A 42781-nucleotide genomic window follows, 5' to 3' on the forward strand; every position below is an offset into this window, starting at 1 on the left:
ATGTGCTCGCGGTTCACAGCGCAAACGCCCAAACCGTCCCCCCCATAATGCTCCACCAAAAACGGACTGGAAAAGCCCCCGGCAACAGCGCGGCGGATCGCTGCGCGCCAGTTGATCGTGCCGCCCGTCACGGGCGCGGGATGGGACATGACCAGACCCGAGGGATCCTCGATCCGGTAATAGTTCTTGACATGCCAGTAGCCCGCGAAGGGGATGCACAGGTCGATCATCTCGGACCAGCGTTCCACCGGGCGGTGCAGGCGGATCAGGTTGCCGATGTCGATGTTCAGCTTGACGGACGGGTGGTCCACATCGGTGACGAAGCGCACCGCGTCGCGGGCCGTGCCCAGATAGGTGTCCTCGTACATTTCCAGCGCGATCTGGACGCCCAGTTCGGCGGCATGGCGCGCAAGGTCGCGGATCCGGTCCACCGCCAGCTGCCAGGTCGCCGCATCGTCGGGGTTCTTCACCCCCTGCTCGGTCCAGAACCACAGCGCCCGCTGCTGCGCGGGGGTGAAGGGACCGAAAAAGCCGAAGCTGACATGAGCCGCGCCCAGTTCGGCGGCGGCGTCGATCACGCGGTGGCTGTAGGCCAGGTATTCGTCGCCATGGTCCGGGTCGATCACGCTGCGCCGAGAGGTCGAGATCGCCGGGACCGACAGGCCCAGGTCGCGGCAGATCGCCACGAACTCGGCCCGCCGCGCGGGATCCAGATCGGCCACCCGCAGCCAGCTGTCGGTCGGGTCCACGCAGTCGAAGCCCGCATCGGCCACCTCTGCCAGGCTTTCGGCCCAGACCTCGGGCCGGGCATCCTGAACCAGGCGGCCATCGGGCAGGCGGCCCGGAAAGGGGATCATGGCCGCGGCAATGGGCCAGGCCTCGGGGGTCCAGGGTAAGCTCAACGAAACGCCTCCATCGCTTCCGCAAGGGCCGATGCGGGCGGCACCGGCCTTGCGGCCGCGGCGTCCGAATCGTTCCTCCACCCCAGGACGCTAGCACGAGGAATGATGGACCTTCAATAATACTGTATGCAGAATTTAGCGCACATGATTGACTCGCGCCCTTCCGCCGCATACCCATGAGAAACAGCCAGGGAGGGCATTCGTGGTCGCCGTCAATCCCCAACCGACATCGGAACCATCGGCCCGGATCGAACGGCAGTCGCTGCACGACGCCATTGTCACGCGCTTGCGCGACATGATCATCGAAGGTCATCTGGTTCCCGGCACCCGCATCAACGAGGGCCAGATCGGCGCGCAGTTGGGCGTGTCGCGCACCCCCCTGCGCGAGGCGATCAAGTATCTGGCCAGCGAAGGCCTGGTCGAGCTGGTTCCCAGCCGGGGCGCGGTGGTCAAGTCCTTCGGCGCCAAGGAGGTGCTGGACATGATCGAGGTGATCCGCACCCTGGAACAGTTCGCCGGAACCCGCGCCTGCCAGCTTGCCACCAACAACGGCATCGGCGCAATCCGCGACCTTCACGACGAGATGCTGGCCTGTTATCGCTCGGGCGACCGGTTGCGGTATTACAAGCTGAACCAGGCGATCCATTCGGGCATCGTGGCGCTGGCCGACAATGCCGCGCTGTCGGACGTTCACGGCATGTTGCAGACCCGGCTGAAGCGCATCCGCTTTATCGGCCACGAGGGCCCCGAGAAATGGGCCAGCGCCGTCGCCGAGCACGAGGAGATGATCGCCGCCCTGGAGGCCCGCGATCCCGACCGCTTGTCCGCCATCCTGGGCCGCCACCTGACGCTGGCCTGGGAGCGGGTCAAGGACAGCCTGCGGCCCTGATGGGCCTGCCGCGAATATCCTGCCGTTCTGCCGCAGCCATTCATTGTTCCGGCCCGGCACTCTGTCACGCTTCCGTCGCATGGCCCGCGGCTTTCGCGACGGAGAAGACAGATGGCACCCATCCCCCGGCGTTTCACGTTCCTTCTGCTGGACCGCTTCACCATGCTGCCCTTCGCGGCCACGCTGGATGCGCTGCGGCTGGCCAACAAGATGTCGGGGCGACAGATTTACGACTGGCGGCTGGTCGGGATGGGCGGAGATTTCGCCACCTGCTCGAACGGGTCGCGGATGGCGCTGGACGCGGGGCTTGACGGCGACGCGACCGTCGCGCGGGACGAGGCGGTGATCGTCTGCGGGGGAGACGACATCACGGCGCAGGCCGCCCGCCCGGTGCTGGCCTGGCTGCGCAAGCAGGCGCGCGCGGGCGCGGTTCTGGGCGCGGTCTGCACCGGCAGCCACGTCCTGGCCAGGGCCGGGCTGCTGGACGGGCGGCGCGCCACGATCCATTGGGAAAACCACGATTCCTTCGCCGAAACCTTCCCGGACGTGGACCTGCACCGGCAGGTCTTCGTTGATGACGGCAGCCGGGTGACGGCGGGGGGCGGCACGTCGTCGATCGACATGATGCTGCACCTGATCGGACAGGCGCACGGGCCGGATCTGGCCTCGCAGATCGCCGACCAGATGCTGCACACCGCGATCCGCACCGGCCGCGACCGCCAGCGGCTGTCCGTCACCACCCGCATCGGCATCCGCCACCCCCGCCTGGCCGCCGTGGTGGAACGGATCGAGGCCAATCTGGAAAACCCCGTCAGCCCCTCGCAACTGGCCGCCGACGCGGGCATGTCCACCCGCCAGCTGGAACGGCTGTTCATGCGCTATCTCAACCGCAGTCCCAAGCGGTACTACCTCGAGGCCCGCCTGGCCCGCGCGCGCCACCTGCTGCTGAACACCGACCTGCCCTTGATCGAGATCGCCATCGCCTGCGGCTTCGCCAGTTCCTCGCATTTCTCGAAATGCTACCGGGAACGCTACGGGACATCGCCTTACCGGGAACGGGGGGTGCAGAAGGCCGCAACGGTGGTGGCCATGCCCGCGCGGTCCGACGCGGCGCTGGCGCTGGCAAGCTAGGGCAGAACGGGTATCGTTCCGGCCTTGCCAGGGCATCGCGGGGTGAAGCCCCGCCCCACGGGCGCCGAAAGGCTGCGGGTCTTCCGATCCGATCAGACCCCTTCCCTTGCCCCCTTGCGCCATTGTTCCGGCGTGACCCCCATCATGTCGCGGAACACCCGGATCAGGTGCGAGGCGTCGCAAAAGCCCGTTTCGGCGGCGATCTGGCTGACCGTGCGGTCGGGGCGGGCCAGCAGCATCCGCACCTGCGACAGGCGCACGCGCATGAAGGCCTCGGCCGGGGACATGGACAGGGATGCCGCGAAATGGCGCTCCAGCTTGCGGCGGCTGACCTGCAACTGGGCCGCGACATCGGCCACGGCGGGGGGCGTGTCCATGCTTTGCTGCAACATCAGCAGGGCGCGGCGGACCAGCGTGTCCTGGGTCTTCAGCTCCAGCGGCAGGCCGGGCTGCGGGTCGTCGGCGGCCATCGCCTCGTCGATGATCATGATGTGCAGGCTTTTCTGCGCCGCCGCCCGGCCGATGTGGCGGTCGATCAGAAAGGCCGCCAGATGCGCGGAACTGGCCCCGCCCGAACAGGTCAGCCGGTCTCGGTCCACCACGAAGATGCGGTCCGACACCGGGCGCAGGCCGTCGAACTGTTCCAGGAAATCCTCGTGGTGGAACCAGCTGACGCAGCAGCGATAGCCGTTCATCAGCCCGGCGCGGTGCAGGATGAAGGCGCCGGTGCAGACGCCCACCAGCGGCACCCCCGCCTTGGCCGCCCGATGCAGGAAGGCGGCGTATTCGGGCTCCAGCCGCTCGATCTCGTCGATCAGCCCGCCCACCACGACGATATAGTCGAAGCGCGCCGGGTCGCCCAGCCTCTCGTCCGGGGTGACGCTGATGCCGCAGCTCGACTGGACCGGCTGGCCGGATGTCGCCAGCACCCGCCAGGAACAGCGGATCGGGCGCGAGCGGTCGCCCTCGTCCGCGGCCAGCCGCAGCACGTCCACGAAATTGGCGAAGGCCGACAGGGTAAAGCGCCGCGCCAGCAGGAAGCCGACGCGCAGGCGCAGGGAATCACCGGGGGCAGGAGTGTCGCGCATGACGCAAATGTAACACTGCAATGGCGCAGGGATCCAGTCACCCGTGACGCGTTTCTGGCAGTTTCCCGGTATCCCGGAATCGCCCCCAAAGGTTCGCCCGCCATGACCCATTTTTCCGCCTTCTCGCTGCTGAAACAGGCGCTCAACGGCCACAAGGGCTGGCGCGAGCAATGGCCCGACAGCCAGCCCAAGGCCGAATACGACGTGGTGATCGTCGGCGCGGGCGGGCACGGCCTGGGCGCGGCCTATTACCTGGCCAAGGAACACGGCATCACCAATGTCGCGGTGATCGACAAAGGCTGGCTGGGCGGCGGCAACACGGGCCGCAACACCACGATCATCCGGTCGAACTACCTGTATGACGAAAGCGCCAAGCTTTACGACCACGCGCTGGACCTGTGGGACAACCTGTCCCAGGAGCTGAACTACAACGTCATGTATTCCAAGCGCGGCGTGCTGATGCTGGCGCACAACGTCCATGACGTGCAGTCCTTCCAGCGCCACGTCCATTCGAACCGGCTGAACGGCGTGGACAACCGCTGGCTTTCGAAAGAGGAATGCAAGGCCTTCTGCCCGCCGCTGAACATCAGCCCCGACGCGCGCTATCCGGTGATGGGCGGCGCGTTGCAGATGCGGGCGGGCACGGCGCGGCACGACGCGGTGGCCTGGGGCTATGCCCGCGCCGCCGCCGCCCGCGGCGTGGACATCATCCAGAACTGCGCGGTGAACGCGATCCGGCGCGGGCCGGACGGGGCGGTGATCGGCGTCGATACCGCCAAGGGCTTCATCCGCGCCAAGAAGGTCGCGGTGTCCGCCGCCGGCAACACCAGCGTGGTGATGGACAGCGCCGGGCTGCGGATGCCGCTGGAAAGCTTCCCGCTGCAAGCCCTGGTCAGCGAGCCGGTCAAGCCGATCTTTCCCTGCGTGGTCATGTCGAACACCGTCCACGCCTATATCAGCCAGTCCGACAAGGGCGAGCTGGTGATCGGCTCGGGCACCGACCAGTACACCAGCTATTCCCAACGCGGCGGCCTGCCGCTGATCGAGCATACCGTGGCCGCGATCTGCGAGGTCTTCCCGATCTTCACCCGGATGCGGATGCTGCGCAAATGGGGCGGCATCGTGGACGTGACCCCGGATCGCTCGGCCATCCTGGGCAAGACGCCGGTCAAGGGCCTTTACGTCAACTGCGGTTGGGGCACGGGCGGCTTCAAGGCCACGCCGGGCGCCGCGCATCTGCTGGCCCATACGGTTGCCAGGGACGAGCCGCACCCGCTGAACGCGCCCTTCACGCTGGAACGCTTCACCACCGGCCGTCTGATCGACGAAGCCGCCGCCGCCGCCGTCGCGCACTGAGGTAAGAACATGCTGCTGATCCGTTGCCCTTATTGCGAAGACACCCTGCCCGAGCTGGAATTCACCTATGCGGGCGAGGCGCACATAGCCCGCCCCGCCGACCCGTCCGCCCTGTCGGACGAGGAATGGCGCGACTTCCTGTTCATCCGCACCAACGCGCGGGGGCCGCATTACGAACGCTGGCGCCACATCGGCTGCGGGCGCTTCTTCAACGCCCTGCGCGACACCGTCAGCGACCGTTTCCTGATGACCTACAAGGCGGGCGAAGCCCGTCCCACCCCCACCCGAGAGGCCGCCGAATGAGCCGTTATCGCATTCCGGGCAAGGGCCGCGTCGATCACTCCGCGCCCGTGTCGTTCACCTTCGACGGCAAGACCCATCGCGGCCTGCGCGGCGACACGGTCGCCTCGGCGCTGCTGGCCAACGGCGTCCACCTGATGGGCCGGTCCTTCAAGTACCACCGTCCGCGCGGCGCGGTCACAGCGGGGTCCGAGGAACCGAACGCCCTGATCGGCACCAGCCGCGGCAAGGGCCGGTTCGAGCCGAACACGCGGGCCACCGTCCAGGAACTGCGCGACGGGCTGGTCACGGAAAGCCAGAACAAGTGGCCGAACCTGTCCTTCGACATCGGCGCGGTGAACGACCGGGCCTACATGCTGTTCTCGGCCGGGTTCTACTACAAGACCTTCATGTGGCCGCGGTCCTTCTGGGACAAGGTTTATGAGCCCGTGATCCGCGGCGCGGCGGGCCTTGGCAAGTCGCCGACCGAGGTCGATCCCGACAAGTACGCCAGCCGCTATCTGCACACGGACGTGCTGATCGTCGGCGCGGGGCCTGCGGGGATCGCAGCGGCCCTGGCGGCGGCGCAGGGGGGCGCGGACGTGACGCTGGTCGATGAGAACCCCGAGATGGGCGGCTCGCTGCTGTCCGACCCGGCGGTGCAGATCGACGGGGTGCCCGCCTGGACCTGGGTGGACGCGCAACTGGCCCGCCTGCGCGCCGCCGGGGTGCGGCTGATGACGCGGACCACGGCCATCGGGTATTATCACCAGAACATGGTGGGCCTGTGCCAGCGGCTGACGGACCACCTGGACAACCCGCCCGCCAATGCCCCGCGCGAACGCATGTGGCGGGTGCGCGCCCAGCAGGTCGTGCTGGCCCAGGGCGCGCTGGAAAAGCCGCTGGTCTTCGACGGCAACGACCGTCCCGGCGTGATGCTGGCGGGCGCCGCGCAGACCTATCTGCACAAGTATGGCGTCAAAGTCGGCGACACCCCCGCCGTGGTCACCAGCCATGACAGCGCGTATTACGCCGCCTTCGACCTGGCCGACAGCGGCGCGCGCGTCGCGGCGATCATCGACACCCGCGACACCGTGCGCCCCGACTTGGGCGACAGCGCCCGCAAGCGCGGGATCCAGGTCCTGTCCGGCCACACCGTCACCACCACCAAGGGCCGCCTGCGGGTGAAATCCGTCCGCGCCGCCCCGGTGCGCGGCAGCCATGTCGGCGCGGGCCGCGACATCGCCTGCGACTGCCTGCTGATGTCGGGCGGCTGGACGCCCTCGCTGCACCTGTTCTCGCACACCAAGGGGTCGCTGGCCTGGGACTCCGAAAGCCGGACCTTTCTGCCCGACCGCAAGACCGAAGCCTGCGAGATCGCGGGCGCGGGCCGGGGCCTTTGGGGCTATGAGCCCGTGCTGGCCGACGGCGCGGCGGCGGGCCTGCGGGCGCTCGAAGGGCTGAACCGCGCGGGCCATCCCGCCGCCTTCACGGTCGCGAACGACCGCCCCGGCACGGGTGTCAGCCATACCGAGCTGCCGACCGACGGCAACGCGGGCAAGGCCAAGGCCTTTATCGACTTCCAGAACGACGTGACCGCCAAGGACATCCGCCTGGCCGTGCGCGAAGGGATGCGCTCGATCGAGCATGTGAAGCGCTACACCACCAACGGCATGGCGACCGATCAGGGCAAGATGTCGAACATCAACGGGCTGATGATCGCCGCCGATGCGCTTGGCAAGCAGCCGCCTCAGGTGGGCCTGACCACCTTCCGCCCGCCCTACACGCCGACCAGCTTCGGGGCCTTCTGCGGCTACCTGCGCGGCGACACGTTCCAGCTGACCCGCAAGACCCCCATCGACCCCTGGGCCGAGGCGAACGGCGCGGTCTTCGAACCCGTCGCCCAATGGCGCCGCGCCTGGTATTTCCCCAAGGCGGGCGAGGACATGCACGCCGCCGTGCTGCGCGAATGCAAGGCCACGCGGGCGTCTTTGGGGATCTTCGACGCGTCCACGCTGGGCAAGATCGAGGTTGCGGGGCCGGATGCGGTCGAATTCATGAACCGCATGTACACCAACCCCTGGACCAAGCTGCAACCGGGCCGCTGCCGGTATGGCCTGCTGCTGGGCGAGGACGGCTTCATCCGCGACGACGGCGTGATCGGGCGGCTGTCGCCCGACCTGTTCCACGTCACCACCACCACCGGCGGCGCCGCGCGCGTCCTGACCATGATGGAGGATTACCTCCAGACCGAATGGCCGGATCTGGATGTCTGGCTGACCTCGACCACCGAACAGTGGGCGACGGTGGCGCTGAACGGGCCGAACGCGCTGGCGATGCTGAAGCCGCTGGTTCGGGGCGTGGACTGGGACGACTTCCCGCACATGTCCTGCGCCGAATGCACCGTGGCCGGTCTGCCCGCGCGCCTGTTCCGCCTGTCCTTCACCGGCGAGATCGGCTTCGAGGTGAACGTCCCCGCCCGCCACGGCCTGGCCCTGTGGACCGCGCTGATGGAGGCAGGCAAGCCCTACGACATCACCCCCTACGGCACCGAGACGATGCACGTCCTGCGCGCCGAAAAGGGCTACATCATCGTGGGCCAGGACACCGACGGCACCGTCACCCCGCAGGACGCGGGCCTGGACTGGGCCATTGGCAAGGCCAAAAAGGACTTCGTGGGCAAGCGGTCCTTGTCGCGCCCCGACATCGTGGCGAAAGGCCGCAAGCAACTGGTCGGCCTGCTGACCGAGGACGGCAGCCTGTTGCAGGAAGGCGCGCAGGTCGTGCTGGACCCGAACCAGCCCAAACCCATGAGGATGGTGGGGCATGTCACATCCTCCTATCAGTCCACCATGGGCCATCCGATCGCCATGGCGGTGATCGAGGGCGGCTTTGACAAGATGGGCGAGACGGTGTTCATCCCCATGCCCGACGGCGTGCGCAAGGCGCGCATCACCTCGACGGTGTTCTACGACCCCGACAACGCGCGGCTGAAGGCGTAAGGAGAAACGCGATGACCAACCAGAAGCATCAGTTCGACGCCTCGCCCGTTCTGGTCGAGGAGCTGGCCCCCGCCCTGCGCCTGTCGCTGCGCGTCAAGCCCGCGCGGCGCGCGGCCCTGGGGCAGGCGCTTGGCCTGGACCTGCCCGCCCGCGTGGGCAGCCGCGCGGCGGCGAACGGTGTCGAGGCGCTGTGCCTCGGTCCCGACGAATGGCTGATCGTGGCCCCCGAGGGCACGGATCTGGCCGCCCCCGCCCGCGCGGTCTATGCCGACGCGCCGCACAGCCTGGTGGACATCAGCGACCGCGAGATCACGCTGCGCCTGTCCGGGCCTGCGGTGCTGGACCTGCTGGCGGCCTGCTGCCCGCGCGACGTGAGGGCCATGCCCGTGGGTTCGGCCGCGCGCACCGTTTTCGACAGCGCCACGGTGGTTCTGTGGCGCGACGGCCCGGCCGACTTCCGCATGGACATCTGGCGCAGCTTCGCCCCGCATGTCCGGTCGCTGGTGGCCCAGGTCCGGCAGGAGATCGCGGCGGGGCTGTAAGGCCGACAAGGCCCGCCGGCGCGGACCTGAACGGGCGGGGCCGTGAAGGCCTGCGGTTCACCCGCCCCGCGTGATCGTGTCTCATCAAAGACATCCCGGTTCAGGGCCCCGGCAGTGCAGCGTCCTCCCGCCGAGTGGCCGGACCACGCCATGCCCCCTCCCCGCCCACTTCGCCGCGCATCGCGGCCGGAACGCTGGCGCTGCCCGGCGCCGCCGCAAACCGGATCGCCGCCCGGGCCGCCCCTCGGCCCGACCTTTCCGCCGTTCTTGCCCAGGGCCCGGCGCCCTGGTCGCGCCGGTCGGATCCGGCATCCCGCGCCTGGACGACCCCCGCTCTGCAAGACCGGCTTGACCGCAACGGGATGGCCCCATCCGGCCGCCCGGACGCGGGACGGCGGGCGCGAGGACATCCTTGGCGGGGTTTTCGGACGGAATGCCGCGGCTGCGGAAAACGTCTTCGGGCCGGGCGGGGCGGCGGCCCTGGCCGCCGGCCATGGGGACCGGGCGCATCAAGGGCGCTTGACGGTTGATGGTTGATGGTTGACGCGCCACGCCGGATCGGCCCTGATCGCGTCATGCAGATGCAGAACAGCCCCCTGGCCACCCACCGACCCGGCGCGCTGCGGCGCGCCGCGGGCAAGGTTTCGGGCATGGGGCTGGTGCTGGGGGCGCTGTTCATGGCGGCGTCCCTGACCCCCAGCCTGATTCCCCGCGCCGACATCGTGCAGGGCGTGCTGGCCGGGGTCTGCTTCGCGGCGGGATACGGCATGGCGGTGCTGGGCCGCTGGATCTGGGTCACGATGCAGTTGCCGCTGATCCGGGGGCGCACCGGGCGGCAGACGCTGCTGGCGCTGGCGGTGCTTGCGGCGCTGATCGTCGGGTCTTTCCTGGCGCGGGCGGCGGACTGGCAGAACGGGGTCCGCGCCGCCATGGGGATGGAGCCCGCGCCCCCCGGGCTGCCGCTGACCATCGGCCTGATCGCCCTGGCCGTGGCCGCGCTGCTGCTGATCCTGGGCAAGCTGGCCGCGCTGCTTGTCCGCCGTCTGATCCGCCGGATCGAGCGTCTGCTGCCGCACCGCGTCGCCTATCTGCTGGGACTGCTGATCGGGGGCGTGCTGCTGTGGACGCTGGCCAACGGCGTCCTGTTCAGCGGCTTCATCCGCACCGCCGACAGCTCGGCCCGGGCGCTGGACGCGGTGATCCCGCCCGACATCCGGCCGCCCGCCGATCCCCTGCGCACCGGCAGCCCCCAGTCCCTGGTCGCGTGGGAGGATCTGGGCCGCGAAGGGCGCAACTACATCGCCGCCACCCCCACGGCCCAGGAGATCGCGGCCGTCGCGGGCGGCGAAGCCATGCAGCCCCTGCGCGCCTATGTCGGCCTGAACGCCGCCGACACGACCGAGGACCGCGCCGCCCTGGCCGTGGCCGAGCTGGACCGCATCGGCGGTTTCGGCCGGTCCATTCTGGTTGTCGCCATGCCCACCGGCACCGGCTGGCTGGATCCGGCGGCGGTGACGACGCTGGAATACCTGCATCGCGGCGACGTGGCCACGGTGGCGCTGCAATATTCCTATCTGCAAAGCTGGATTTCCCTGCTGGTCGAGCCGGAATACTCGGCCGAGGCGGGCCGCGCCCTGTTCAGCGCCGTGCGCCGCCATTGGCTGACCCTGCCGCCCGACCGGCGCCCGAAGCTGTATCTCTACGGTCTCAGCCTGGGCGCCTACAGCTCGCAGCAGTCGCTGCGGCTTTACGAGATGATCGACCAGCCCTTCGCGGGCGCGCTGTGGGTCGGACCGCCCTTTGTCAGCCCGCTGTGGCAGACCCTGACGCGGGAACGCGACCCGGCATCCCCGGAATGGCTGCCCCGGATGGAGCGGGGGCAGACGGTGCGCTTCACCGACGGGCGGCAAGGGCTGTCGGCGCAGGATCCCTGGGGCGGTATCCGCATCGTTTATCTGCAATATGCCAGCGACCCCATCGTGTTCTTCAGCACCGGGTCAATGCTGCACCGCCCCGACTGGATGGAGTCGCCGCGCGGTCCCGACGTGTCCCCGGACCTGCGCTGGTATCCCATCGTCAGCTTCCTGCAACTGGCCTTCGACATGGCGGTGTCGCTGCATGTGCCGATGGGCCACGGGCATCTTTACGCCTACAGCGACCACATCGCCCCCTGGATCGCGGTGACGCAGCCGCAGGGATGGGACGCGGCGGGGCTGGACCGGCTGCGGCGGCATTTCCGGGACGTGCAGGCGCAAGCGACGGGCGGCGCGGACTGACGCGCCGCCGCTGCAACCCGGATCGGCGCAGAGCGCGATGCTCCGGCCCCTTGCCGGATCCGGGCCGCCGCCAAAGGATGACCGGGACCGACTTGCGGCGCGTCAAGGCCGCATCCCGGACCGCCCGCCGGGCGCAGCCGCGGGCGCGACGACGCATGTGCCGGTCGATGCCCGCGGCGCGCGGCTGACGGGGGAACGGCCGCGGGCCACGTTGCCGGACCGGCGGCGGGACGCGAGCGTCCGGCTCCGCGCACGGGCGGGCCTTTGACGCGACCTCCGCCACCGGTCCGGCGCGGGGCGAAACTGCACATCCTGCAAGCCGCCCCTTGTGGCCCGCCGCCTCGCGTCCTAACCATGGACCATCCGACACGGACGGTTTCCCCCATGTCCCACTCCAATCCGATGCAGGGCATCCTGCTGAAATGCGCCAGCGTGGCGGTGTTCACGGTGATGGCGGCCATGATCAAGGCCACTTCCGAAGGCGCCTCGGTCCCGCCGGGCCAGCAGGTCTTCTTCCGGTCGATCTTCGCGATCCCCGTGATCCTGGTCTGGCTGGCCGTCCGGGGCGAACTGTCGGTCGGGCTGCGCACCGTTCGCCCCTTGGGCCATTTCTATCGCGGCATTGTCGGCACCACGTCCATGGCGCTGAACTTCTGGGCGCTGGCGCTGCTGTCCTTTCCCGAGGTGACGGCCATCGGCTATGCCGCGCCGCTGCTGGTGGTGATCTTCGCCGCGATGTTTCTGGGCGAGGACGTGCGCCTGTTCCGCCTGTCCATGGTGGGCGTCGGCCTGACCGGGGTGCTGATCGTGCTGTCGCCGCAGCTGCGGCTGGACGCCGATCCCGATCCCTGGCGCAAGCTGGGCGCGGTGGTGGCCTTTGGCGGCGCGGTCGGGGCGGCGCTGGCGCAGATCTTCGTGCGCAGGCTGGTGCGGGACGAACGCACCTCGGCCATCGTGTTCTGGTTTTCCGTCACCTCGACGATCCTCGGCCTGCTGACGCTGCCCTTCGGCTGGGTGATGCCCGACCCGCAGACCGCGATGCTGCTGGTGGGCAGCGGCATCCTGGGCGGCGTGGCGCAGATCCTGCTGACCTCGGCCTACCGCTTCGCCGATGCCTCGCTGGTGGCGCCCTTCGAATACGTCTCGATGCTGCTGGCCATCGCCATCGGCTGGCATGTCTTCGGCGAAGCGCCGACGGGCGTGGTTCTGACCGGCGCGGCCCTGGTGATCGCGGCGGGCATCGCCATCATCTGGCGCGAACGCCGGCTTGGCCTGGAACGCAGCCGCCAGCGCAAGGCGATGACGCCGCAGGGATGAACCCGTCGCGGCACCCGAGGCCGCCGGAACCCGAAGCCCTTTTCCGCGCTATATCTCCGGCGCCCCATCCGGGGCACGGACCCACAAGCGGAGGACCATCCGATGGTCAGGACGATGCTTTCCGCGGCCCTTGTCGCCGCATCCCTCGCCGCGCCGGCGCCCGCGCAGGATCTGGGCGAGATCGTCGGCGGCGTGGCGCGGCAATACCTGTCCCAGGAACAGGACCGCGCCGCCTTCGCGCAGGCGCAGGAACGCAACACGATCCGGGGATACCAGTCCTATCTGCAACAGTTCCCGAACGGCCTTTACGCCGCCGAGGCGCGCGGCCAGATCGAACGCCTGGGCGTATCGCTCGCCACGCGCCCCGATCCCTATGCGGGGGGCGACGCTTCCGGTCTGACCCGCGACCAGCGGATCGCCGTGCAACGGCGGCTGAACGCGCTCGGCTACGGCACCAACGGCGCGGACGGCAATTTCGGGGCGGGCACCCGCCGCGCCATCGCCCTGTGGCAGCGCGACCGGGGGTACACCCAGACCGGCAGCCTCAGCACCGCCCAGGCCAACGAGATCCTGCGCGGCACGACCGCAGGCGGCGGCGGCGGCCAGGCCAGCGCCACCGGCCTCGGCCCGGCGGACAACGAGGCCGACCTGGGCCTCAGCCGGTCGCAAAAGGCGGCGATCCAGGCCGCTCTGACGCGCCAGGGTTACGACACGCGCGGCATCGACGGCGCCTTCGGCAGCGGCACCCGCAGCGCGATCGCCTCGTGGCAGGGGGCCAACGGGATGCAGGCGACAGGATACCTGACCGCGCAGCAGGCCGACAGCCTGCTGCGCTGACCCGCGGGTCACGGCGGGGCGCCCCCCGCCCCGCGCGGCGCGGGACCGCCCGGCCGCCGAAGCCGCAGTTCCGCCCGAAGGCCGCGCCCGCCCGGTCCGTCGGCCAGGAACAGGCCGCCGCCGAACAGGGCGGCGATTTCCGCCACAATGGCAAGGCCCAGGCCAAGCCCCTCGGCGTCCCGGTCGCCCCGGGCGAAGCGCGCGCCAAGCCGGGCGCGCAGGCCGGGCGGGATGCCGGGGCCGTCGTCCGTCACTGCAAGGATCGCGTGATCGGCCCGGGCGCGGACGCTGACCGTCACCACCGCGCCCCGGCCCGCATAGGCCAGCGCATTGTCGATCAGGTTGGCCAAGGCCTCGGCCAGCAGGACGGGTTCGGCCCGGACCTGCGCGGGCTCGCCGTCGAAGCCCAGGTCGATGCCCGCCTCTGCCGCGCGGGGGATCGCCTCGCCCGTGATGTCGCGGGCAAGCGCCGCCAGATCGACGGCGCTCAAGGCCCCCTGCCCCGGCGCGGCGTCGATGCGGGCCAGCAGCAGCAGTTGCGCCAGCACCCGTTCGGCATGGGCCAGCGCGGCATCGCCCTTGGCCACCGCCGACCGCGTGGCCTCCGGCGTGTCGGCCCGCCCGGCCAGCGCCATCTGCGTGCGCAGGACGGCCAGGGGCGTGCGCAACTGGTGGCTGGCGTTGCCGGTGAAGTTGCGCAGCGCCTCCAATGCGGTGGCAAGGCGGGCCATGAAGGAATTGACCGCCTCGACCAGGCCCTGGACCTCGGAAGGGACGGGTTCGCGGATCGGGGACAGGTCGTCGGGGGACCGGGCGGCGATGGCCTCGCCCAGGCGGTGCAAGGGGCGCAGGGCCAGGGGCACGGCGATCCAGACGATCAGCGCGGCGCCCCCGATCATGCCCATCAGCCGCAGCGCCGAGCGGATCAGGATCGAGCGCGCCAGGTCGCGCCGCGCCAGCGTCGATTCCGCGACCGTCACGGTGAAGGGGATCGACTCGACCCCGGTGGACACGGTGCGGGCCAGGGTGGTGATGCGGATCCGCTCGCCGGCGTGGCTGCCGTCGGCAAAGCCGCGCCCGTCTCCGTTGGTCGGCGCAGGCGTCAGGTCGGGATAGCCGGTCAGGAAGCCCAGGGGGCCGTCGACGCGATAGAACACCCGGTCCTGCGCGGTCGAGGCCAGCATTTCCAGCGCGGAATAGGGAATGTCCACCTGAAGGCCGGTGTCCTCGTCCACCGTGACCCGCTCGGCAATCGCCAGCGCCGATCCGGCCAGCACCCGGTCGGACACGCGCGTGGCGGTGGTCACGGCCTCGCGCCAGGTGTCGGCCAGGGCCAGGAGGCCGAGAACGGCGGTCGCGGCCAGCAGCCAGCCCATCAGCCGCCGGCGCAGCGATCCCATCAGGCGGACCTGTCGATGTAGTATCCGATGCCGCGCGCGGTGCGCAGATGCACGCCATGGGGCGCCAGCCTGCGGCGCAGGCGGCTGGCATATTGCTCGATGGCGTTCTCGGACAGGCTGTCGTCCAGGCTGGTCAGCGACTGCACGATGGCGTCCTTGGTGACGACCTTGCCCGCCCGCATGAACAGCAGCTCCAGCAGCGCCAGTTCGCGGGCGGGCAGGTCCAGCGCCGCGCCTCCGGCGGAAAAGCGCCGCGCCGCCAGATCCAGCGTGACATCGCCCACCGTCACGACCGCCGCGCGCAGCCCCGCCTGACGGCGCAGCAGCGAACGGACGCGGGCTTCGAACTCGCCGATGTCGAAGGGCTTGACCATGTAGTCGTCGGCGCCCAGGTCCAGGCCCCGGATCCGGTCCTCGGGCGCGCCGCGCGCGGTCAGGATCAGCACCGCCGCCTGGTTGCCCCGCGCCCGCAGCGCGCGCAGCACCGACAACCCGTCCATCTGCGGCAGGTTCAGATCCAGGATGATCAGATCGAAGCGTTCGGCGGCGGCCAGGGCCTCGGCGGAGGCGCCGTCGGCCACGCGGTCCACCGCATGGCCCGCGCCCGCCAGCAGGGTTTGCAGCGCCTCGGCCAGCTGTTCATTGTCCTCGACCAGCAGAAGCCGCATCGCCATCCCCTTTGCCGGGCCACGATAGCCGCGCGCGGGGGCGTTGTGAACCGGCGCGGGCGCTGGCATGGTTGCGGCATGATCCTGCGCGCGACACTTGCCTTGCTGCTGCTGGCGCTGCCTCTCCGGGCCGAGGTCTTCACCTATCCCGGCGGCGATCAGGTGCTGACGATCTATTCGTCGCTGGACAACCACCTGGCCGCGCCGCTGATCGCGGGTTTCCAGGCCCGGAACCCCGACGTGACCGTGCGATACGAGGAACTGCTGACGGGCGAGCTGAACGACCGCATCGTCGCGGAAACCGACGCCGGACGGACCACGGCGGATTTCGCCTTTTCCTCGGCCATGGACATGCAGGTCAAGCTGGCCAACGACGGCTATGCGCAACCCGCCGCGACCCCCGACAGCGCCGGCTGGCCCCGCTGGGCGAACTGGCGCGACACCGCCTATGCCCTGACCTTCGAGCCCGCGGTGCTGGTTTATCACCGCCCCGCCTTCCGCGACCGGCCCCCGCCGTCGTCGCGGTTCGAACTGGTGGACTGGCTGGCCCGCGGCGGCGCGGGCGTGCGGGGCCGCCTGGGCACCTACGACATCGAACGGTCCGCCGTGGGCTACCTGTTCCTGGCCCGCGACCAGGAGCATTTTCCCGACATCTGGTCGGTCATCGGCGCCATGGGGCAGGCGGACGTCCGCCAGTTCCCCACCAGCCAGCAGATCCTGGAGCGCGTCAGCGACGGTCGGCTGCTGATCGGCTACAACATCCTGGGATCCTATGCCGCCGACTGGGCCCGCGGCCATCCCGATGTGGGCCTTGTGCTGCCGCGCGACTTCACGGTGGTCGTCTCGCGCGTGGGGCTGGTGCCGCGCGCGGCGGCGCGGCCCGACCTGGGGGTCCGGTTTCTCGGCTTTTTCATGTCGCAGGGGGGCCAGACCATCCTGGCCGAAAAGCTGCGCCTGCCCGCCGTCAGCCTGGAGGTCTCGGACGAGAACAGCGCCCGGGCCATGCAGGCGGCGCTTGGCGCGCAGCTGCGCCCGGTGCCGGTCAGCCCCGGCCTTCTGGTTTACCTGGACCAGGCCAAGCGCGCCCGGCTGATCGACCGCTGGCGCCGGGCGGTCCGGGGCGACTGACGGCCGACGACCGGCGGCGGCGTTTTTTCTGGACGCCCGTGTCAGCTTGGTGACAGGTTCGTCGTGTTTGGTGGGCCGCATCCGGGCTGGAGGGTCCGGCCCGCGCGTTCTGCGCATTCGGGAGGAAAGACAAACATGAAACACACGCTTTTCGGGGCGCTGATCGCCGCCGCCCTGGCCGTTCCGGCCCATGCCGAGAACTACACCATCATCGCCCCGGCGGCCCCCGGGGGCGGTTGGGACCAGACCGCCCGCACCATGCAGGAAGCCTTGCAGGCCGAGGGCATTTCGGACACCGTGCAGGTCCAGAACGTCCCCGGCGCGGGCGGCACCGTGGGCTTGGCGCAGTTCGTGGCCTCGGCCCAGGGCCAGGCGGACCAGCTGATCGTCGGCGGCTACGTGATGGTGGGCGCGATCCTGACCAATGCCAGCCCCGTGTCGCTGGCGGACGTGACCCCCATCGCGCGCCTGACCGGCGAATACGAGGCGATCGTGGTTCCCGCGGCTTCGGACATCCAGGACATCAACGGGCTGATCGAGGCGCTGAAGGCCGATCCCGGCGCGGTCAGCTGGGCGGGCGGATCGGCGGGCGGCGCGGACCACATCGCCGTGGGCCTGATCGCCAAGGCGGCGGGCGTTGATCCCACCAGGATCAACTACATCGCCTATTCCGGCGGCGGCGAGGCGCTGGCCGCGATCCTGGGCAGCCAGGTGACGGCGGGGATTTCCTCGCTGGGCGAGTTCAAGGCCCAGGCCGACGCGGGCACGCTGCGCATCCTGGCCGTGTCCTCGGACGAACGGATCGAGGGCGTGGACGCGCCGACCCTCAAGGAAGCGGGCCTCGACGTGTCGATGCAGAACTGGCGCATGGTCGCCGCCGCGCCGGGCATCACGGACGAACAGAAGGCCGCGATCAGCGCCGACATCGAAACCATGGTCCGGTCCAAGACCTGGCAGGACGCGCTGGCCACCAAGGGATGGGCCGACACCTATCTGGCGGGCGCGGACTTCCAGGCGCAGCTGAACAAGGACATCGCCGCGACCGAGACCATCCTCAAGGACATCGGTCTGGTCAAATGAGCGGGTTTGTCCCCGGAACGCGTCGCCCCGACGGGGCGACGCTTGTTGTCGCCATGATCCTGGCCGTCATCGCCGTCGTGATCTGGTGGGACGCCGCGCACCTGCCGCAGGCGGGCGGCTATGCGGGCGTCGGCCCCGCCGACGTGCCCCGCTGGATCGCCGGGGGCCTTGCGGGACTGTCGCTGTGGTCCTTGGCCGAGGCCTTCCGGTCGGGCAAGGCCGCACGCGAGGCGCAGAACATCGGCCCGATCCTGTGGATCGTGGGCGGGCTGGCCGCGCAACTGGCGCTGCTGACCACGGCGGGCTTTTCGGTGGCCACCGGCCTTTTGTTCGCCGCGACCGCCCGGGCCTTCGGCAAGCGCAACCTGGCGCTGACGGTGCCGGTGGGGATCGCCTTCGCGCTGGCCGTTTACCTGATCTTCGCGGGGCTTCTGAAGCTCAGCCTGCCCGCTGGTCCGCTTGAAGGGCTGGTCTGGGGCCTGTTCCGGGGGAACCCTGCGTGAACACGTTCGATTTCCTGTTGCAGGGCCTGGCGGTCGCGCTGGACCCGATGATCCTGCTTTACGCGCTGATCGGCGTGACGCTGGGCACCGCCGTGGGCGTGCTGCCCGGCATCGGCCCGGCGCTGACGGTGGCGCTGCTGCTGCCCGTGACCTACGGCCTGGACCCGGCCGGATCGCTGATCATGTTCGCGGGCATCTATTACGGAGGCATGTATGGCGGATCGACCACCTCGATCCTGCTGAACACGCCGGGGGAAAGCGCGTCCATCGTGACCGCGCTGGAAGGGAACCGGATGGCCCGGCAGGGGCGCGGCGGCCCCGCGCTGGCGACCGCCGCCATCGGATCCTTCATCGCGGGGCTGGCGGCCACGGTGCTGCTGGCCTTTGTCGCGCCGACGGTGGTGAAGCTGGCGCTGGTGTTCGGTCCGCGCGACTATTTCGCGCTGATGGTGCTGGCCTTTGTCACCGTGTCCTCGGCCTTCGGGGAAAGCGCGCGCAAGGGGCTGATCTCGTTGTTCGTCGGCCTGGCGCTGGCGCTGGTGGGCATCGACCAGCTGACCGGCCAGGCGCGGCTGTCCTTTGGCGTGCCGCAACTGCTGGACGGCATCGAGGTCACAACGCTGGCCGTCGCCATGTTCGCCGTGGGCGAGGCGCTGTTCGTGGCGGGTCAGCGGAACGCCGTGGATGACGAGGTGATCGCCGTCAAAGGATCGGTCTGGATGACGGCGCGCGATTGGGCGCGGTCCTGGAGGCCCTGGCTGCGCGGCACCGCCATCGGCTTTCCCATCGGCGCCATGCCCGCGGGCGGCGCCGACATCGCCACCTTTCTGTCCTATGCGACGGAAAAGAAGATGTCGAAGCACCCCGAGGAGTTCGGCAACGGCGCCATCGAGGGCGTCGCCGGCCCCGAGGCCGCGAACAACGCGTCCGCCGCGGGCACCCTGGTGCCGCTCTTGACGCTGGGCCTGCCCACCACGGCCACGGCGGCAATCATGCTGGCGGGCTTCCAGCAGTTCGGGCTGCAACCGGGACCGCTGCTGTTCGCCACCAATCCGCAGCTGGTCTGGGGGCTGATCGCCTCGCTTCTGATCGCGAACTTCATGCTCTTGGTGCTGAACCTGCCGCTGATCGGGCTGTGGGTGAAGCTGCTGACCATCCCGCGCCCCTGGCTTTACGCGGGGATCCTGGTCTTCGCGACCCTGGGCACCATCGGGGCCAACCCTTCGCCGGTGGAGCTGTCCATGCTTCTGATCTTCGGGGTGATGGGCTACGGGATGCGGCTTTACGGCTATCCCATCGCGCCGGTGGTGGTGGGCCTGATCCTGGGGCCGATGGCCGAACAGCAGTTGCGCCGGGCCTTGTCGATCAGCCAGGGCGACCTGACCACGCTGGTGGGATCGCCCGTGTCGGCCACGCTGCTGGCGCTGTCGGCGATCGCGCTGATCGTGCCCTTGATCCTGCGGGCGCGGGGCAAGGGCGCGGTGCTGAACCAGATGGCCTCCGACGAGGATTGAGAAAAGGCCCCGCCCGCGCGGGGCCTTTTCGGGTCGCGCGACCCCGCCCCGCCCCAGCTCGCCCCCGATCCGCCGCGGCCGCGCGCAGGTGGCGGCCCCCGTTTTCGGCCTGGTCGTCGCGCCCCGCCCGCCCGCGCGCGGCAGTTCCCGCGGAACCGGGAACACCTGAGGCGCGGCCGGACCGGGCCGGCCCTTCCGCCACAGCTTGAACCGCCGGTCGTCCGGATGATCATCGCCGAAGCCGCGGATCATGCGCCCGCAGGGCGCCGAAAGGGGGCGTCCTGCGCGATTTCCTTGCCATGCATCAAGCTTTTCGGCGCTCCCCGGTCTATGATGCGTCCAGTTACCTTTGGGAGCATCCGTTCATGTCACAAACCATCAGAACCACCCGGGGACGCGGGCGCCTGTATGACAGCATCCTGGACACGGTGGGCGACACGCCGACCGTCCGCATCAACAACCTCGCGCCCGAAGGCGTGACGATCTATGTCAAGGCCGAGTTCTTCAATCCCGCCGCATCCGTCAAGGACCGCCTGGCGCTGAACATCATCGAGGCGGCCGAGCGTGCGGGAACGCTCAGGCCCGGCCAGACCGTGGTCGAGGCGACCAGCGGCAACACGGGCATCGGCCTGGCGATGGTCTGCGCGCAAAAGGGCTATCCGCTGGTCGTGACCATGGCCGACAGCTTTTCCGTGGAACGGCGGCGCCTGATGCGGATGATGGGCGCCAAGGTCGTGCTGACGCCCCGCGCGCAGAAGGGCACCGGCATGTACAACAAGGCGGTGGAACTGGCGCAAAAGCACGGCTGGTTCCTGGCCCGCCAGTTCGAGACGGAAGCCAACGCCGACATCCACGAATCCACCACGGCGCGGGAAATCCTGGGCGATTTCGCGGGCGGGCGGCTGGACTACGTGGTCACCGGATACGGCACCGGGGGCACGGTCACGGGCCTGTCGCGCGTGCTGCGCCGCGAACGCCCCGAGGTGAAGATCATCCTGACCGAACCCGCCAACGCCGCCCTTGTCTCCAGCGGCGTCCCCCAGGAGCGCGGCCCCGACCACGCCCCCGCCGTCAGCCACCCCGCCTTCGAGCCCCATCCGATCCAGGGCTGGACCCCGGACTTCATCCCCTATGTCCTGCAAGAGGCGCTGGACAACGGCGGCTATGACGAGCTGATCCCCATTCCGGGGTCCGAGGGCATGGACTGGGCGCGCAAGCTGGCCGCGAAGGAAGGCATCCTGACCGGCGTGTCGGGCGGGTCCACCTTTGCCGTGGCGATGCGCATCGCGGAAAAGGCCGAACCCGGCACGATCATCCTGTCGATGATGCCCGACACGGGCGAGCGTTACCTGTCCACGCCGCTGTTCCAGAACATCCCCGAGGACATGGACGACGAGGAACGCGCCTTGTCCGAATCCACGCCCGGCTACCGGATGGGATGACGGCGGTGGAAACGCTGGACCCTCCGGACTGGGGCGAATTCGCCCGCATCGCCCATGACGCGGTGGACCGGGCCATCGCCCGCACCGCCGCCCTGCGCGACCGCCCCGTCTGGCGGCCCATGCCGCAGGCGGCGCGCGACGGGCTGCGCCAGCCGCTGCCGGTGGAACCGACGCCCCTGGACCGGGTGGTGGACCAGGCCTGGGACGGGGTGCTGGACTATTCCATGGGCAACACCCATCCCCGCTTCTGGATGTGGTACATGGGCGCCTCCAGCCTGACGGGGGCCTTGGCCGATTTCCTGGCCGCCGCCGACGGATCGAACCTGGGCGGGGGCGATCACGGGGCGGCGGAATGCGAACGTCAGGTGATCGACTGGCTGCGCCGGATCGTGGGCTTTCCCGACGGCGCCAGCGGCACGCTGACCAGCGGCGGATCGGTCGCCAACCTGATCGGGCTGACGGTGGCCAGGAACCGCATGGCGGGCGCGGACCTGCGCGAAGGGGGGCTGGCCGCCCTGCCCCGGCCCCTGCGCTTCTACGCCTCGGACCAGGTGCATGGCTGCCACCAGAAGGCGGTGGAGCTTCTGGGCCTGGGCAACCGCGCCCTGCGCCGCATCCCCACCGGTCCCGATTGCCGCATGGACATGGCGGCCCTGGCCCGCGCCGTGGACGAGGATCGGGCGGAAGGCTGGCAGCCCGCCTGCGTCATCGCCAGCGCGGGGACGGTCAACACGGGGGCCGTGGACCCCCTGCCCGCCCTGGCCGACCTGTGCCGCGACCGGGGGCTTTGGTTTCATGTCGATGGCTGCATCTGCGCGCTGGCCCGGCTGTCGCCCGCCCATGCGCATCTGCTGGACGGGATCGGGCGCGCCGACAGCCTGGCCCTGGATCCGCACAAGGGCCTGCATGTCCCCTTCGAGGCGGGCTGCGCGCTGGTGCGCGACGCGGCCGCCCATCTGGACAGCTTCGCGCTGCATTCCCCCTATCTGGACCCGGCCCTGCGCGGGATCGCGGCGGGGGGCTGGCTGCTGGATCTGGGCATCCAGACCACCCGCGGGTTCCGGGCGCTGAAGGTCTGGATGATGCTGCGCGAACACGGCGCCGCGCGGTTCGGCCGGATCATCGGGCGCAACATCGACCAGGCGCGGCGCATGGCGGCCGGGATCGACGCCCATCCCCGGCTGGTGCGGCTGTTCCCGGTCACGCTGGACATCGTGTGTTTCCGCTATGACCCCGGCGGGCTGGACCCCACGGCCCTGGCCGCGCTGAACGCAGAGATCATGATGCGCCTCCAGGAAGAGGGCGTCGCCGCCTTCTCGGACACGACGGTTCATGGCCGGCACGGCTTGCGGGCGGCGATCTGCAACCACCGCACCACGGACGAGGACATCGACGCGGCCCTTGCGGCGGTGGCGCGGACCGGCGACCAGCTTGCCGCCGGTCCGACCCATGCAGGGTCCGCATGACGGATCTGCGCGAATGCCGCGTTGCGGCATGGCGGGGAAAGGCCCATCTTCACCCTGTCAACCAAGAACAGAAAGCGAGACCCGACATGACCGCCCTCCGCAACGCCATGATCCGCATCCGCGCGTTTCTGGACGTGATGGACGCCGCGATTTCCGCCTCGGCCGCCGTGCGCTCGCACCACGCGCCCGCTGCCGCAGACCTGCGCCGCCTTGGGATCGAGCCGACCGGCGCCGCCCTGGCCGCCATGTCGCGCGCCTGATCCGCGCGGACAGCCTGCCGACCCCGGCCCGCCCCCCGGCGGGCCTTTTGCGTTTCCCGCCCCGGGCGGGCCTGAACGCGCCGCCGCCTCGGCCCCGTCCGGCGCCCGGATGGGCCATGTCCCCCGCCCGCGACGGCATGGCCTGACCCGCGCGGCCGGTCCGAACCGCGGCCCGTCGCCATGGGCGCATGGCGCGGCCCGCCGCGCGGTCCCGGAACAATTTCCCCGCCCGCTTGTTTTTCCTTCCATGCCCGGCCAGCGCAGGCCGGGCCGTCGCAGCAAGGGAGAAGACCCGTGGCGCAGACCTTGGAACACACCGAAGGGGCCGGACGGCCCTCCTTCATCGTGGCGGTGCTTGCCGACCGCGAGGCGGCCGCCGCCGCAGCCCAGGCCTTGCGAAACGCCGGCGTCGAAGACGGCAGCATCCAGGATGCAGGCGGCAGCCCGGCCCATCCCGCCCTGGCCCGCCTGCCCGAGGCCGACCGCCAGGCGGTCTCCTCCGCCGTCGCGGCACACGGGGCGGTGCTGGTCGTGGCCTGCCGGTCGCAGGCCGAACACGACCGCGCCTTGTCCGTCCTGAACCGGCAGGCCGGCGGCTCCATGCCCGCAGCCGACGCCGGCACGGCCCTGCCCGACGGCATCCGGGGAACCACGCGGGACGTGGACTTCACCGAGCCCAAGGAAGAACACGCGGGCCACGGCGACACCTTTTCCGACCGCATGCGCGACCGGTCCCTGGGGCACGGGGCGGGAACAGGCCTTTACATCGTCCACGGCGACTGACGCGCCCTTTTCGCTTCGAGGCTTTCCATGACCGACATCAGGGCGCGGGCGCGCGAGCTTGGCATCCAGCCGGATTACGAAGGCGTCGGCGGCACCCGCCACGAGGTGCCCGACGAGACGCTGGAAAAGCTTGTCGCGGCCTTCGGACCCGCCCCCGCGATGCGCCCTCGGGCGCTGGAGGCCCCCGAGGGCGTGCGCTGCCGCCTGCCCGAAGGCCCTCCGGCCTGGGGGGTGGCGGTGCAGCTTTACCAGATCCGCACGGCGCGGAACTGGGGCATCGGCGACTTCGCCGATCTGGAAACCCTGGCCGCCATCCTGGGCGCGCAGGGGGCCGCCTTTGTCGGCCTCAACCCGCTGCACGCGCTGTTTCTGGCCGACCCGGCGCGGTGCAGCCCCTTCTCGCCCTCGAACCGGCGCTTCCTGAACCCGCTCTACATCGCCGTGGACCGGATCCCCGGCTTTGCCCCCGACATGGCCGACCCCGGCGAGATCGCCCGGTTGCAGGCCACCGATCTGGTGGACTATCCCGCCGTCGCCGCCCTGAAGCTGCGCGCCCTGCGCGCGGCATGGCGGGCCGCGGGGGCGCCCGATGCCAGCGACGCCTTCCGCGGCGGGAACGGGGCCGAACTGGACCGGCACGCCCTGTTCGAAACGCTTTCGGCCCATATGGCGGCCCGGGGACACGGCGCGGGCTGGCGCAGCTGGCCCCCCGCCTGGCAGGATGCCGATGGCCCCGCTGTCACGGCCTTCGCGCGCGACCACGCGCCCGACCTGGCCTTCCACCGCTGGCTTCAGGAACAGGCGGACCTCCAGCTGGCCCGGGCGCAGGACGCCTGCCGGGACGCGGGGATGGGCATCGGCCTTTATCTCGACATCGCGGTCGGAGAGGCGGCGGACGGGTCGGGCAGCTGGGGACGGCCCGATGTGCCGGGCGGCATCCGCATCGGCGCGCCGCCCGATTACTTCAACGAAAAGGGCCAGGACTGGGGGCTTGCGCCCTTGTCGCCTGCCGCGATGGCCGCCACGCGGGCCGCGTCCTTCGAAACGCTGATCGGCGGCGTGATGCGCCGCGCGGGCGCCGTCAGGATCGACCACGCCATGGGCCTGTGGCAGCTGTTCCTGATCCCCGACGGGGCCGACGCCAGCGCCGGAGCCTATGCCCGCTATCCGCTGGACGACATGCTGCGGGCGCTGGCCGCGGCCTCGAACCGGCACGGCGCGGTTGTCATCGGAGAGGATCTGGGCAACGTGCCCCCCGGCTTCCGCGAGATGATGGAGGCGGCGGGCATCCTGTCCTATCGGATCCTGTTCTTTGAACGCGACGGAGTCGCCTTTGTCCCGCCCCAGGACTACCCGACGAACGCGCTGGCCTGCATGTCCACGCATGACCTGCCGACCTTTCAGGGATGGTGGCGCGGCGACGATGTGCGGCTGCGCCAGGAATTCGCCCTTGTCAGCGAGGACACGGGCCGCGAGCAGGCCGAAGCCCGCCCCGCCGAACGGCAGGCCCTGCTCCGCGCCCTGGGCGACGCGGGCCTGCTGCCGCGGGAACAGGACGCGCCCGGGGGCGAGGCCGCGCCGCTGGCCGTGGTGGTGGCCGCGCACCGCTATCTGGCGCGCACGCCTTGCCGCCTGATGGCCGTGCGGCTCGAGGATCTGGCGGGCGAGATCCGCCCCGTGAACCTGCCCAGCACCCAGGACGAATACCCCAACTGGCGTCCCAAGCTGGCCCTGGCCCTGGACGACGTGGTGGCAGGCGACACCTTCCGCGCCATCGTCGGGGGCATCCGGTCCGAACGGCCCGGAGGCGCGGGTTGATCCATGTTCAAGCTCTTTTTCGCGGAACAGAGGCGCCGACCGGCGGGTTCAGCGATACCGGATCCCCTGCTTGGCGGATCCCCTGCAAAGGACGATCACTCATGGCCGATCCCGCACGCGACGTCTTTCCCGACGGGTGGCGCAACGCCCATGCCAGGCAAAGGCAGGCCCACCCGATCAGGCGCCCGCGACCGAGCGGGCCCGGGCATGATCCCCGGATGTCCGTTCTGCCGGACTTCCCGGAAAAATCCGCGTCGGGGGTCAGGACCACGATGCCGTTCTTCGCCTGCGCGCCTTCCGGGTTCGCGGCCTGCGCCGCGCCGGTCACGGCGGCAGAACCGGCGGCAGAACCGGCGGGCCGGACAACCGCCATTCCGCTGCTGCGGCGGAACCCGGGCATGAAACATGCCATGGCCGCCATCGGGGCCGGCCTGCCCCCTGCCGTCCGCCAGCATGTCGCCCCGTCGGGCAGCGCCGCGCGCGCCGACTTCTGAAACAGGCCAAGGAGGGTCCGATGCCGTATTCCGAAATCCTGGCCTTGTCGCGCCAGTCCGCCGCCGGGGGGCTGTCCCCCTGGTTCGACGCCCGCCTCAAGGCGCAGATCGACGCGGGCCTTTTCCTGGAGGAAGACCGGCTGGCCCGGGTGCGTGACCGGATCGCCGGGCAGCTTGCCGATTACCGGACCCAGGCCGGGGTCGGCACCGCGGTTCTGGGCATGTCGGGGGGCGTCGATTCCGCGCTGACGGCGGCGCTGTTCAAGCGGGCGGGCTGGCGGGTGATCGGCTTCACCTTGCCGATCCGCCAGGATCCCATCGAGACCGAACGCGGGGCCGAGGCCTGCGAGGCCCTGGGCCTGGAGCATCTGCACCTGGATCTGTCCCCGGAATACGAGGCGATGGTGGCGGCCCTTGGCCGGATCGACGAGGCGATGCCCGGGTCGGACGACACCCCGGCCCGGACGCGGCGGGGCAACCTGCGCGCCCGGCTGCGGATGATCACGCTTTACGACCAGGCGCACCGCTTTGGCGGCATCGTCGCCAGCACCGACAACTTTTCCGAACTCTGCGCGGGCTTCTGGACGCTGCATGGCGACGTGGGCGATCTGGCGCCGGTGCAGGGCCTGATCAAGTCCTGGGAAATTCCCTGGCTGGCCCGGGACGTCGGCGTGCCGGAAAAGACCTGGCGGGCCAAGCCCACCGACGGGTTGGGCATCGGCGGCGGCGACGAGGCGCAGATCGGCGCGACCTATCTGGAATGGGACATCGCCGTGTTCGCCATCGCCGAGGCCTTGGGGCGCGATCCGCGACTCGCCGCCAAGGCGGTGGCCAACCCGCTGGCCGAGACGCTGGCCGAGGCGCTGGACATGGGCGGGGACGATCACGCGCGCCGGATCCTGGGCACCGTGCTGGCGCGGCTGCGCATGACCTGGCACAAGCGCGTCAATCCGATCCGCTTCGATCACCCCCTGGCGGACCGCTTTGCCCTGATCGACCGGACCGACGAGGCCCTGTTCCGGCCCTCGGTCCTGCGCCAGCAGGAATCCCATGGCGACCGGAACCTTTGACTGCGCCGTTGTCGGAGGCGGTCCGGCGGGAATGACGGCGGCGATCTATCTGGCGCGCTTCCGGCGGCGGGTGGTGCTGATCGACGGCGGGGAAAGCCGCGCCTCGCTGATCCCGCGGTCCCACAACCATCCGGGCTATCCCGACGGGATCCACGGCGACGACCTGCTGGACCGGATGCGCCAGCAGATGAACAGGTTCGGCGTGTCCGTTTTGCGCGGCAAGGCCACGGACATCGCGCGGCTTCCGAACGGCGGCTTCGCGATCGCGGCGGGGCAGGCCCTTGCGGCGGATCACGTAATCCTGGCCACCGGATCGCGCGACCGCCTGCCGCCCCTGGACGGCGCGCTGGATCATGCCCGCCGGGGCCTGTTGCGCCAATGTCCGATCTGCGACGCCTACGAGCTGACCGGCCAGCCCGTGGCCGTGATCGGCGCGGGCGACTGCGCGGCGGGCGAGGCGCTGTTTCTGCGCCATTACACGCCCGACATCGCCCTTTTGACGCTGGGCGACGAACTGACCGTCGCCGCCCCGGTCCGGGAAAAGCTGGAAAAGGCCGGCGTGCGGATCGTCACGGACCCCGCCGCCGACTGGGAGTTCGGCGAAGGGGGCGTCGGCGTCACCCTTGGCGGCGGTCCGGTCCGGTTCCGCGCGGTTTATTCCGGCCTGGGGATCGACCCGCAGAACAGCCTGGCCCGCCGCCTGGGCCTGGATCTGGCCAAGGACGGCCGCATCACCACGGACGCGCACCAGGAAACATCCGTGCCCAGGGTCTTTGCGGCGGGGGACGTGGTGACCGGGCTGAACCAGATCGCCGTCGCCATGGCCCAGGCCGAGATCGCCGCGACCCGCGTCCACAACCTGCTGCGCGTGCGCGAGGACCGCTGCCTGGCGGACAGCCTTTAGCGGCCCCGCCCGGACGGACGCCGTTTCATTTCCGCGCAAGGGCGGCCGCCTCGACCGTTTTCCCGGACATCCGCGATCGCCGACCCGCTTTCCCGCAGCACCGCGGGCGGCATCGGGCCCTTGCGGGTGAACAGGCCCCGGTCATGGATCGGCCCCGCCGCGACCATCCCGCGCGCCCGGATCACGCGGAAAGCGCGGCGCGTGATCCGAACCCGGCGGCAGGGCGGACGCATAGCGGCTGTCGGGCGGCAGGCCGAGAGCGGCGAAACCGTCCGCCAGCCGGTCCAGCGCGGCCTGGAACCCCGGCCCCGCCAGCGCGGGGCCGTGGCCCGCGATCATCGCGCGCGGGCGAAGCGCGGCCAGCCGCCGGACCGAATTCCCGGCCGCCTGCCAGTCGGTGGTGAAATAGGCGGGCGGTCCTTGCAGCCTGGGGATCTGCAAGGCGGCGCTTGCCGCGGATTCCTGCCGGGTGGCGCTGATCGCGTCGCCCGCGACCAGCCTGCCCGTGGCCTCGTGCCAGAACGAGACATGGCCCGGCGTGTGGCCGGGCGTATGGATCCAGCGCCAGCCGTCCAGACCGGGGACAAGTCCGTCGGGCGGCAGGTCCGCCAGCCGGTCCGCGATGTCGATCGGCCCGCGCGGGAACAAGGGCGAGAGTTCCGCCATCAACCCGCCGCCGACCTCGGGCGCGGGCGGGGGATAGGACCGGCTGCCGTCCAGAAAGGGCCGTTCCGCGGGATGGGCCAGAACGGGCGCGTCCCATTCGCGGGCCAGTTGTTCCAGCGCGCCCACATGGTCGAAATGGCCGTGGGTCAGCAGAATGGCGGCGGGCCGCGCCGATCCAAAGCGCGCCCGCGCCGCCGCGCGGATAAAGGACGCGGCACCGGCGATCCCCGCATCGACCAGAAACCAGGCGCGGTCCCCCGCCCCCGGCGCGCCGATAAAGGCCAGGTTCACGATGCCGCAGCGCAGGCGCATCAGGTCGGGGCCGATGGTTGCGGCGGCGACCGTGGCGCCGGGGGGCAGCGGAATGCCCTGCGGCCCCTCGGGGCTGGTCAGGGCGGCGGCGGCCAGCGAAAAGCCGCCGTATCCGGTCAGGAAAGCGCGCGGGCCGGGCCTTTCCTCGCGCAGCCCCGCCGCCAGGCAGGCGGCCCCCTGCGCGGCGTCCAGCATCCGGTGCCGGTCCAGGTCGATGCCCCTGCCCTGGCCCCGGCTGTACCGGGTGGCCAACGAATAGGCGGCCACGCCCAGACCGGCCAGCGCCAACGGGCGCGACAGGCGCGCGGGCCAGCGCAGCGCGCGCGGCAGCAGAACCAGCGTCGCCGCCGAGACCGCGTCAAGCGCCGCGTGCAGGCGGGGCGGGATCATGGGGTGTCTCCGGTGGTCGGGGTCATGGCGAGTTCCTTTCAAACCTTTGTCCAGGCGAAGCAGCCGGGGGGCGTGCCCGCGCCGCTGACCAGCAGGGCTCCGGCGAGGTAAAGCGGCCAAGGGTTGCCGTCCCCTAGCCGCGCCACCGTCACCTGCGACAGGGGATCCATCCAGACCACCTGGGCGTCGCCAAGGCCGGCGTGGGCCAGGGCGTCCTCGGGGTGGACGCCCGGGGCGAAGACGATGGTGGCGAAGGGCTGCCCTTCGGGCGGCTGCGCGGCCCAGATCCCGCCAAGCGCCGCAATCGCCCCCAGCACCGAGACAAGCACAGCGGGCGGCGGTCCGCCCCGTCCGGGGCGGCGCAGCAGCCGCCAGCCGATCAGGATCGGAACCAGCCCGAAGCCTGCCATCCAGCCCAGATCCCAGGCCAGCGGCGCCGGGCTGTCCAGCCTGATCCGGTGGATGCCCAAAAGCCAGTGCGACAGCAGCGCATCGACGACATGCCAGGCCCCGAAGCCCGCCAGCACCATCCCCAGCGTCGCGGCCGCCGCCGCGGCCTGCCCCCGCGCCCGCCACAATCCCCACAACGCCAGCGCGGCCAGCCCGTACATCAGCGCGTGGAAATACCCGTCCCACAGGATCTGCACCCGCAGGTCGACCATGCCGGGCACCAGGCTGAGCAGATGGTGCCATTGCAGGATCTGGTGCAAAAGGATGCCGTCGAAGAACCCGCCGAGCGCGAAGCCCAGAAGGCCTGACCAGCGCATCCACGCGGACCGTGCCGCAGACCGTGCCATTGTCCCCTCCCCCGGATGGAAAAGGCCCGCCGGTCTGTCCGGCGGGCCCTGGAATCAGCCGGCGATCTGTTCGGACTGCGCGCCGCTGTTCGGCTTGGCCATTCCCAGGTCCGGCTTCTGGTCGGACGGTTGCAGCTTGCCCGTGGTGAAGGTGCCCTTGCCGTCGATGGACGGCCCTTCGCCCCAGCGGCCCGGGACGGGCGCGCTGCCGTCCGCCTGAAAGCCCAGATAGGCATACGAGAACTCGGTCTTTTCCTCGGCCTGCGGATGGCTGTTGGGGATCGGAAAGGCGCCGGTCATGCCGCCCAGCTCCTCAAGCGCCGCAAGCCACTGGTTCTGGTGCATGGTGTCGCGCGCGATCAGGTATTGCAGCATGTCCTTCATGCCCGCGTCGCTTGTCATGTTGTAAAGGCGCACGGCCAGGGTCCGCCCGGTCGATTCCGCGGCGACGTTGGCGGTCATGTCGGCGGCGATGTTGCCGCTGGCATAGATGTGGGACATGTCGAAGGGCACGCCGTCGCTGTCCACCGGCATCGCCGACAGCCCCGCCGAAAGCAGGTTCTTGAGGTTCATGCCCCCCATCACGGCGGCCACGGCGCGGTCGCCCGCCGCCATTTCCTCCTTCATCGACAAGGGGGCGCCTTCCAGGTTCATGGCCACGGCGGTCGCCAGCATCTCGATATGGCCCAGCTCCTCGGCCGCGGTGTTCATCAGCAGGTCGCGGAACTTGGGGTTGCCGCGCGCGCCGCAGGCCTGGAAGAAATACTGCATTGCCACCCGGATCTCGCCCTCGACCCCGCCGATGGCTTGCTGAAGGGCACGGGCGAACAGCGGATCGGGGGACTCGACCCGGACGGGATATTGCAGCTTGTTGTCGGTGTAGAACATCGAAAAACTCCGGCTTTGGATGAAAGACCAGCCTGCGGCCGCGGGCGGTGTCGACCCGCAAGCCTCGTGCCGGCTGTCCGGCATGGGAACCATGCAGGCGCGCGATTGTTCCCCGGGCAATGTCGGGGCAACCTTTATCAACCGCGCGGCCTCCGCGGCCGCCTTCAGTTGTCGCGGCGCGGGCGGGCCTCGTCCAGGGCGTCGTCCAGGGCGGTTTTCAGCCGTTCGGCCAGCAGCTTCAGCCGGGGCGGGATCGGCTGCCTGGCGGTGTCGGCTAGAAGATCGGCGATGCCGGGGTCAAGCTCGGGCAAGGTGCCGTCGTCGTCGCTGCTGGTCATGGTTCCGGCCTTCAAGCTGCCCTTCGGGGCATGGCGGGCGCGGATGACGATGTGCTCCGCGGCCTGATCGTTTCTAGGCCAAGCTCCGCCCCCTGGAAACCACAAGATGCCGAGGCCTGTTGTTTTTTCCCGCCGGGCGGGAACAATGGCGCGGGAACCCGGTTTAGAACGCCGCCACCTGCCCGGCCACCCGCCCGGAGGATCCATGCGCAAGACCCTTGTCCCGTCGCTGCGCCGCGCTCATCGCCGCCCGGCCCGCCCGGGCATGGCACGGCCGTCGGCCTGCCGTCCCAAGAACGCCCCGGCGCAGGTCAGATCGCATGGCTGATCGGACGGGTTCCCTGGATTTCGCGCCTTCCGCCCTTGCCAGACAGGCCCCCGCGCATCCGGCGCTTGCCCTGGCCCCGTCCGGCGGCGCGCCCGCCCCGGGGATGTCCGACGACATCCTGGATTACCTGCCCGCGCTTCGGGCCTTTGCGCGGGGCTTGTGCCGGGGGGCGCAGGATCCCGACGACCTGGTGCAGGAAACCCTGCTGCGGGCCATCGAATACGCCGGCACCTACCGGCCCGGCACGAACCTGCGCGCCTGGCTGTTCACCATCATGCGCAGCCGGTTCTACAACGATTGCCGCCGCGCGGGGCGCGAAACGACCGGCCGGACTGACTGCGTGTCGGTTCTGCCGAAAAGCCAGCCCACCCAGGAATGGCACCTGCGCCGCAAGGAGCTGATGCGCGCCCTGGACCGGCTGCCCCCCCCATTACCGCGAGGCGCTGGTGCTGATCTCGGTCCTGGGGGAAAGCTATGTCGGTGCGGCGGACATCATGAATTGCGACATCGGCACGATCAAAAGCCGCGTCAGCCGCGCCCGCGGCATCCTGCGCGGGATGCTGGCCCCCGACTTCTGACGGGAAAACCGGGACGCGTCCGCCTGGAACATTCCGCCCCGTCGATTGTTGCGCGCCTGGATGTCCATCGGAGGAGACGACATGACCACCCGACGCGAAGACCAGATCCGGCAGCGGGCTCATCAGCTGTGGGAAGAACAGGGCCGCCCGGAAGGCCAGCATGAGGAACACTGGCGGCAGGCCAGTTCCGAGATCGGCGACGACGGCGACGACGGCATGGGCGGCGACACCCCCCCGTCCCCGCACCTGCAAGAGGATCCGCCCGAAGGCGACCGCGGCACCATCGAATCGGAGCTGGCCCGGCGCCAGTATGACGATCTGGAAAACGGCAAGGGCCAGGGCTGACCCGGACGGTGGCGGGGACGCGGCCGCCGCCCCCCCGCCGCCGCCCGAGCCGGTCAGCCCGCCAGCCAGCGCAGCGAACGTTCCAGCAACGCGGCCCCGTCGCGGTCGAACCAGCGGCCATGGGCAAAGATCACCCGCTCGGGACGGGTTTCGACGAGCCGCCGCCCCGCCTCGCGCGCGGGCTTTCCGCCCAGCCTGACAACGGCGCGCAGATAGGCGGGCGCGCGGCCGTCGGGCGCCAGCACGCCCGCCGCCGCCGCGAAGGGCCGCAAGACCAAGGGCAGCTTGCGCGCCTCCAGGTTCTGCACCAGATCGGCAAGGATCAGCGTCCGGCTGGCCCGGTGATGCAGCGCGACCTCGCAGAACCCGCCCGCGCCCGGCACCGCGATGGGGTCCAGATCCGGCGGCCAGCCCGGCGCGTCGCTGCTGCCCAGGTCGCGGTCCAGGCGCAGGCCGGATTTCCTGACCTGCGCGCGGTCTCGCAGGCCCGGCGCGGCCCAGGTCACGGCCTCGGGCAAGTCGCGCTGCCAGTCCTTCAGAAAGGTCCAATGCGCGACGTTGGGCGCTACCAGGTGGCGGATCGGGCCGATCTCCTCGATCCGCCGGCGCAGATCGGGCGTCAGGCGCGCGGGGGAATGGATCAGGGTGTCGCCCGTGGACAGGCGGATCACGGTTGACCGGACCGGGATCGGGATCACCCCCATGGCCTTCATCGGGCCGCTGTCCACGATCCAGACATCGGCGGCGACGGGCTTCGGCACGTCCAGCGGCGGATAGGCGGCATCGGCCATCTAGCGCCGTCCCCGCAGCGCCACGGCAAGGATCGCGACCGCCCCCAGACCAAGCGCCAGGCCCGCCGCGCCCGTCCGCTGCGCGGGCGCGCGCAGCCCGTCGTCGATGCCGCCCGCCCGGGCCGGGGGCCGGAACAGGGTGCCCGTGTCGATGGGGGCGTCGGGCGCACGGCGGAAATAGCCTTCCAGAAACAGCGCCATGGCCCGCGTCGTCAACCCGGGCGAGATCGCGTGACCCAGCCGGATCAGCGCGGTGGGGGCGCCGATCATCGTGGTGGGCTTCGGCCGCCCGGCCAGCCGCACGATGGCGCGGGCCACCCGGCGCGCGTCCAGCACCGGCGGCGGGGCCGACAGCTTTTTCCCGGTATAGTTCGCCCCGTGCGCGATGCCCGGCGTATCGACAAAGGACGGGTACACGTCGCAGACATGGATGTCCTTGTGGTGGATCAGCTCGCCCCGCAGCGCCTCGGCAAAGCCGCGCAGCCCGAACTTGCTGGCGCTATAGGCCGCCGCGAAGGGCGTCGCCGCAAAGCCGCCCAGCGAGATCATGTTGACGAAGACCCCCCGCCCCTGCTGCAAGAAGATCGGCAGAACGGCATGGGCATCGTTCATGTGCCCGATCAGGTTGGCCCGGATCACCTGCTCGTGCGCCTCGATCGGCACCTCGTGAAAGGCGCCGACCGCGCCGGTGCCGACATTGCTGACCCAGACATCAACGCCGCCGCCGAATTCCGCCGCCTGCCGGGCAACCTCGGTCATGGCCATGGCGTCCGTCACGTCGGCGGCCAGCGCCAGCGTCTCGGCCCCCAGGTCGCGGCAACCGTCCGCGACCTCCTCGATGGCGCCGAGGTCGCGCGCCACCAGAACCAGCCGCGCCCCCTGGCGGGCGAAAGCCTCGGCCGTGGCCTGCCCGATCCCGCTCGAGGCGCCGGTGACGACCACCGTCGCCCCCCGCATTCCGTCCGCAACCCTGTTCATCCGTCGATGCCCCGCCCTTGTGACCTGCTGCTGAACGGCGGGCCGGACGCAATGTTCCACCGGGCACCGCGCGACCGGCCAGAGTTCGCCAGGCTGCCTGGAACATCCTTGCGCCGGATCGGTTGTGGGCGGCCGGTCCGGCAGCGGAGCCCTCTCTCCTCCGGTCATCCCGCCGTCGGGCCGGCGCCCTCCGCTAGCCGTCGATCCCCTCGAACAGGCCCGGCGCCATGTCGCGCCAGAACTGCGCGACGCGCGTGGCGTTCAGCGGCGACATCCAGCCATGCCGCTCGAAGTCGTCGCGCAGCCGCGCGTCGGGAAGCTGGCTCATGAACAGCCGCCGGTCGGCGTCGCGCTGCGTGGGCGTGCGCGCCTTCACCGCCTCGAGGATCCGGCGCAGGCGTTCCGCCCGGGGCGAGGGCGAGGGCGGGGGCGGGGACGAGGCCGCGGACTGGGGCGCGGGCAAGGCGGGCGCGCCCCCTGCCCCCTCGCCGTCCAGCGCCGCGCTGAGATAGCCGATGCGGCTGCGCACCCCCTCCTTCGCCTCGACATAGGCGAGCTTGGCCAGAACCTGCTCCTCGCCATGGGCGGTCAGCCATTGCCGGGCCAGCCGGTCGCTGACGCCGAGCGCGCGCAGCCGGGCATAAACCGGACCGTGCCGCGCGCCCTCGCCGTTGTCGATGTCCAGGATCGCCAGTTGCGGGTTTTCCTTGATGCGAAAGCGGATGTCGGTGACGGCCCGGCCCATCTTCTTCGTGTCAGGCGTCACGATGATATTGCTGGTGCGGTTCACCTCGGCCACGGCGGGCTTGATGATCTTGGCGTTCAGGTGCTTGAAGGTCTCGTAATAGGCCGAGCCCTCCACCCCCATCAGCCGCCGGAACAGATCGAGCGGCCACCAGCCCGTCGATCCCGTTCTGACGAAGCGGTAGCAGTTTTCATACAAGGCCAGGGCGTGCCCGCTGGTGAAGCGGCGCTGGATGTTGAGGTTGATCAGCGCAAAGACCTTGGGATCGTGCAGCTTTTCGGCAAGCGCCGGGGAATAGGCGTATTCGCAGACGCCCCCCTTCAGCTTGGCATAGGACAAAAGGCTGCTGACGCCCCATTCCTGCTGGCCCTTCTCGTCCAGCATGTCCCACTCGGCCACCGTCTCGGCCAGGCCGCGCAGCGACTGCTTCAGCGTGTCCATGTCGTTCGAATTGTAGCCGATCATCAGGCACAGGGTGCGGGCGTCGATCTGGTGGCGCGCGCTGCTGGTCAGCGTGTCATAGGCGTTGAGCAGCAGCACGTTCGACAGCTTACGCTGCAACAGCGTCAGCTTGCCCGACACATGGATCGCCGCCACGTGCTTCTTGACCGCGCCCCGGCGCAGCGCGCCGGTCAGCTGGTCCCTGGGAATGTCGTCCATCGGCTCTGCCCCGTTTTTCCGCCATTATGACGCAGAAGGTACCCGGGGACAACCGCGCCCCGGGCACCAAGGCAAGGCGTTCTTTGCCCGCGCGCCATCCCGGAAACGGACACCCATGGCCCCGGGCAGCGTCCAAAGGCACCCGTTTCCGGGACGCGCCTGCCGCTTTTCCGCCTGTTCGGGCGCTTGCAAGGGCCTGATTCGGCCCTGAACGCCCGTTTCCCGCGAATCGGCGCCGCTTGTCCCGGAATCGGGTGCCACCGATCCCGTGAACGGGTGCCATCCGGCCTGTAAAAGGGCACCGAGTCGGAATTAAGTCATTGTTTTTACATTATGATTTCATCCGTAAAGATCCTTAAAGAATCAAAGATCCCCTAAAATCAGGACGCTTTTTTCAGAACATTGGGGGGATTTCGCCGCGAAACCTGCCTTGCGCGATTCCCATGAACCGGCTCATGTGCAATAGATTGCGAAAACGTCGCGTCCAAGCAGCACATCGCCGAGAGTGTAACATGTCATCAGGCAAAGATCCCCTGCCCCCCTATTTCAACATAGACCCCGCCCGTGCGGCGAAGCGGCTGTCGGACCCCATCGACACCGCCCGATTCGCCAAGGCCGCGGCCTTTGCCGCCCGGGGGCGCCAGGACCTGGCCGAACGCGGCTATGCGCCCGACGGCCAGAAACGCCTGCGCCGCTTTTCCACCTGGGAGATCTGCCGCTATCTGATCCCCGTGGCCCCGGCCCATTTCCGCCGCGTGCTGCGCAAGTTCCCCGACCTGCCCCAGGGCACGGGCGAGGGCAATTCGAAATGGTTCAGCCTGGAGGACGTGCTGCGCCTGCGCGACCATTTCGCCGCGGAAGGCGCGGCCGGGCGCGAATACCGTCCCTGGCGCCCCGAGGGGATGCCCGCCAAGACCATCGCGGTGGCGAACTTCAAGGGCGGCGTCGGCAAGACCTCGACCGCGGCGCATCTGGCCATGTCCGCGGCTCTGGACGGCTACAAGGTGCTGGTGATCGACCTCGACAGCCAGGGCAGCCTCACCTCGATCATGGGCGGGCGGGTGGCCGACGAATGGTCCACGGCCTTTCCGCTGATCGCCAAGGATTACGCCCTGGCCCTTCAGGAGGAGAACCGGGTGCGCGAGGCCGCGGGCCAGTCCCCCCTGCCCTTCGACGAGACCCTGACCGAGGCGCTAAAGGTCACGGCCCGCGACATCATCCAGCCGACCCACTGGCCCAACATCGACCTTCTGGGCGCGCAGCTCAACCTTTACTGGGCCGAATTCCAGGTGCCGGTCTGGCGCATGGGCCTGCGCGGCTGGCCCTTGTGGGACGCGCTTGGCAACGCGCTCGGCAACGACCGCATCGTCGAGGATTACGACATCATCATCCTCGATACGCCGCCCGCGCTTGGCTATCTCACGATCAACGCGCTGGCGGCGGCCGACATCCTGCTGGTGCCGCTGGGCGCGTCGTTTCTGGAATTCGACTCGACCGGGCGGTTCTTCGACATGCTCTACTCGACCTTCGCCAGCGTCGAGGAAGGCGAGAACGCCGCCCGTCGCCGGGACGGCCTGCCCGAGATGAAGTTCGAATGGGACGCGGTGCGGGCCATCATCACCCGCTTCGACGCGGCCCAGCAGACCGACTTGGCCAACGTGATCCAGGCCTATTTCGGCGATTTCATGACCACCTTCCGCCAGGAGGTGACGGCCATGGTCGGCCAGGCCGGCGAGCAGGTGAACGGCATCTACGAGGCGGATTACCGCGAATTCAACCGCGACACCTATGTCCGCGGCCGCGAGACCTTTGATCGCACCTGGGCCGAGGTGAAGGAACTGATCCTGGGCACCTGGTGGCGCGACATGCAGATGGAACAATCCGAACTGGCCGGGAAGGAGAAGGCCCATGGTTAAGCGCAGGCGGCTGGAAACCCCCAGCAACGACGACCTGACCCGGATAGAGGAACAGTTTCGCCGCGAAACCCTCGGGCGTCCGTCCCTGGGTCCGGGGATGGCGCCGATCGCGCAGGTGGCCGCCGAAAGCGCATCGCTGGCCACCACCGGCGACGGCGAGGTCCGGGCCGCGCGGCTGCGCGACCAGGCCGATGCCGAACGGCTGCGCCAGGCCGAAGGGCAGGGGCTTCTTATCGCCGAACTGCCGGTCGACCGCATCGACGAAGGGGCGATGATTCGCGACCGCATGGTGATGAACGAGGGCGAGATGCAGGAATTGCGCCTGTCCATCGCCGCCAACGGCCTGCGCCTGCCCATCGAGGTTTTCGAGCTTGGCGGCGCGGGCGGGCAGGGGCCGCGTTACGGCCTTTTGTCTGGCTACCGCCGCCTTCATGCGGTCCGCGCCCTTCGCGACCTGACGCGGGACGCGAAGTATGACCATATCCGCGCCCTGGTCCGCCCCCGAACCCAGGCCGACGCGGCCTTTGTCGCGATGGTCGAGGAAAACGAAGTCCGCGAGGAGCTCAGCCATTTCGAACGCGGCCGCATCGCGGTGATCGCCGCGAACCAGGGCGCGTTCGCCAATGTCGAGGATGCCGTGAACCGACTGTTTTCCACCGGATCCAAGGCCAAGCGGTCCAAGGTCCGGTCCTTCGCCCTGATCTTCGAGGAACTGGGCGACATGCTGCGTTTCCCCGAGGCCCTGACCGAAAAGCGCGGGCTGCGCCTGTCGGCGGCCCTGCGCAACGGGGCCGAGGCGCGGCTGCGCAAGGCCTTGTCGGGCGTTTCCCCTGACGATGCCGAGGAAGAATGGCAGTTGCTTGAGCCCCTGCTGGCGCAATTGGAGGACGCGCCGCGCAGCCCCGCCCGCGGCGGCCGGCCGCGCGGCAAGGCCATCGTCCAGCAGGGCTGGATCGACGACCTGACGATCCGAACCGCCAGCGGCATTACCATCCGTCGCGCCCGCGACGGCAATGCCCATGTCCTGCGGCTGGAAGGACGGGCGCTGGACAGCGATTTGATGGACAGCCTGATGGTCGAAATCCAGGCCCTGCTGGAGCGTTAGGTTTCGCCGCGAAACGGGTGGCGACCTTGCTTCCGAAGCGGGTGGGCTAGGGCAGGGGGCGGGTCCGTTCCTCGCCCGTGCCGCCGATTATCCCTTGCCTTTCGGCCCGTTGCAGCAGCAGCCTGACGGTCGAGGGGAACCATCTGGTGTTGCCGCGCGGCGTCCTTTCGCGCATCTGCTCCAGCCGGGCGGCGATGCCTGCCAGCGTCAGGTCGGGATCGGCATGGCGCATTCCCGCCACGATCGCCAGCAGCCGGTCGTCCGCGTCGCGGCGGGGCGCCCGTTCCAGCACCGTGGCGGGCAAGAGCCCGTCGCGGACATAGCGGCGGGCGGCGCGCTTCAGCCGCTCCACCGACCAGGGCTGGCCGGTGCGGGCCTGGACCAGCCGGGCCAGGTCGTCCCAGGGCATCGCGGGGCGGTGGCGGCGGACCATGGGCAGCCATCCCTCGGCCGAGGCCTCGAGCTTGCGAAAATAGGTTTCATCGCGTGCCACCCGCAGTTTGCGGATCGCCTCGCGGTCGCCCGCCCGCAGGGCCGGATTGCCGCCGATGCGGCCCTGCGCGCGGGCCGAACGCAGCCCGGCCCTGGTGCGCTCGCGGATCAGCGCGCGCTCGAACTCGGCCACTGCGCCCATCACCTGCAACGAGAAGCGGCCCTGCGGCGTGGCCGTGTCGATGGGGTCGCCCAGCGAGCGGAAATGCGCACCCCTGGCCTCCAGCGTCTCGATCACCTGAAGGAGGTGGGACAGAGACCGCGCCAGCCGGTCGAGCCGCACCACCACCAGCGTGTCGCCCGTCCGGACCTGGGCCAGAAGCCGCGCAAGGGCAGGGCGGCTGCGGTCGGCGCCCGAGGCATGTTCTTCGTGGATGCTGGCGCAGCCTGCCTCGCGCAGTTCCTCTAACTGCGGGTCGAGGGTCTGCTCGCCGGTGGAAACACGGGCATAACCGATCAGCGGCATGGAGGGCTCCGGGTTGGGGACGCTTCAGAGACGGATATACACAATCGAAATGCATCATAAAACGGTCGTTTGGTGACGAGTTTAATGCGAGGAATTCTTGTTTGCTGCTCTACTAGAGAGGGGCAGGGGGCTGAACATCGCCCCTGCAGTGCTTTGCAAAGATAGGAGATTCCCACGCAGGAAGGCCTATTGGGCGTCTTTTCAGACGTCTCAACGCCTTATGGCTGCCCATCATCCAGACTGCTGACAAACAAGCCCTTATCAACTGGCAATACAGTAGGTCATGAACCAGCGTGTGATCCGCAAAATAGTCTCATTTTGCGGGCAACAATCTACAAACTTCAGAAATTAAGGGGATAAATTAGGTTACTAGAAATTTGGCGGGCATCGAGATTGTAAACATGATCAGCAAGACCAGTTCAGGCCCGAGCTGGGTCCTGCGCCGCAATTTGTTCTCAGGCCGCTCGATGTCTTCGATGTCTTCGTTGATGAGCTGGGGCTCCGGCTCTCGGCGGTCCGCAGCATACGCCCCGAAATCCACGTCGCACCATGGCGCTTGGCTGGGAGAACCAACTCAACAAAAAGAACTTGCGTAACGAGAATAGTAATAAAATAACATAACGCCAATCTGAGGATATACCGATGCGCTCTCAACTGCTTGCTTCCGCGGCCATGGTCGTGGCCTTCTCTTGCAGCGCTTGCCAACGACGGCGTCGCCGATGTGGTGGCTCCGTTCGAAATCAAGGACGCCGATCCTGTTACCGGCGGCAAATTCTTCATCAAGATGGACATTGCGGAAACGCTGGTGAACGCGGATGCGGAAGGCCGCTTGACGCCGGGGCTGGCGACCGACTGGCATGTTTCCGATGATGGGCTGGAATGGCGCTTTGCCCTGCGGCAGGGGGTGACATTTCACGACGGCAGCGCCTTCACGGCTGAGGCGGCCTCCAAGGCACTGAATGTCGCGCGCGCCAAGCCGGGCCTGCTGGAAACCGCGCCGATCGGCCCCAACGGAACCGCGCGGTAGAAACAGGACCGGTAGCCGACATGGCAACTGGCCCCGCCGGCAATCCTGACCCGCAGCCAGACGGCATCCTGATCGTCGTCGATCCGCATTTCGGCAATGGTTTGGACCAGCCCGCTGGTCGCACCCTTGTGCCACAGCGTCTTGCGCGAACGGCTCCAGTAATGCGCTTGGCCAGTCTGGATGGACAGGCGCAGCGCCTCGGCATTCATGACGCCCACCCTGCGCGACGATCTGCTGGTCGAGGTGCGCCGCCTGGGCGATCTGTCCCGGATCGACAGCATCGTCATCCACACCAGCCATCACACCCACAACGTGATCGGGACCGGCGCCAACGATCCTCAGAAGATGGATCCCAAAGCCAGCCGCGAGACGCTGGACCACTCGATCATGTACATCTTTGCCGTGGCGCTGGAGGATGGCGGCTGGCACCACGAGGCCTCCTACGCTCCGGACCGCGCGGCCCGCCCTGAGACCGTGGCCTTGTGGCACAAGATCAGCACGGTCGAGGATCCGGAATGGACCCGCCGCTATCATGCCCGCGACCCAAGGGAAAAGGCCTTCGGCGGGCGCGTCGTCATCACCTTGACGGACGGCCGCGTGATCGAGGACAGCCTGGCCCTGGCCGATGCCCACCCGGACGGTGCCCGTCCCTTCGTCCGTCGGAACTATGTCGAGAAGTTCCTGACCCTGTCGGACGGGATCATCGACCCCGCCGAGCAGCAGCGGTTCCTGGCCGCAGCCGAAGCCCTGGCCGACCTGAAGGCGGGCGATCTGGCGCAACTGAACTTCGCCGTGTCCACCGACCGGCTGGGTGCCCCGCGCCCCCACGGCATCTTCGATTTTGGAGGTGAAGCATGAGCGGTTCCGTCACCCTGCCCAAGAAGTCGGTCGCCCTGTCCGGGGTGGTCGCGGGAAACACCGCGCTGTGCAGCGTCGGCCAGACCGGCAACGACCTGCATTACCGCGGCTATGACATCCTCGACCTGGCCGAGCATGCCGAATACGAGGAGGTTGCCCACCTGCTGATCCACGGCAGCCTGCCCGATGCCGCCGAACTGGCCGCCTACAAGGCCATCATCAGGCAGCGGGCGCTAAAGGGGAACTCCGCGACAGGGTTTCGGCCGCTCAAGAGGTGGCTTCACGACCAAGATCCACCTCCTCGTCAATGCTGCAGGGCTGCCCATGAGGACCGAGATCACCGCGGGGCAAACCTCTGACTATCTTGGCTTCGATCTGGTCATGGCCGAAAACCTGCCCGCCCTAAGCGTCTTGCTAGCCGACCGAGGCTATGGCGCTGACAGCATTCGAAAATCCATGGATAAACGCAACGTCTTGCCCGTCATCCCCATGCGCAAGTCACGCAAGAAGCGCGTCGGCGTCGACCGAGCCTTGTATCGTCTGCGCAACTTGGTCGAACGGTGCTTCAACAAGTTGAAGAACGCCCGCCGTGTCGCCACCCGCTACGACAAGACTGCCGAGAGCTTCCTGGCCTTCATCGACATCACGTCGATCCGTCTCTGGCTGCGTCATTTGTCAACATAACCTAGCCATGATCGACATTCATAGCCTGCTTGCCCGCCGCAAACCCGGCCATGCGCTTGAACAGCCCTTCTATACCTCGCCCGAGATGTACCAACTGGATTTGGAAACCATCTTCTATCGCGAATGGCTGTTTGCCATTCCAGCGGCGCAACTGGTCAAAGCGGGCAGCTATGCGACGCTGAAGGTCGGCGTGTTAATTTCCACCCAGAAGTGACCCAGGTTTTCCATCGAGAACTGACCCACCTTTGATTATGGTTTTTGGGTCATT

At 69.5% G+C, this 42781-nt stretch carries 41 protein-coding genes and 3 pseudogenes; 31 read left to right on the forward strand and 13 right to left on the reverse strand.

Annotated elements, in window-relative coordinates:
• Nucleotides 1-902: sugar phosphate isomerase/epimerase family protein (locus ACFOM8_RS17100; RefSeq protein ID WP_377763319.1), on the reverse strand; the 902-nt coding region annotated here is incomplete at its 3' end.
• 202 nt (nt 903-1104) lie between these two features.
• Between ACFOM8_RS17100 and ACFOM8_RS17105 the strand changes: the two genes are divergently transcribed.
• Together ACFOM8_RS17105 and ACFOM8_RS17110 are read left to right on the forward strand one after the other, a co-directional pair.
• The gene (locus tag ACFOM8_RS17105; RefSeq protein WP_377763320.1) at nt 1105-1791 is read left to right on the forward strand and encodes a GntR family transcriptional regulator; all 687 of its coding nucleotides are present in this window, start codon (nt 1105-1107) and stop codon (nt 1789-1791) included.
• A 111-nt stretch (nt 1792-1902) separates the two neighbouring features.
• On the forward strand, nt 1903-2922 hold the full coding sequence (locus ACFOM8_RS17110; RefSeq protein WP_377763321.1) for a GlxA family transcriptional regulator: 1020 nt from the start codon (nt 1903-1905) through the stop codon (nt 2920-2922).
• 92 nt (nt 2923-3014) lie between these two features.
• Here the strand turns inward: ACFOM8_RS17110 and ACFOM8_RS17115 are convergent, their stop codons facing one another.
• Entirely contained in the window at nt 3015-4010 is a 996-nt protein-coding gene (locus ACFOM8_RS17115) for a GlxA family transcriptional regulator (RefSeq protein WP_377763323.1), read from the reverse strand.
• A 102-nt stretch (nt 4011-4112) separates the two neighbouring features.
• Here ACFOM8_RS17115 and ACFOM8_RS17120 point away from each other — a divergent pair, with 102 nt between their 5' ends.
• The 7 genes from ACFOM8_RS17120 to ACFOM8_RS17150 all read left to right on the forward strand — a co-directional run bounded on the left by ACFOM8_RS17120 (nt 4113) and on the right by ACFOM8_RS17150 (nt 13619).
• On the forward strand, nt 4113-5366 hold the full coding sequence (locus ACFOM8_RS17120; RefSeq protein WP_377763324.1) for a sarcosine oxidase subunit beta family protein: 1254 nt from the start codon (nt 4113-4115) through the stop codon (nt 5364-5366).
• A 9-nt stretch (nt 5367-5375) separates the two neighbouring features.
• Entirely contained in the window at nt 5376-5669 is a 294-nt protein-coding gene (locus tag ACFOM8_RS17125) for a sarcosine oxidase subunit delta (protein ID WP_377763325.1), read from the forward strand.
• Nucleotides 5666-8647, forward strand: coding sequence for a sarcosine oxidase subunit alpha (locus tag ACFOM8_RS17130; RefSeq protein WP_377763327.1), 2982 nt, complete (start codon nt 5666-5668; stop codon nt 8645-8647). Before ACFOM8_RS17125 ends, ACFOM8_RS17130 begins: the two co-directional genes overlap by 4 nt.
• 11 nt (nt 8648-8658) lie before the next feature.
• Nucleotides 8659-9189, forward strand: a complete 531-nt coding sequence (locus ACFOM8_RS17135; protein WP_377763328.1) for a sarcosine oxidase subunit gamma — start codon at nt 8659-8661, stop codon at nt 9187-9189.
• Nucleotides 9190-9764: 575 nt separating this feature from the next.
• On the forward strand, nt 9765-11465 hold the full coding sequence (locus ACFOM8_RS17140; RefSeq protein ID WP_377763329.1) for an alpha/beta hydrolase: 1701 nt from the start codon (nt 9765-9767) through the stop codon (nt 11463-11465).
• Nucleotides 11466-11849: 384 nt separating this feature from the next.
• On the forward strand, nt 11850-12782 hold the full coding sequence (locus ACFOM8_RS17145; RefSeq protein WP_377763330.1) for a DMT family transporter: 933 nt from the start codon (nt 11850-11852) through the stop codon (nt 12780-12782).
• Between the two features lie 102 nt (nt 12783-12884).
• Complete coding sequence (locus tag ACFOM8_RS17150) at nt 12885-13619, forward strand: peptidoglycan-binding domain-containing protein (RefSeq protein WP_377763331.1); 735 nt, start codon at nt 12885-12887, stop codon at nt 13617-13619.
• Nucleotides 13620-13627: 8 nt separating this feature from the next.
• Here ACFOM8_RS17150 and ACFOM8_RS17155 read toward each other — a convergent pair whose 3' ends face one another.
• Together ACFOM8_RS17155 and ACFOM8_RS17160 are read right to left on the reverse strand one after the other, a co-directional pair.
• On the reverse strand, nt 13628-15019 hold the full coding sequence (locus ACFOM8_RS17155; protein WP_377763333.1) for a sensor histidine kinase: 1392 nt from the start codon (nt 15017-15019) through the stop codon (nt 13628-13630).
• Nucleotides 15019-15756: a response regulator transcription factor gene (locus ACFOM8_RS17160; RefSeq protein ID WP_377763334.1), complete on the reverse strand. Its 738-nt coding sequence runs from the start codon at nt 15754-15756 to the stop codon at nt 15019-15021. The genes ACFOM8_RS17155 and ACFOM8_RS17160 overlap by 1 nt, the downstream gene beginning before the upstream one ends.
• A gap of 9 nt (nt 15757-15765) precedes the next feature.
• On the opposite strand from ACFOM8_RS17160, the gene ACFOM8_RS17165 reads away from it, so the two are divergent.
• From ACFOM8_RS17165 to ACFOM8_RS17220, 12 genes are all read left to right on the forward strand, one after another.
• Nucleotides 15766-16815, forward strand: a complete 1050-nt coding sequence (locus ACFOM8_RS17165) for an ABC transporter substrate-binding protein (protein WP_377763335.1) — start codon at nt 15766-15768, stop codon at nt 16813-16815.
• Nucleotides 16816-16950: 135 nt separating this feature from the next.
• Nucleotides 16951-17895 (forward strand): tripartite tricarboxylate transporter substrate binding protein, encoded by a 945-nt coding sequence (locus ACFOM8_RS17170; protein WP_377763336.1) that lies wholly within the window; start codon nt 16951-16953, stop codon nt 17893-17895.
• On the forward strand, nt 17892-18398 hold the full coding sequence (locus ACFOM8_RS17175; RefSeq protein WP_377763338.1) for a tripartite tricarboxylate transporter TctB family protein: 507 nt from the start codon (nt 17892-17894) through the stop codon (nt 18396-18398). The genes ACFOM8_RS17170 and ACFOM8_RS17175 overlap by 4 nt, the downstream gene beginning before the upstream one ends.
• Entirely contained in the window at nt 18395-19912 is a 1518-nt protein-coding gene (locus tag ACFOM8_RS17180; protein ID WP_377763339.1) for a tripartite tricarboxylate transporter permease, read from the forward strand. Before ACFOM8_RS17175 ends, ACFOM8_RS17180 begins: the two co-directional genes overlap by 4 nt.
• A gap of 365 nt (nt 19913-20277) precedes the next feature.
• Nucleotides 20278-21354 carry a PLP-dependent cysteine synthase family protein gene (locus ACFOM8_RS17185; protein WP_377763340.1) on the forward strand — a complete coding sequence of 359 codons (1077 nt, stop codon included), beginning with the start codon at nt 20278-20280 and terminating at the stop codon, nt 21352-21354.
• On the forward strand, nt 21351-22820 hold the full coding sequence (locus tag ACFOM8_RS17190) for a pyridoxal phosphate-dependent decarboxylase family protein (RefSeq protein WP_377763341.1): 1470 nt from the start codon (nt 21351-21353) through the stop codon (nt 22818-22820). Before ACFOM8_RS17185 ends, ACFOM8_RS17190 begins: the two co-directional genes overlap by 4 nt.
• An 86-nt stretch (nt 22821-22906) precedes the next feature.
• A complete protein-coding gene (locus ACFOM8_RS17195) occupies nt 22907-23080 on the forward strand; it encodes a hypothetical protein (protein ID WP_377763343.1) in 174 nt (57 codons plus the stop codon).
• A 294-nt stretch (nt 23081-23374) separates the two neighbouring features.
• The gene (locus ACFOM8_RS17200) at nt 23375-23863 is read left to right on the forward strand and encodes a hypothetical protein (protein WP_377763344.1); all 489 of its coding nucleotides are present in this window, start codon (nt 23375-23377) and stop codon (nt 23861-23863) included.
• Between the two features lie 27 nt (nt 23864-23890).
• The gene (malQ, locus tag ACFOM8_RS17205; RefSeq protein ID WP_377763346.1) at nt 23891-25681 is read left to right on the forward strand and encodes a 4-alpha-glucanotransferase; all 1791 of its coding nucleotides are present in this window, start codon (nt 23891-23893) and stop codon (nt 25679-25681) included.
• Between the two features lie 218 nt (nt 25682-25899).
• Nucleotides 25900-26175: a hypothetical protein gene (locus ACFOM8_RS17210; protein WP_377763347.1), complete on the forward strand. Its 276-nt coding sequence runs from the start codon at nt 25900-25902 to the stop codon at nt 26173-26175.
• 20 nt (nt 26176-26195) lie between these two features.
• The gene (nadE, locus tag ACFOM8_RS17215) at nt 26196-27245 is read left to right on the forward strand and encodes an NAD(+) synthase (protein ID WP_377763349.1); all 1050 of its coding nucleotides are present in this window, start codon (nt 26196-26198) and stop codon (nt 27243-27245) included.
• Nucleotides 27226-28149, forward strand: a complete 924-nt coding sequence (locus ACFOM8_RS17220) for an NAD(P)/FAD-dependent oxidoreductase (RefSeq protein WP_377763350.1) — start codon at nt 27226-27228, stop codon at nt 28147-28149. The genes nadE and ACFOM8_RS17220 overlap by 20 nt, the downstream gene beginning before the upstream one ends.
• Nucleotides 28150-28290: 141 nt before the next feature.
• Here the strand turns inward: ACFOM8_RS17220 and ACFOM8_RS17225 are convergent, their stop codons facing one another.
• From ACFOM8_RS17225 to ACFOM8_RS17240, 4 genes are all read right to left on the reverse strand, one after another.
• Nucleotides 28291-29517, reverse strand: coding sequence for an MBL fold metallo-hydrolase (locus tag ACFOM8_RS17225; RefSeq protein ID WP_377763352.1), 1227 nt, complete (start codon nt 29515-29517; stop codon nt 28291-28293).
• 38 nt (nt 29518-29555) lie between these two features.
• On the reverse strand, nt 29556-30284 hold the full coding sequence (locus ACFOM8_RS17230) for a DUF2243 domain-containing protein (protein WP_377763353.1): 729 nt from the start codon (nt 30282-30284) through the stop codon (nt 29556-29558).
• An 84-nt stretch (nt 30285-30368) separates the two neighbouring features.
• Nucleotides 30369-31202: a manganese catalase family protein gene (locus ACFOM8_RS17235; RefSeq protein ID WP_377763355.1), complete on the reverse strand. Its 834-nt coding sequence runs from the start codon at nt 31200-31202 to the stop codon at nt 30369-30371.
• Between the two features lie 164 nt (nt 31203-31366).
• A complete protein-coding gene (locus ACFOM8_RS17240) occupies nt 31367-31540 on the reverse strand; it encodes a hypothetical protein (RefSeq protein WP_377763356.1) in 174 nt (57 codons plus the stop codon).
• A 431-nt stretch (nt 31541-31971) separates the two neighbouring features.
• Between ACFOM8_RS17240 and ACFOM8_RS17245 the strand changes: the two are divergent.
• From ACFOM8_RS17245 to ACFOM8_RS17255, 3 genes and pseudogenes are all read left to right on the forward strand, one after another.
• Nucleotides 31972-32124, forward strand: a pseudogene (locus ACFOM8_RS17245) (sigma factor); the annotation flags it as partial.
• A 190-nt stretch (nt 32125-32314) separates the two neighbouring features.
• Nucleotides 32315-32446 carry a sigma factor-like helix-turn-helix DNA-binding protein gene (locus ACFOM8_RS17250; protein WP_377763358.1) on the forward strand — a complete coding sequence of 44 codons (132 nt, stop codon included), beginning with the start codon at nt 32315-32317 and terminating at the stop codon, nt 32444-32446.
• A gap of 81 nt (nt 32447-32527) precedes the next feature.
• Nucleotides 32528-32791 carry a DUF2934 domain-containing protein gene (locus tag ACFOM8_RS17255; protein WP_377763360.1) on the forward strand — a complete coding sequence of 88 codons (264 nt, stop codon included), beginning with the start codon at nt 32528-32530 and terminating at the stop codon, nt 32789-32791.
• Nucleotides 32792-32844: 53 nt separating this feature from the next.
• On the opposite strand, the gene ACFOM8_RS17260 is transcribed toward ACFOM8_RS17255, so the two are convergent.
• The 3 genes from ACFOM8_RS17260 to ACFOM8_RS17270 form a co-directional block, all read right to left on the reverse strand.
• A complete protein-coding gene (locus ACFOM8_RS17260) occupies nt 32845-33582 on the reverse strand; it encodes a DUF4336 domain-containing protein (RefSeq protein ID WP_377763361.1) in 738 nt (245 codons plus the stop codon).
• Nucleotides 33583-34560, reverse strand: a complete 978-nt coding sequence (locus ACFOM8_RS17265) for an SDR family oxidoreductase (protein WP_377763363.1) — start codon at nt 34558-34560, stop codon at nt 33583-33585. It lies immediately after the preceding gene.
• 193 nt (nt 34561-34753) lie between these two features.
• Complete coding sequence (locus ACFOM8_RS17270; protein ID WP_377763364.1) at nt 34754-35965, reverse strand: replication initiation protein; 1212 nt, start codon at nt 35963-35965, stop codon at nt 34754-34756.
• 512 nt (nt 35966-36477) lie between these two features.
• Here ACFOM8_RS17270 and ACFOM8_RS17275 point away from each other — a divergent pair.
• Nucleotides 36478-37881, forward strand: a complete 1404-nt coding sequence (locus ACFOM8_RS17275) for an AAA family ATPase (protein WP_377763365.1) — start codon at nt 36478-36480, stop codon at nt 37879-37881.
• Complete coding sequence (locus ACFOM8_RS17280) at nt 37874-38986, forward strand: ParB/RepB/Spo0J family partition protein (protein WP_377763367.1); 1113 nt, start codon at nt 37874-37876, stop codon at nt 38984-38986. Before ACFOM8_RS17275 ends, ACFOM8_RS17280 begins: the two co-directional genes overlap by 8 nt.
• 46 nt (nt 38987-39032) lie before the next feature.
• Here ACFOM8_RS17280 and ACFOM8_RS17285 read toward each other — a convergent pair whose 3' ends face one another.
• Nucleotides 39033-39944 (reverse strand): recombinase family protein, encoded by a 912-nt coding sequence (locus tag ACFOM8_RS17285; protein WP_377763368.1) that lies wholly within the window; start codon nt 39942-39944, stop codon nt 39033-39035.
• Nucleotides 39945-40668: 724 nt separating this feature from the next.
• Here ACFOM8_RS17285 and ACFOM8_RS17290 point away from each other — a divergent pair.
• Nucleotides 40669-40971 (forward strand): ABC transporter substrate-binding protein, encoded by a 303-nt coding sequence (locus tag ACFOM8_RS17290; RefSeq protein ID WP_377763369.1) that lies wholly within the window; start codon nt 40669-40671, stop codon nt 40969-40971.
• On the opposite strand, the gene ACFOM8_RS17295 is transcribed toward ACFOM8_RS17290, so the two are convergent.
• On the reverse strand, nt 40857-41258 hold the full coding sequence (locus ACFOM8_RS17295) for a phosphoribosyl-AMP cyclohydrolase (RefSeq protein WP_377763370.1): 402 nt from the start codon (nt 41256-41258) through the stop codon (nt 40857-40859). The genes ACFOM8_RS17290 and ACFOM8_RS17295 overlap by 115 nt on opposite strands.
• Between ACFOM8_RS17295 and ACFOM8_RS17300 the strand changes: the two genes are divergently transcribed.
• The 4 genes and pseudogenes from ACFOM8_RS17300 to ACFOM8_RS17315 all read left to right on the forward strand — a co-directional run bounded on the left by ACFOM8_RS17300 (nt 41152) and on the right by ACFOM8_RS17315 (nt 42727).
• A complete protein-coding gene (locus ACFOM8_RS17300; protein WP_377763372.1) occupies nt 41152-41829 on the forward strand; it encodes a hypothetical protein in 678 nt (225 codons plus the stop codon). The two genes, ACFOM8_RS17295 and ACFOM8_RS17300, sit on opposite strands and share 107 nt — an antisense overlap.
• A pseudogene (locus tag ACFOM8_RS17305) lies at nt 41826-42008 on the forward strand (citrate/2-methylcitrate synthase); the annotation flags it as partial. The gene ACFOM8_RS17300 and the pseudogene ACFOM8_RS17305, both read left to right, overlap by 4 nt.
• A 26-nt stretch (nt 42009-42034) precedes the next feature.
• Nucleotides 42035-42513, forward strand: a pseudogene (locus ACFOM8_RS17310) (IS5 family transposase); the annotation flags it as partial.
• Nucleotides 42514-42520: 7 nt separating this feature from the next.
• Nucleotides 42521-42727 (forward strand): hypothetical protein, encoded by a 207-nt coding sequence (locus tag ACFOM8_RS17315; protein ID WP_377763373.1) that lies wholly within the window; start codon nt 42521-42523, stop codon nt 42725-42727.
• Nucleotides 42728-42781: the final 54 nt, after the last annotated feature.

This window comes from Paracoccus angustae, from assembly GCF_042648745.1.
In the GTDB taxonomy this organism is placed as follows: domain Bacteria; phylum Pseudomonadota; class Alphaproteobacteria; order Rhodobacterales; family Rhodobacteraceae; genus Paracoccus; species Paracoccus angustae.

What these genes read in the sequence shown, in the direction of transcription:
- ACFOM8_RS17110 (WP_377763321.1), top strand. Translation starts at nt 1,903, where the DNA reads ATGGCACCCATCCCCCGGCGTTTCACGTTCCTTCTGCTGGACCGCTTC.
- ACFOM8_RS17115 (WP_377763323.1), bottom strand. Translation starts at nt 4,010, where the DNA reads ATGCGCGACACTCCTGCCCCCGGTGATTCCCTGCGCCTGCGCGTCGGC.
- ACFOM8_RS17120 (WP_377763324.1), top strand. Translation starts at nt 4,113, where the DNA reads ATGACCCATTTTTCCGCCTTCTCGCTGCTGAAACAGGCGCTCAACGGC.
- ACFOM8_RS17125 (WP_377763325.1), top strand. Translation starts at nt 5,376, where the DNA reads ATGCTGCTGATCCGTTGCCCTTATTGCGAAGACACCCTGCCCGAGCTG.
- ACFOM8_RS17130 (WP_377763327.1), top strand. Translation starts at nt 5,666, where the DNA reads ATGAGCCGTTATCGCATTCCGGGCAAGGGCCGCGTCGATCACTCCGCG.
- ACFOM8_RS17135 (WP_377763328.1), top strand. Translation starts at nt 8,659, where the DNA reads ATGACCAACCAGAAGCATCAGTTCGACGCCTCGCCCGTTCTGGTCGAG.
- ACFOM8_RS17140 (WP_377763329.1), top strand. Translation starts at nt 9,765, where the DNA reads ATGCAGATGCAGAACAGCCCCCTGGCCACCCACCGACCCGGCGCGCTG.
- ACFOM8_RS17145 (WP_377763330.1), top strand. Translation starts at nt 11,850, where the DNA reads ATGTCCCACTCCAATCCGATGCAGGGCATCCTGCTGAAATGCGCCAGC.
- ACFOM8_RS17150 (WP_377763331.1), top strand. Translation starts at nt 12,885, where the DNA reads ATGGTCAGGACGATGCTTTCCGCGGCCCTTGTCGCCGCATCCCTCGCC.
- ACFOM8_RS17155 (WP_377763333.1), bottom strand. Translation starts at nt 15,019, where the DNA reads ATGGGATCGCTGCGCCGGCGGCTGATGGGCTGGCTGCTGGCCGCGACC.
- ACFOM8_RS17160 (WP_377763334.1), bottom strand. Translation starts at nt 15,756, where the DNA reads ATGCCAGCGCCCGCGCCGGTTCACAACGCCCCCGCGCGCGGCTATCGT.
- ACFOM8_RS17165 (WP_377763335.1), top strand. Translation starts at nt 15,766, where the DNA reads ATGATCCTGCGCGCGACACTTGCCTTGCTGCTGCTGGCGCTGCCTCTC.
- ACFOM8_RS17170 (WP_377763336.1), top strand. Translation starts at nt 16,951, where the DNA reads ATGAAACACACGCTTTTCGGGGCGCTGATCGCCGCCGCCCTGGCCGTT.
- ACFOM8_RS17175 (WP_377763338.1), top strand. Translation starts at nt 17,892, where the DNA reads ATGAGCGGGTTTGTCCCCGGAACGCGTCGCCCCGACGGGGCGACGCTT.
- ACFOM8_RS17185 (WP_377763340.1), top strand. Translation starts at nt 20,278, where the DNA reads ATGTCACAAACCATCAGAACCACCCGGGGACGCGGGCGCCTGTATGAC.
- ACFOM8_RS17190 (WP_377763341.1), top strand. Translation starts at nt 21,351, where the DNA reads ATGACGGCGGTGGAAACGCTGGACCCTCCGGACTGGGGCGAATTCGCC.
- ACFOM8_RS17195 (WP_377763343.1), top strand. Translation starts at nt 22,907, where the DNA reads ATGACCGCCCTCCGCAACGCCATGATCCGCATCCGCGCGTTTCTGGAC.
- malQ (WP_377763346.1), top strand. Translation starts at nt 23,891, where the DNA reads ATGACCGACATCAGGGCGCGGGCGCGCGAGCTTGGCATCCAGCCGGAT.
- ACFOM8_RS17210 (WP_377763347.1), top strand. Translation starts at nt 25,900, where the DNA reads ATGTCCGTTCTGCCGGACTTCCCGGAAAAATCCGCGTCGGGGGTCAGG.
- nadE (WP_377763349.1), top strand. Translation starts at nt 26,196, where the DNA reads ATGCCGTATTCCGAAATCCTGGCCTTGTCGCGCCAGTCCGCCGCCGGG.
- ACFOM8_RS17220 (WP_377763350.1), top strand. Translation starts at nt 27,226, where the DNA reads ATGGCGACCGGAACCTTTGACTGCGCCGTTGTCGGAGGCGGTCCGGCG.
- ACFOM8_RS17225 (WP_377763352.1), bottom strand. Translation starts at nt 29,517, where the DNA reads ATGATCCCGCCCCGCCTGCACGCGGCGCTTGACGCGGTCTCGGCGGCG.
- ACFOM8_RS17230 (WP_377763353.1), bottom strand. Translation starts at nt 30,284, where the DNA reads ATGCGCTGGTCAGGCCTTCTGGGCTTCGCGCTCGGCGGGTTCTTCGAC.
- ACFOM8_RS17235 (WP_377763355.1), bottom strand. Translation starts at nt 31,202, where the DNA reads ATGTTCTACACCGACAACAAGCTGCAATATCCCGTCCGGGTCGAGTCC.
- ACFOM8_RS17240 (WP_377763356.1), bottom strand. Translation starts at nt 31,540, where the DNA reads ATGACCAGCAGCGACGACGACGGCACCTTGCCCGAGCTTGACCCCGGC.
- ACFOM8_RS17255 (WP_377763360.1), top strand. Translation starts at nt 32,528, where the DNA reads ATGACCACCCGACGCGAAGACCAGATCCGGCAGCGGGCTCATCAGCTG.
- ACFOM8_RS17260 (WP_377763361.1), bottom strand. Translation starts at nt 33,582, where the DNA reads ATGGCCGATGCCGCCTATCCGCCGCTGGACGTGCCGAAGCCCGTCGCC.
- ACFOM8_RS17265 (WP_377763363.1), bottom strand. Translation starts at nt 34,560, where the DNA reads ATGAACAGGGTTGCGGACGGAATGCGGGGGGCGACGGTGGTCGTCACC.
- ACFOM8_RS17270 (WP_377763364.1), bottom strand. Translation starts at nt 35,965, where the DNA reads ATGGACGACATTCCCAGGGACCAGCTGACCGGCGCGCTGCGCCGGGGC.
- ACFOM8_RS17275 (WP_377763365.1), top strand. Translation starts at nt 36,478, where the DNA reads ATGTCATCAGGCAAAGATCCCCTGCCCCCCTATTTCAACATAGACCCC.
- ACFOM8_RS17280 (WP_377763367.1), top strand. Translation starts at nt 37,874, where the DNA reads ATGGTTAAGCGCAGGCGGCTGGAAACCCCCAGCAACGACGACCTGACC.
- ACFOM8_RS17285 (WP_377763368.1), bottom strand. Translation starts at nt 39,944, where the DNA reads ATGCCGCTGATCGGTTATGCCCGTGTTTCCACCGGCGAGCAGACCCTC.
- ACFOM8_RS17300 (WP_377763372.1), top strand. Translation starts at nt 41,152, where the DNA reads ATGGACAGGCGCAGCGCCTCGGCATTCATGACGCCCACCCTGCGCGAC.
- ACFOM8_RS17295 (WP_377763370.1), bottom strand. Translation starts at nt 41,258, where the DNA reads ATGACGATGCTGTCGATCCGGGACAGATCGCCCAGGCGGCGCACCTCG.
- ACFOM8_RS17315 (WP_377763373.1), top strand. Translation starts at nt 42,521, where the DNA reads ATGATCGACATTCATAGCCTGCTTGCCCGCCGCAAACCCGGCCATGCG.